The sequence below is a fragment of the Dawidia cretensis genome (assembly GCF_018598175.1).
Classification (GTDB): Bacteria; Bacteroidota; Bacteroidia; order Cytophagales; family Cyclobacteriaceae; genus Ohtaekwangia; species Ohtaekwangia cretensis.
On record NZ_JAHESE010000037.1, the window covers coordinates 1 to 57671 of the forward strand.

At 52.5% G+C, this 57671-nt stretch carries 51 protein-coding genes and 1 tRNA gene (1 of these 52 running past the window's edge); 28 read left to right on the forward strand and 24 right to left on the reverse strand.

The genetic code is table 11. The features are described 5' to 3' along the window. The coding region (locus tag KK062_RS25265) for a Smr/MutS family protein (RefSeq protein WP_254087159.1) at window positions 1-464 on the forward strand (464 nt) is incomplete at its 5' end. A 92-nt stretch (window positions 465-556) separates the two neighbouring features. Here KK062_RS25265 and KK062_RS25270 read toward each other — a convergent pair. From KK062_RS25270 to KK062_RS25300, 7 genes are all read right to left on the reverse strand, one after another. Further along, a complete protein-coding gene (locus KK062_RS25270) occupies window positions 557-1084 on the reverse strand; it encodes a hypothetical protein (RefSeq protein ID WP_254087160.1) in 528 nt (175 codons plus the stop codon). 117 nt (window positions 1085-1201) lie between these two features. Further along, on the reverse strand, window positions 1202-1846 hold the full coding sequence (locus KK062_RS25275; RefSeq protein WP_254087161.1) for an ABC transporter ATP-binding protein: 645 nt from the start codon (window positions 1844-1846) through the stop codon (window positions 1202-1204). Window positions 1847-1854: 8 nt separating this feature from the next. After that, window positions 1855-2643, reverse strand: coding sequence for an acyl-ACP--UDP-N-acetylglucosamine O-acyltransferase (lpxA, locus tag KK062_RS25280; RefSeq protein ID WP_254087162.1), 789 nt, complete (start codon window positions 2641-2643; stop codon window positions 1855-1857). Further along, window positions 2640-4037 (reverse strand): bifunctional UDP-3-O-[3-hydroxymyristoyl] N-acetylglucosamine deacetylase/3-hydroxyacyl-ACP dehydratase, encoded by a 1398-nt coding sequence (locus tag KK062_RS25285; protein WP_254087163.1) that lies wholly within the window; start codon window positions 4035-4037, stop codon window positions 2640-2642. The genes lpxA and KK062_RS25285 overlap by 4 nt, the downstream gene beginning before the upstream one ends. Before the next feature lie 97 nt (window positions 4038-4134). Then, entirely contained in the window at window positions 4135-5190 is a 1056-nt protein-coding gene (gene lpxD, locus KK062_RS25290) for a UDP-3-O-(3-hydroxymyristoyl)glucosamine N-acyltransferase (protein ID WP_254087164.1), read from the reverse strand. A 73-nt stretch (window positions 5191-5263) separates the two neighbouring features. Continuing rightward, window positions 5264-6490, reverse strand: a complete 1227-nt coding sequence (locus KK062_RS25295; RefSeq protein ID WP_254087165.1) for an HD domain-containing protein — start codon at window positions 6488-6490, stop codon at window positions 5264-5266. A gap of 39 nt (window positions 6491-6529) precedes the next feature. Beyond that, window positions 6530-6709, reverse strand: a complete 180-nt coding sequence (locus tag KK062_RS25300) for a hypothetical protein (protein WP_254087166.1) — start codon at window positions 6707-6709, stop codon at window positions 6530-6532. Between the two features lie 274 nt (window positions 6710-6983). On the opposite strand from KK062_RS25300, the gene KK062_RS25305 reads away from it, so the two are divergent. Next, the gene (locus KK062_RS25305) at window positions 6984-9926 is read left to right on the forward strand and encodes a T9SS type B sorting domain-containing protein (protein ID WP_254087167.1); all 2943 of its coding nucleotides are present in this window, start codon (window positions 6984-6986) and stop codon (window positions 9924-9926) included. A 174-nt stretch (window positions 9927-10100) separates the two neighbouring features. After that, the gene (gene fabD, locus KK062_RS25310) at window positions 10101-10976 is read left to right on the forward strand and encodes an ACP S-malonyltransferase (protein WP_254087168.1); all 876 of its coding nucleotides are present in this window, start codon (window positions 10101-10103) and stop codon (window positions 10974-10976) included. Between the two features lie 24 nt (window positions 10977-11000). Here fabD and folK read toward each other — a convergent pair whose 3' ends face one another. Continuing rightward, window positions 11001-11483 (reverse strand): 2-amino-4-hydroxy-6-hydroxymethyldihydropteridine diphosphokinase, encoded by a 483-nt coding sequence (gene folK / locus KK062_RS25315; protein WP_254087169.1) that lies wholly within the window; start codon window positions 11481-11483, stop codon window positions 11001-11003. Between the two features lie 84 nt (window positions 11484-11567). Here folK and sppA point away from each other — a divergent pair, with 84 nt between their 5' ends. Together sppA and bioB are read left to right on the forward strand one after the other, a co-directional pair. After that, window positions 11568-13334 (forward strand): signal peptide peptidase SppA, encoded by a 1767-nt coding sequence (sppA, locus tag KK062_RS25320; protein ID WP_254087170.1) that lies wholly within the window; start codon window positions 11568-11570, stop codon window positions 13332-13334. 40 nt (window positions 13335-13374) lie between these two features. Next, on the forward strand, window positions 13375-14343 hold the full coding sequence (bioB, locus tag KK062_RS25325) for a biotin synthase BioB (protein ID WP_254087171.1): 969 nt from the start codon (window positions 13375-13377) through the stop codon (window positions 14341-14343). A gap of 704 nt (window positions 14344-15047) precedes the next feature. Here the strand turns inward: bioB and KK062_RS25330 are convergent. The 4 genes from KK062_RS25330 to KK062_RS30835 are packed head-to-tail and all read right to left on the reverse strand — an operon-like array spanning window position 15048 to window position 15773. Then, window positions 15048-15227 (reverse strand): hypothetical protein, encoded by a 180-nt coding sequence (locus tag KK062_RS25330; protein ID WP_254087172.1) that lies wholly within the window; start codon window positions 15225-15227, stop codon window positions 15048-15050. Window positions 15228-15276: 49 nt separating this feature from the next. Beyond that, window positions 15277-15411: a hypothetical protein gene (locus KK062_RS30825; protein ID WP_262899314.1), complete on the reverse strand. Its 135-nt coding sequence runs from the start codon at window positions 15409-15411 to the stop codon at window positions 15277-15279. A gap of 45 nt (window positions 15412-15456) precedes the next feature. Then, window positions 15457-15588: a hypothetical protein gene (locus tag KK062_RS30830; protein ID WP_262899315.1), complete on the reverse strand. Its 132-nt coding sequence runs from the start codon at window positions 15586-15588 to the stop codon at window positions 15457-15459. Between the two features lie 50 nt (window positions 15589-15638). Next, the gene (locus KK062_RS30835) at window positions 15639-15773 is read right to left on the reverse strand and encodes a hypothetical protein (RefSeq protein ID WP_262899316.1); all 135 of its coding nucleotides are present in this window, start codon (window positions 15771-15773) and stop codon (window positions 15639-15641) included. Window positions 15774-16036: 263 nt separating this feature from the next. On the opposite strand from KK062_RS30835, the gene KK062_RS25335 reads away from it, so the two are divergent. Both KK062_RS25335 and metG read left to right on the forward strand, forming a co-directional pair. Next, the gene (locus KK062_RS25335) at window positions 16037-18187 is read left to right on the forward strand and encodes a tetratricopeptide repeat-containing sensor histidine kinase (RefSeq protein ID WP_254087173.1); all 2151 of its coding nucleotides are present in this window, start codon (window positions 16037-16039) and stop codon (window positions 18185-18187) included. A 78-nt stretch (window positions 18188-18265) separates the two neighbouring features. Further along, window positions 18266-20356: a methionine--tRNA ligase gene (gene metG / locus KK062_RS25340; RefSeq protein ID WP_254087174.1), complete on the forward strand. Its 2091-nt coding sequence runs from the start codon at window positions 18266-18268 to the stop codon at window positions 20354-20356. Window positions 20357-20367: 11 nt separating this feature from the next. Here the strand turns inward: metG and KK062_RS25345 are convergent, their stop codons facing one another. From KK062_RS25345 to purL, 7 genes are all read right to left on the reverse strand, one after another. After that, the gene (locus KK062_RS25345) at window positions 20368-20646 is read right to left on the reverse strand and encodes a thiamine-binding protein (RefSeq protein WP_254087175.1); all 279 of its coding nucleotides are present in this window, start codon (window positions 20644-20646) and stop codon (window positions 20368-20370) included. A gap of 9 nt (window positions 20647-20655) precedes the next feature. Then, window positions 20656-21216, reverse strand: a complete 561-nt coding sequence (gene pth, locus KK062_RS25350) for an aminoacyl-tRNA hydrolase (RefSeq protein WP_254087176.1) — start codon at window positions 21214-21216, stop codon at window positions 20656-20658. Window positions 21217-21307: 91 nt separating this feature from the next. After that, a complete protein-coding gene (locus tag KK062_RS25355) occupies window positions 21308-21964 on the reverse strand; it encodes a 50S ribosomal protein L25/general stress protein Ctc (RefSeq protein ID WP_254087177.1) in 657 nt (218 codons plus the stop codon). A gap of 32 nt (window positions 21965-21996) precedes the next feature. Beyond that, the gene (locus tag KK062_RS25360) at window positions 21997-22926 is read right to left on the reverse strand and encodes a ribose-phosphate pyrophosphokinase (protein WP_254087178.1); all 930 of its coding nucleotides are present in this window, start codon (window positions 22924-22926) and stop codon (window positions 21997-21999) included. A 110-nt stretch (window positions 22927-23036) separates the two neighbouring features. After that, window positions 23037-23109, reverse strand: a tRNA-Gln gene (locus tag KK062_RS25365). A 97-nt stretch (window positions 23110-23206) separates the two neighbouring features. Beyond that, window positions 23207-23782, reverse strand: coding sequence for a DUF4136 domain-containing protein (locus KK062_RS25370; protein WP_254087179.1), 576 nt, complete (start codon window positions 23780-23782; stop codon window positions 23207-23209). Window positions 23783-23864: 82 nt separating this feature from the next. Beyond that, window positions 23865-27557 carry a phosphoribosylformylglycinamidine synthase gene (gene purL / locus KK062_RS25375; protein ID WP_254087180.1) on the reverse strand — a complete coding sequence of 1231 codons (3693 nt, stop codon included), beginning with the start codon at window positions 27555-27557 and terminating at the stop codon, window positions 23865-23867. 323 nt (window positions 27558-27880) lie between these two features. Between purL and KK062_RS25380 the strand changes: the two genes are divergently transcribed. Further along, complete coding sequence (locus tag KK062_RS25380) at window positions 27881-28336, forward strand: SRPBCC domain-containing protein (protein WP_254087181.1); 456 nt, start codon at window positions 27881-27883, stop codon at window positions 28334-28336. Here KK062_RS25380 and KK062_RS25385 read toward each other — a convergent pair. Beyond that, window positions 28311-29126, reverse strand: coding sequence for an alpha/beta fold hydrolase (locus KK062_RS25385; RefSeq protein WP_254087182.1), 816 nt, complete (start codon window positions 29124-29126; stop codon window positions 28311-28313). The two genes, KK062_RS25380 and KK062_RS25385, sit on opposite strands and share 26 nt — an antisense overlap. Before the next feature lie 222 nt (window positions 29127-29348). On the opposite strand from KK062_RS25385, the gene KK062_RS25390 reads away from it, so the two are divergent. The 8 genes from KK062_RS25390 (at window position 29349) to KK062_RS25425 (ending at window position 40113) form a co-directional block, all read left to right on the forward strand. Further along, entirely contained in the window at window positions 29349-29894 is a 546-nt protein-coding gene (locus KK062_RS25390) for an RNA polymerase sigma factor (RefSeq protein WP_254087183.1), read from the forward strand. A gap of 12 nt (window positions 29895-29906) precedes the next feature. Then, window positions 29907-30281, forward strand: a complete 375-nt coding sequence (locus KK062_RS25395; RefSeq protein WP_254087184.1) for a hypothetical protein — start codon at window positions 29907-29909, stop codon at window positions 30279-30281. Between the two features lie 479 nt (window positions 30282-30760). Next, window positions 30761-31393, forward strand: coding sequence for a TetR/AcrR family transcriptional regulator (locus KK062_RS25400; RefSeq protein ID WP_254087185.1), 633 nt, complete (start codon window positions 30761-30763; stop codon window positions 31391-31393). A gap of 8 nt (window positions 31394-31401) precedes the next feature. Beyond that, on the forward strand, window positions 31402-32862 hold the full coding sequence (locus KK062_RS25405) for a TolC family protein (RefSeq protein WP_254087186.1): 1461 nt from the start codon (window positions 31402-31404) through the stop codon (window positions 32860-32862). 30 nt (window positions 32863-32892) lie between these two features. Next, on the forward strand, window positions 32893-34026 hold the full coding sequence (locus tag KK062_RS25410) for an efflux RND transporter periplasmic adaptor subunit (protein WP_254087187.1): 1134 nt from the start codon (window positions 32893-32895) through the stop codon (window positions 34024-34026). Between the two features lie 31 nt (window positions 34027-34057). Further along, entirely contained in the window at window positions 34058-37465 is a 3408-nt protein-coding gene (locus KK062_RS25415; RefSeq protein ID WP_254087188.1) for an efflux RND transporter permease subunit, read from the forward strand. 66 nt (window positions 37466-37531) lie between these two features. Then, on the forward strand, window positions 37532-38794 hold the full coding sequence (locus KK062_RS25420) for a metallophosphoesterase (RefSeq protein WP_254087189.1): 1263 nt from the start codon (window positions 37532-37534) through the stop codon (window positions 38792-38794). A gap of 29 nt (window positions 38795-38823) precedes the next feature. Beyond that, window positions 38824-40113 (forward strand): metallophosphoesterase, encoded by a 1290-nt coding sequence (locus tag KK062_RS25425; protein ID WP_254087190.1) that lies wholly within the window; start codon window positions 38824-38826, stop codon window positions 40111-40113. Here the strand turns inward: KK062_RS25425 and KK062_RS25430 are convergent. Both KK062_RS25430 and KK062_RS25435 read right to left on the reverse strand, forming a co-directional pair. Further along, window positions 40070-41617 (reverse strand): gluconokinase, encoded by a 1548-nt coding sequence (locus KK062_RS25430; RefSeq protein ID WP_254087191.1) that lies wholly within the window; start codon window positions 41615-41617, stop codon window positions 40070-40072. The two genes, KK062_RS25425 and KK062_RS25430, sit on opposite strands and share 44 nt — an antisense overlap. A 125-nt stretch (window positions 41618-41742) precedes the next feature. Next, window positions 41743-42195, reverse strand: coding sequence for a DoxX family protein (locus KK062_RS25435; RefSeq protein WP_254087192.1), 453 nt, complete (start codon window positions 42193-42195; stop codon window positions 41743-41745). 727 nt (window positions 42196-42922) lie between these two features. On the opposite strand from KK062_RS25435, the gene spt reads away from it, so the two are divergent. Genes spt through KK062_RS25490 form a run of 11 tightly spaced genes read left to right on the forward strand, consistent with a single transcriptional unit; the run spans window position 42923 to window position 53848 of the window. Further along, the gene (gene spt / locus KK062_RS25440; protein ID WP_254087193.1) at window positions 42923-44131 is read left to right on the forward strand and encodes a serine palmitoyltransferase; all 1209 of its coding nucleotides are present in this window, start codon (window positions 42923-42925) and stop codon (window positions 44129-44131) included. Next, entirely contained in the window at window positions 44128-45249 is a 1122-nt protein-coding gene (locus KK062_RS25445; RefSeq protein ID WP_254087194.1) for a GNAT family N-acetyltransferase, read from the forward strand. Before spt ends, KK062_RS25445 begins: the two co-directional genes overlap by 4 nt. After that, window positions 45246-46229 (forward strand): NAD-dependent epimerase/dehydratase family protein, encoded by a 984-nt coding sequence (locus KK062_RS25450; RefSeq protein ID WP_254087195.1) that lies wholly within the window; start codon window positions 45246-45248, stop codon window positions 46227-46229. Before KK062_RS25445 ends, KK062_RS25450 begins: the two co-directional genes overlap by 4 nt. A gap of 33 nt (window positions 46230-46262) precedes the next feature. Further along, window positions 46263-47588: an inositol-3-phosphate synthase gene (locus KK062_RS25455; RefSeq protein ID WP_254087196.1), complete on the forward strand. Its 1326-nt coding sequence runs from the start codon at window positions 46263-46265 to the stop codon at window positions 47586-47588. 4 nt (window positions 47589-47592) lie between these two features. Next, window positions 47593-48039, forward strand: a complete 447-nt coding sequence (locus tag KK062_RS25460; RefSeq protein WP_254087197.1) for a phosphatidylglycerophosphatase A family protein — start codon at window positions 47593-47595, stop codon at window positions 48037-48039. A 5-nt stretch (window positions 48040-48044) separates the two neighbouring features. Then, the gene (locus KK062_RS25465; protein ID WP_254087198.1) at window positions 48045-48416 is read left to right on the forward strand and encodes a GtrA family protein; all 372 of its coding nucleotides are present in this window, start codon (window positions 48045-48047) and stop codon (window positions 48414-48416) included. 8 nt (window positions 48417-48424) lie between these two features. Then, on the forward strand, window positions 48425-50968 hold the full coding sequence (locus tag KK062_RS25470) for a DUF5686 and carboxypeptidase-like regulatory domain-containing protein (RefSeq protein WP_254087199.1): 2544 nt from the start codon (window positions 48425-48427) through the stop codon (window positions 50966-50968). Between the two features lie 42 nt (window positions 50969-51010). Continuing rightward, window positions 51011-51718, forward strand: a complete 708-nt coding sequence (locus tag KK062_RS25475; RefSeq protein ID WP_254087200.1) for a CDP-alcohol phosphatidyltransferase family protein — start codon at window positions 51011-51013, stop codon at window positions 51716-51718. Window positions 51719-51737: 19 nt separating this feature from the next. Beyond that, window positions 51738-52283 carry a DUF4833 domain-containing protein gene (locus KK062_RS25480; RefSeq protein ID WP_254087201.1) on the forward strand — a complete coding sequence of 182 codons (546 nt, stop codon included), beginning with the start codon at window positions 51738-51740 and terminating at the stop codon, window positions 52281-52283. A gap of 4 nt (window positions 52284-52287) precedes the next feature. Then, complete coding sequence (locus KK062_RS25485; RefSeq protein ID WP_254087202.1) at window positions 52288-52905, forward strand: sterol desaturase family protein; 618 nt, start codon at window positions 52288-52290, stop codon at window positions 52903-52905. Continuing rightward, on the forward strand, window positions 52895-53848 hold the full coding sequence (locus tag KK062_RS25490) for a phosphatase PAP2 family protein (protein WP_254087203.1): 954 nt from the start codon (window positions 52895-52897) through the stop codon (window positions 53846-53848). Before KK062_RS25485 ends, KK062_RS25490 begins: the two co-directional genes overlap by 11 nt. A gap of 126 nt (window positions 53849-53974) precedes the next feature. Here KK062_RS25490 and KK062_RS25495 read toward each other — a convergent pair whose 3' ends face one another. Beyond that, window positions 53975-54577 carry a TetR/AcrR family transcriptional regulator gene (locus KK062_RS25495; RefSeq protein ID WP_254087204.1) on the reverse strand — a complete coding sequence of 201 codons (603 nt, stop codon included), beginning with the start codon at window positions 54575-54577 and terminating at the stop codon, window positions 53975-53977. A gap of 419 nt (window positions 54578-54996) precedes the next feature. On the opposite strand from KK062_RS25495, the gene KK062_RS25500 reads away from it, so the two are divergent. After that, window positions 54997-57465: a transglycosylase domain-containing protein gene (locus KK062_RS25500; protein WP_254087205.1), complete on the forward strand. Its 2469-nt coding sequence runs from the start codon at window positions 54997-54999 to the stop codon at window positions 57463-57465. 58 nt (window positions 57466-57523) lie between these two features. On the opposite strand, the gene KK062_RS25505 is transcribed toward KK062_RS25500, so the two are convergent. Then, window positions 57524-57671, reverse strand: the 3' portion of a protein-coding gene (locus KK062_RS25505) for a peroxiredoxin (RefSeq protein ID WP_254087206.1). The gene runs 317 nt beyond the window's last position; only the last 148 of its 465 coding nucleotides appear in the window; its start codon lies beyond the right edge, outside the window — the gene reads right to left on this strand; it ends in the stop codon at window positions 57524-57526.

Consider the following 57671-nt stretch of genomic DNA (forward strand, 5'->3'; position numbering starts at 1 on the left):
CCCCCGAGGAATTGAAGGAAGGCGATCGCGTGCGCATCATTGGCCAGGACGGCAGTGGCCGGGTGCTATCCATTCAAGGTAAAAACGCTACGGTGCAGTTTGGTGAGCTGAAGTCGCTAACGAAAATAGACAAGCTGGAGAAGATCACGGCAGGGGTAGAAAAAGAGATTGCCACACGCTTGCGTTCTGTCGGGCTGGATGTATTTCAGAAGCGTTCGACATTTAACGATACGCTTGACATACGCGGTAAGCGTGTGGAGGAGGTGATGCCCTTGCTGGATCAGTTTATCGATACGGCTATTTTGCTGGGGCAGGGCGAGCTGAAGATCCTGCACGGCAAAGGAGAAGGCGTGCTGCGAAAAGTGGTACGTGATCACCTGAAACGGTATAAAGAAGTGGCGTCGATGAATGACGAGCATGTTGAACGCGGGGGCGACGGTATTACTGTTGTTGTTCTAAAGTAACACAGCCTTTTTATACAACGCCTGATCTATCGTAACAAAAAAAACGGCTGTCCCGATATCGCGACAGCCGTTTTTACATATCGATTATTCGATTACGGGCGTGTGAAGGTAAAGGTCCAGTTGCCAGTTACGGAAGCTGTTTTGCCGCCGATGCTATAGCTGGTACCCTCCGGTATATTAAATTCAAGCGTCAGGGTCTTGTCGCCGTTTTCGAGCTTGTAGGTCAGTGGAACGTCAGCAAATGCACCCACGCCGCCATTCAATTTTGAATCCAGGCGCGTGACGTTGCTAGCGGCGTTTGAGCCAAATTTCCAGAGGCCTTCGGCCGGCCAGGGGCTGGTCACGACGCCATCGGGTACAGAGAATGTGTAGGTGAACTCGCCGTTTTCGGAGAAGGTTTGAGATTCCGCCAGGCTTAATACCCCACCCTCAAATTCACTATTCCAATCGGGGCCACCAGACGTACCGCTTACGCTGGATACAGTCCAGTCGGCTTGAAGTTTTGTAAACTGTGTTTGCTGTTGAGACGTGCCTCCGCCGTCATCGCTTCCGCAGTTAGATGCCACAAACCCCGCACTTACGAGCAACAGGAGGGATAAAAATCTTGCTGAATGTTTCATGTTTAAACTAAAATTATAGGATACGAATATGAAAGTAAATATTCAAAAATCAAATCCTGCCACCGTCGACAGTAATTATCGTTCTGTTAATTACGGTGTTACGACGTCAAGTAACCCCTACTTATAGCGCATTATATCGACTTTATGGGCTTCGGCCGGATATTCTGACGGTTCATTGCTTGCCAGCAACACGGTACAGCCGGTCGTGAGCAGCTGGCGTAGTCCGTCCAGGTACCAGGTAAAAGCGCGATGGTCCAGATTGGTGCCCGGTTCATCCAGGAATACAAGATCGGCCTGTGTGTAGAAGGCCAGGGCCAGCTTTACCCGCTGGCGCATGCCAGACGAGAAGTTGCCAATGACCTTGTTACGGGCATCGGCCAGGTACATGCGTTCGAGCATGTCGGCCAGGGTAAGGTCGTAACGGGCTTTTTTGAGGGAAAAATGGAATTGGAGCTGCTCTTCGAGTGTAAACTCTTCAATGAGATCCATATATGGAGTGGCTATTGACACATGGCTATAGACATCTTCGCCGGGCAGGGGGGCGCCGGCGCGGGTATAGGTCACAACGCCTTTGCTGGGCGGCATCTGGCCCCACAGCACCTGCAGCAGGGTAGACTTACCCGAACCGTTGGGCCCCGTGATGGCGTAGATAGCCCCCGGTATGAAGGCAATGTCCAGGTTGCGAAAGATCCACTCGCGATTAAAGCGTTTGCCGAGTCCTTCCGTGATGATCGTAATGCCGGTGGAGGAGGGAGTGCTCACCGGTGTGATCAGTCGATTCCGCCGTAGCCTTTCATGATACCGCGTTCGGAATTACGGATAAAGTCGAGGATATAATCGCGCTCCTCGCTGCCCGAAATTTCCTTTTCGATCAGATCAATGGCTTTGGAGTTGTTGAGCCCCTTCAAAAAGATAAAGCGGTATATTTCCTGGATCTCGTTAATCTTCTCGGACGTAAAGCCACGGCGACGAAGGCCCACGGTATTAATACCGGCGTACGCCAGCGGTTCGCGGGCAGCCTTTGTAAACGGCGGCACGTCTTTGCGCACGAGCGATCCGCCACCGATGTAGGCGTGTGAACCAATCTTAGAGAACTGCTGCACGGCGCAGGCTCCGCCGAAAATGGCGTAGTCGTCGATGAGCACGTGGCCTGCCAATTGCACCGAGTTGCCCAGGATGCAGTGGTTGCCTACGATGCAGTCGTGGCCCAAGTGGGCGTATGCCATGATGAGGCAGTCGGTGCCGACCACGGTTTTATACTTGTCGACCGTACCACGGTTGATGGTTACACACTCGCGAATGGTGCTACGGTCACCGATTTCTGTGGTGGTTTTTTCGCCTTTAAATTTCAGATCTTGTGGAATGCCGGAGATTACGGCACCTGGAAAGATCTTACAATCTTTACCGATGCGCGCGCCATCCATGATCACGGCGTTTGGGCCGATCCAGCAGTTGTCGCCGATGACGACATCTTGCAGTACGGTGGCAAAGGGCTCGATGGTAACATTATTACCAATCTGTGCCTCAGGGTGTACGTTGGCTAAGGGGAAGCGGCTCATGAATCTTTACGGACTATACTGGCGGTCATTGTTCCTTCGCAGACGAGTGTGTTGCCGACATAGGCGCGGCCGGTCATCTTGGCGATACCTCTTTTGATGGGGGCCAGCAGGTCACACTGGATAACCAATGTGTCGCCCGGCAATACCATTTTACGGAATCTGAAGTTTTCGATTCCCATAAAATAGGTCCAATAGTTTTCGGGGTCTGGTACCGTGTTCAGTACCAGGATGCCACCGGTTTGTACCATGGCTTCTACCTGCATCACGCCGGGCATTACCGGGTTGCCGGGAAAGTGTCCCTGAAAGTGGGGCTCGTTCATGGTCACATTCTTCACGCAGGCCACACTTTCGTTGTCGAGGTAGATAACCTTGTCGATCATCAGGAACGGATAGCGGTGCGGCAGAATGCTGGCGATCTTGTTGATGTCCATCACCGGCGGCAGTGACGGGTTGTATTTCGGGCGGCCGGACTTGTCGGCCTGCTCCATGGCTTTCTTGAGCTTCTTGGCGAACGCTACGTTGGCAGCGTGACCCGGGCGTGCTGCCAGGATCTGCGCTTTCAGCGGGCGGCCTGCCAGTGTCAGGTCGCCGACGATGTCCAGCAGCTTGTGGCGGGCGGGCTCGTTTTTATAACGCAATTCAATGTTATTCAGAATGCCTTCCTGCTTCACGGCCACTTTGGGCTTGCCCAGCATTTTGGCGATGTTGTCGAGCTCGTCGTCTTGTACGACGCGGTCCACGATCACAATGGCATTGTTGAGGTCACCGCCGCGGATCAGGTTGTTTTTATACAGCATTTCCAGCTCGTGCAGGAAGCAAAATGTGCGGCAGGAAGCAATTTCCTTCTCGAACTGACGAATGTCGGTGATCGACGCATGCTGGCTGCCCAGTACAGGGGAGTTATAGTCTACCATGACCGTTACACGGTAGTCGTCAAGCGGCAATGCCGCGATCTCTACATTGCGGGCGGTCTCGCGGTAGAAGAGGGGAGCTTGTACTTCAAAGAAGTCGCGCAGCGCATTTTGCTCTTCCATGCCGGCTTCCTTGAGGATCTCCACAAACTGAATGGAGCTTCCGTCCATGATGGCACACTCGGGACCGTCGAGCTGGATCAGAACATTGTCGATCTCCAGGCCGGTCAGTGCCGCCAATGTATGTTCGATAGTGCTGACCTTAGCACCGCTTTGTTCAATGGTAGTACCGCGTGAAACATCGGTTACGTTATCACAGTCGGCGTCGATGATGGGAGATCCCGGAATATCAATACGTTGGAACTTAATGCCATGGTTTGGCTTTGCCGGCAAGAAGGTCATATTGGTTTGAACCCCCGTGTGCAGGCCGACCCCGGAAAGGGTCACAGACTTCTGGATGGTTTGCTGTTTTATATTAAGCATGTTCTGGAAAAGTGGGCAAAGTTAAACCCATTATCCAGATTATGCAATTCTGCGTTTTTATCGTGGATAGGTGCAGAGTGTCAGTGGTTTACGAGTATTATGCGCCGGCCGGAAGGTCCTGACCCGCCACCTTTTTTTCCAGGTCGCGCAGGCGGTTGTTGAGGTCTGGCAGTCTTTTAAAGACAGCGTACGACCGGAAGTACTCTTTGAGGTCGATGGCAGGGTAGCCGATCAACCGCTGACCTTCTTCGGTGATCGATTTCGGGATGCCCGCCTGTGCACCGATGCCGGTGTTGTTGGCGATAACCAGGTGTCCGGCGATACCGACCTGTCCTGCGAAAATACAGTTCTCGCCAATTTTGGTCGACCCTGAAATGCCTGCCTGCGCGGCAATGACGGTGTTCTTGCCGATCTCGACGTTGTGGGCGATCTGAATGAGATTGTCAAGCTTTACACCCTGGCGAATGAGGGTGGCGTCGCCAAACATGGTCGCACAATCAATGACCGTATTGGCACCAATGGAAACATTGTCTTCAATGATGACGTTGCCCAGTTGGGGAATGGTCTTATAGGTGCCATTTTCCTGTGGCGCAAAGCCGAAGCCGTCGCTACCGATGACAGTGCCTGCATGGATCACACAGTTGTTGCCAATGCGCGTATCAGCATATATTTTCACCCCCGGGTGAATGATGGTATCGTTACCGATCACGGCGTTGTCGCCAATGTATGCGTGCGGATGGATCTTGACGTTGTCGCCAATCCTGACACCACTGCCGATGTAGGAGAACGCGCCGCGGTATATATTCTGGCCGATGGTTGTTCCTTCGCCAACATAGCTGGGCTGCTCGATGCCCGTTTTCTGAAAGCTCACCATTTTGTGGTACTCCTCCAACAACGCGGTAAAGCTGCTATACGGATCGTCTACCAGGATGAGCGAGCTGCTTACTTCCTTGCGCGGAACAAAGTCTTTCTTGACGATGACTGCGGTCGCCTGCGTGGTATAGATATACTGTTCGTACTTGGGATTTGATAAAAAAGCAAGCTGGCCTTTTTTAGCATCCTGTATCTTAGCCAACATGTTGATCTTCTCCTGACCATCTCCCCGCACTTCACCGCTTAGCATGGCGGCTATTTGATTGATCGTAAATTCCATAGGCGCTTGTTTGTTAACGGCTCGTGATAAAAAGTCTTCCGTAGCAGTCCGTCATTCTAACAGTTAAAAAATCTCACAAAGATACATTTTTAGGCCAGCAGAGATAGTTTTTTTTGACGATTTTGCTAATAGCCTTAATGTTAGGAAGATCAGAGGCGTCGGCAATGTCGAGCAGCTGACCGTTGCGCATGAGGATGTTGATGTGCTGTCCCTCGGCATAGGCTTCGTTGGTGACGGTGCCATAGGAGTAGAGGTAGGAGGTCTCTGCACGCAGGGTTTTGTACTCTCGCGCGATGGCCTCACGGATGCTGTCTACCGTTGTCCGGCCGATCGGTTCCCTGCTAAGACGGATCTGAAACAAGTTTCGCGTCAGGAGCATGTCCGTGAGCATCGACAGGATGGGGTCGGGATGGGTGCGCCAGAACTTCATGGCACCCCACAGATCGTGGTCGTCGAGCTGGCCGAAGGCTGTCAGCAACGCGGGGTTTTCGGTGAAGTCGGAGAGCGAATAGTCATTCGCCAGGAAAAGGAGCAGGCTGTCGCTGGCGGTGACGTTATGGCCCGCGCGTACGAGGGCTTGTGCCCGCCGAACGACATTGACCAGCATACGCTCAGCACTCACCGCCGTTTTGTGCAAATACACCTGCCAGTACATAAAGCGCCGGGAGTTGAGAAAGTTCTCGATGTTGAGAATGCCTTTCTCTTCCACGACCAGATGTTCCTGGTATACATTCAGCATCGCGACAATACGGTCTACGCCAATGGCACCCTCTTGTACGCCGGTAAAAAAGCAGTCGCGCTTGAGGTAGTCGAGGCGATCGACGTCCAACTGGCTGGAGACCAGTTGATGGAAGAATTTCCGTGAATAGCTATTTCGGAAGATTTGAAGGGCCAGGCTCAGGGCGCCGTTAAATTCTTTGTTGAGCTTCTCCATGAACAGGTAAGAGAGGCTTTCGTGTTTGATGCCCGGGAGTAAAACGTGTTCCAGTGCGTGGGAGAACGGACCATGGCCCATGTCGTGGAGGAGCACGGCCAGGCGTGCTGCCTCTTCTTCCTCCGGAGAAATGTCGGTTCCTTTTTGACGGAGCGTGCCGAGCACGCGTCCCATAAGGTGTTGGGCGCCGAGCGCATGTTGAAAACGCGAATGCAGGGCAGCGGGGTATACCAGGTCGGACAGTCCAAGCTGGCGGATGTGGCGAAGCCGCTGAAAGGCGGAGTGGGAGATGACGTCGAAAATGAGGTCTGAAGGAAGCTGAACGAACCCGTATATGGGGTCGTTTATGATTTTCTTTTTGTTCACAGCATACAGTTTAACGCCCCGCCGTACCCGTACTTATTGTCAGTATGAGGCCTCTTCCAATGCGAGGATCTGTTTTTTTAGCGTCGTCAGTTCTTGTCCCAGGTTTTTATAAACGGGGCTTTGGTGTAGCTGGTCAAGTTTCATCTGACGGATAAGTCGTTGAAGCTCCAATTCGCGTTTAAGCAGTGAGGCCCGCAGGGCCTTGGGGTCAGGGTTCATGGGTCTTTCGGGAGACAGGTTAGGTCGGTCCGGCGAAGATCACATAAAATGTGCTAGTGTAAAAGTCTGTGGCCGTCTTTTTTTACCGGCGTACCGCCGCACACCGTAACAATTTGTCCGCCGGCATATTTTTTTAGGTAAAAACCATTTCTGTGAAATAAAAAAACGCTAATTACCGTTAACATAGTTACCGTTTTATAACATTCACTGGCATTTTATATTTAAATTATTGTATTCAAGTAATTAAACGCTGCGAGGATATACATTTACGCCCATGAAGGCTCTTCTACGTTCCCGGATTAGATTTCTACGCTACCTGCTCGCGTTGGTCTTTCTCCTGCCGGAGGTTGTGCAGGCCACCCACCTGCGTGCCGGCAATATCTTAATGACGTTGCTTGATTGCGAAACGCGCCGTTACAGAATACGTGTGGAGGTTTATACCAACACCACGAATACCAATGTGCTGTTTGGTGGGGAGCAAGATTACCTGGACTTTGGTGACCGCACGGGTCGTATTTTGGTGCCGGAGATCGGTCCGGGCGACCTGGGGTATTCGACCGACGGCCTACCCGCCGGTACGGCCCGCGCTTACTACGAAATAGATCACGTTTTTGCCGGCCCCGGCACCTATACCGTCAGCTATGTTGAACCGAACCGGAATGCCGGCGTGGTAAACATGGATCAATCGGTGAACACCACGTTCTATCTTGAAACACAAGTTGTTATAGATCCGTTTTACGGCTGTAGCTCGCCCGCCATCCTGGAAGTTCCGCCCGTTGACCGGGCCTGTACGACCGTGGCCTGGTTGCATAACCCCGGCGCCAAGGACCTTGACGGTGACCGCCTCAGCTACCAAATGGTGATCCCCTTCCGCGACCGTGCTACGACAGTATTAAACTACCAAGACCCTAACGCTGCGAAATTTTATCCAGACTTCAGTAACGGACAGGAACCTCGCCCAGGTGGTAACCCGCCCTGGGGCGCCCCGCAATTTGGAATCGATGCGGTGGATGGCACGGTGACCTGGAACGCGCCTGGTACGGCGGGTGAATACAATATTGCCTTTATTGTTATTGACTGGCGTTTGATCAACGGGCAGTGGCGACAGATGGGATTCGTGCGGCGCGATATGCAGATCCTGGTCGAGGAGTGTGACAATAAACGCCCCGAGCTCATTATCCCCGAAGATATTTGTGTGACCGCGGGTACTACGATCGAGGAGACCATTAAAGGTACCGATCCCGATGGCGACAGAATCAAGATCACGGCATTTTCGGAGACCTTCGATTTTCCGGCTCAGCAGTCGCCAGCTACGCTTATGCCCGGGAATGTGTTTCAGCCTTCGCCCGGACAGGTTGTATATCGTTGGTCGACAGATTGCGAGCACGTTCGTCAACAACCGTATACTGTAAACTTTAAAGTGGAAGACGAGAAAGGTCTCGTGAACTATAAGACGTGGCGGATCACCGTGGTGGGGCCCGCTCCGAAATGGAACGATGCCAAACTGAATGCCGCGACGCGAACGGCCACGATCAAATGGGACCGCTATCAGTGTCAAAATGCTGAAAGGATTCAAATATGGCGAAAGGTTGACAGTACGAGCTACCGGCCCGACACCTGTCAAACTGGTATGCCTGCCGGGCTAGGGTACGAGATGCTCGACGTCGTCATACCAGCACGCATTCCACCTTCGCAGCTAACAGGAGAGTTTGTTGATAACAACGGTGGGAAGGGCCTGGCGCCTGGCGCGATGTATTGTTACCGGTTGGTGGCTGTATACCCGTTGCCACAGGGTGGCGAGAGCTATGTAACGAGGGATACATGCGTAGGGCCGATACCGGCGGATGTGCCAATTATAACGAACGTGTCGGTCGAGCGTACCAGTGTGGAGGATGGCCTGGTGCGGGTAAGCTGGAAGCGGCCGTTTGACCTTGACCCGGTCGCGTATCCACCGGGAGACTTGAAATATGAAGTATATCGCGCTATAGGATTTGAACGTATCCGCAAAGGTGAAGACGCGTCCGACTCGACGCTCGTCGCATCGTTAACCAATGGAGACACAACCTACCTCGACGGCGGCTTTAACACCGAGGCAAGCATTTTCAACTATAGCGTTGTGGCCTACAACGGTCACCAGGCTGGCTCACCAATTATTGGTGCCTCGGAGGTTGCGTCATCGGTACGGTTGGCATCGTCGTCTCAGAAAGATCAAATAACACTCAATTGGCAGGCGGACGTACCTTGGTCTAACCAGATCCAGGCACATCCGTACCACTATATTTACCGCGGTGGCGAAAACGATCCTGAAGATCAGTTGGTGCTTGTAGACTCTGTTCAGGTGACAGCAAGTGCATTTCAGTATATAGACATGGATTTGGAGACCGGCAGGACATATTGTTATCGTATCCTGACCAACGGCGGCTATGGCAATCCCACTAAAATACCAGAGCCGTTGGAGAACTTCTCACAGCGGATTTGTGTGCAACCGGGCGACAGTATACCGCCTTGCAAGCTGATAGTAACACTTGCATCGAAGGGTTGTGAAGATATTCTGGATCCAAGCAGCTTGTGCAAGTTCACGGGGAACAGTTTGTCAAACAAAATTACATTGTCAAGTAGCGCGGCAGAAGAATGTCAAACGGATATAGTACAGTATAAGGTCTACCGGCGTGGCAACAGTGGTGATTATGTTGAGCACGCTACGCTGGATGCGACGGTAACCGAATATATTGACGAAGATCTGTCATCGTTTGCATATTGTTACCGCGTGACGGCGATCGACTTCTCGGGCAATGAAAGCGAGCTGAGTGACGAGGTTTGCTTTGATAACTGTCCGGCCTACGGGTTGCCGAACGTATTTAGTCCCTACAATGCAGACACCATAAATTCCCAGTTTAGAGCATTCGCCTTAAAAGACTGCCAGGGTGCCGAAGGTACCGGGTGTCCGGACTATGTGATAAAAGATTGTGCTCGTTTTGTGAATAGTGTCCGGTTCGCTGTGTACAACCGCTGGGGGCGTCAGGTCTATACATACGAGGCCGATGTCAAGAAAGACGAATCGATCTATATCGATTGGGACGGAAAGGACAACAACGGAAACAGGCTGGATCCTGCCGTCTATTATTATGTGGCGGAGGTGACATTTGAGGTACTAAGACCGAGCGAAGCCGTGAAGACTTTCAAGGGTTGGGTACACATACTCGGCGAGCGGCAATAGGCCGCTCGTCAGGCGAGCTGTTGGCTACATAATCTTCTGTCGGGAGCCCAGTTGAGCGGGGCCACTTTCTTCTGTTTACTTTTTCACTATTTTTGGCGGCTGATTTAACCAGGGGCGTCTGCTGCAATCGTTGTTTTTACACGATTGTGCTGGTTTCCCGCTAAAAAACACAACATGAAGGCATACGTATTTCCCGGACAGGGCGCACAGTTTACCGGTATGGGTAAGGATTTATATGAGGCCAACCCGGCTTCCAAAACCCTGTTTGACCGCGCTGACGAAATTCTCGGCTTCAAGCTTTCGCAGGTGATGTTCGAAGGAACCGCCGACGAGCAAAAGCAAACGAATGTAACGCAGCCCGCCATCTTCCTGCATTCAGTAGCGATCGCGTTAACAAGCGATGTATTCCACCCCGACATGGTGGCGGGCCATTCGCTGGGCGAGTTTTCGGCCCTGGTTGCCAACAAAGCACTGTCGTTCGAAGACGGTTTGAGACTGGTATCCAAACGCGCGGCGGCTATGCAAAGCGCTTGCGAGCTGAAGCCTTCTACGATGGCGGCCATTCTCGGTCTGGAGGACAAAGTGGTGGAGGACATCTGCGCTTCAATCGAAGGAGAGATCGTCGTTGCCGCGAACTATAATTGCCCCGGACAGTTGGTCATTTCCGGTTCGGCGAAGGGTATCGACCTGGCGTGCGAAAAGCTTCGTGCCGCGGGTGCGAAGCACGCGATGCACTTGCAGGTAGGCGGAGCGTTTCACTCGCCGCTGATGGAACCTGCGCGCGAAGAGCTGGCCGCGGCCATTGAAGCGACTACTTTTAGCAAACCCATCTGCCCGGTATACCAGAATGCCACAGCGGCGCCGGCCATCGAGATTGCAGAGATCAAAAAGAATCTCATTGCCCAGTTAACAGCTCCCGTACGCTGGAATCAATCGGTGCAGAACATGATAAAAGACGGCGCGGCCAGCTTTATCGAGTGCGGCCCCAAGAAGGTGCTGCAAGGGTTAGTGAAAAAGATCAATCCCAGCGTAGAAGCGCGGAGCCTTTAAGCCCCGGTACTTCCGTCATACTATCTATAATTTTTTGACAGCGAGCTGGTCCGGACATTCTGCGAGCAGCTCGCTGATTTTTTTATGGAGTACCGGGTGTATTACTCCGCCGGCGATCTCGGCCAGCGGCATGAGTGCAAAACGTCGCAGGGGCATGCGTGGATGGGGCACCTGTAGGGTAGGGGTATCGATGACGTGATCGCTATACAATAGCAGATCAATGTCGATTACGCGCGGCCCCCAATGCTCCCGGCGTACTCGCCCCAGCGATTGTTCAATGTCCAACATCACTTCGAGCAGCGCGTGGGCCTCCAGCGATGACGATAGGGCGATGGCCTGGTTTAGAAAGTCGGGTTGGTCTGTGCGACCCCACGCTACGGTTTCGTACAGGGCGGATGCGTTGACCAGGTGACCTGCCCGAGCTGCCAGCGCGGTACGGGCTGTTGCCAGGTGGCCGGCGCGGTCGCCCAGATTGGTACCCAGCAGGAGAAAGATGTCGTGCGTCATGGCGGAATGTGGCCGAAGCCCCCACAAACATACTTTTTTATTCGAAGGGGTATTGCTTAATTTCGGGCCTTAATAAGGAATGGTATGAACTTTTGGAAAAGCCTTCTGGCTGCCTTTCTGGCGCTGGTGATCTTCTCGGTCTTGTCGTTTATCCTCTTCATCGCCGTGCTGGCGGTGGGCTTATCGGGTAATGATGCGGTGGTCATTCACCCCAACACGGTGCTTCATCTGAAGCTCGATGCGGAGATTACGGAAAGAGAGTATAGCAACCCATTGGCCGGCCTGCCGATCGTGGGGCAAACCGATGTGCCACGCATCGGTCTGATCGAATTAAAAGAAACCATCCGCCACGCGCAGGAGGATGATAATATACAAGGTATTTATCTTGACATCAGCCACCCGCGTGCGGGTTTTTCATCGCTGGAAGAGATACGGCAGTCGCTCATTGAATTCCGCGAAAGCGGTAAGTGGGTAGTTGCCTATACGGAGACGATGACGGAGGGGGCCTACTACCTGGCTTCTGCTGCTGATAAAATATATCTTAATCCGGAAGGCGAGGTCGAGTTCAATGGCTTGAGTGTGGAGATCATGTTCTTCAAGAAGTTGTTTGACAAACTGGAGATACGCCCGGAGATCTTCCGCGTGGGATCCTTCAAAAGCGCTGTCGAGCCTTTCCTTTTGGAGAAGATGAGCCCCGAGAACAAGTTGCAACTGACGGAGCTCATGAACTCGGTATACGGTCATATGTTAAACCGCATCGCCGACGCACGGCATTTGCCGGTAGAACGTCTGAAAGAAATCTCTGATAAGATGTTGGTTCGCAACGCTGCCCTGGCTCGAGAGCTTGGCCTGGTGGATAGCTTACTATACCGCGACCAGTTCCGCGACCATCTTAAAACACGTCTGAAGTTGAGCGGCGCCGATACGGTAACATTCGTGAAATATGGTCAATATCGCCGTAGCGTGTCTGATTATAAAAGCGCGTCGAACGAGATTGCCGTGATCGTGGCCGATGGTTCCATCATGCCGGGTAAAGCCGAGGCCGAGCAACGCATCATCGGTGCCGATACGTTTGTCGAGGCTATTCGTCGTGCCCGTGAGGACGATAATATTAAGGCAATCGTATTGCGGATCAACTCTCCCGGTGGTGAGTTTCGCGCATCCGATATGATGTGGCGCGAGGTTACACTGGCGCGTAAGCAGAAACCTGTCATTGCTTCGATGTCGGACTATGCAGCATCGGGGGGATATTATCTGGCAATGGCTTGTGATACCATTGTAGCACAACCCCATACGATTACTGGCTCGATCGGTATCTTCGGAATGATGTTCGACTTGAGTGAATTCCTATCAAACAAGGTCGGGATCACCTTCGACGAAGTGCGTACTGGTGAGTTTGGTGATATGTATACTTTGTCACGCCCACTCACGGACGCTGAACGCAACTACTGGCAGAAGAGCTTAGATGATCACTACGCTTCGTTTACACGCAAGGCGGCCGAGGGGCGAGGTTTACCCGTAGAAGAAATTGAGAAAGTAGCTTCGGGCCGGGTATGGTCGGGCGCACAGGCCCTTGATCACAAACTGGTAGATGTACTGGGAGGCTTTGATGATGCTGTCAATATCGCGGCTGCCAAGGCCGGGGTGGCAGCCGACTATAAACTGCGTTTTTATCCAGAGCAGGAGCTGAGCATCTTCGAACAACTGATGTCGCAATGGGAAGAAGATGCCCGCACCGAAGCCTTGCAAGCCGAGCTGGGTGACCTGTATGGCTGGTATCAACAGGTACACAATCTTAAAAGCTATCAAGGCGTCCAGGCGCGCATGCCGTTTGAACTTCGCCTTCACTAACCTATTTTTGTCTATTCATTTATCCTCTAACTGAGAAAATATGACGATACGCAATAACTGGACGCGGGAAGAGATCGCCGCCATTTACAATAAGCCCGTACTCGACCTGATGTACGAAGCGGCGACAGTGCACCGGCAGTATCACCAGGCTGGCGAGGTACAAGTGTGTACGCTGTTATCGGTAAAGACCGGTGGCTGCCCTGAAGATTGTGCCTACTGCCCGCAGGCAGCCCGGTATAATACCAGTGTGCAGGCGCACAAGTTGATGGAAGTAGGCGAGGTCTTGCAGAAGGCGGTAGAAGCCAAGGAGTCTGGCAGCACACGTTTTTGTATGGGTGCTGCCTGGCGCGAGGTGCGTGATAACCGCGACTTCGACAAAGTGATCGAAATGGTGAAGGGTGTCAATACCCTCGGCCTGGAAGTGTGCTGTACACTGGGTATGCTTACACCCGAGCAAGCACAGAAGCTGAAGAATGCCGGGTTGTATGCCTACAACCACAACCTCGATACAAGCGAAAATTTTTACGACGATATCATCACGACGCGCACATACCAGGATCGTCTCGACACGCTCAAGCACGTCCGCAACGCGAACATCTCGGTTTGTTCGGGTGGTATTATTGGCATGGGCGAAGGCGAAGAGGACCGCATCGGTATGTTGTATACATTGGCTACGTTGCCTGAGCACCCCGAGTCGGTGCCCGTCAATGCACTGGTGCCTGTAGAGGGCACGCCACTGGAAGATCAACCGAAGGTTTCTGTGTGGGAGATGGTGCGCATGATTGCGACGGCACGCATCATCATGCCGCATGCCATGGTGCGTCTGTCGGCAGGCCGTGTACGCATGAACCTGGAAGAGCAGGCGCTATGCTTTATGGCGGGCGCCAATAGTATCTTTGCTGGCGACAAATTGCTCACGACCCCGAACCCCGGTTACGTCAAGGACCAGGAGATGTTCCAGACGCTTCAACTGCGTCCGCGTCAGGCGTACAAAGAGCAGCTGGTATAAACAAACCGGTTGGTCTACCCGCCGTTGAAAACGCGGGAGGCACGTTCTTCGGAACGGGCCTCCCGCGTTTTCTTTTACAACGCTATACGCACCAGCTCTTCTCTTGCAATGGCTTTTTTCTATGGGGTTTACGCCTGCCGCCAATTCTGTCATTTTGCCGCGAACTGTGGCAAAAAATCCCCATTACATTCGTCGAATGCACCGTTTTACACTTAAAATCTGGGGATGTGTTGTTTCCATGCAAAATTTCCGGTTACCAAAGCAACCGTGCAGAATAGCGTAAAAACAGGGATTATTGTACGTTAAAAAGACACTAAAACCATTGTAATATTACGATTTAGTCATGTAATAAATGGCGTGATTTTTACAAAAGAAGGTGTTAAAGTATTAGTTTAACTACCTCCTATTACACGGACGATTGGCCCAGCGGGTTGCCGAAAAAACAAAAAATAAGAATTCGAGTGCCCGGACAGGCCCTGATGAAGGGGGATGAACATGGAATGTGCAGGCCGGATATCGGCGGAAAATGCGGGGGGCAGTGGAAACGGCGGTTGAGTAGCGGAGCAACGGATCAGCGGGCATTCACCTCTTCGTGGGCCTTCAGGAGGCTCTTCAAAGAAGTGAATGCGGGCTGAGATAATAGCGTAGCATGGGGGTTGTTGGAATACGGAGTGGCATAACGGATGTGTCTGAATGAACGTCCATTAGAATGCCTGGTCTGCCATGGTAAAGCCGCCAGCGGGGGCCGAAGCTTCGGCAGCGCTTGTGTTGATCTCTGTCTTAACTGCAGCCTGGGGAGCTTCTTTACCGCGTACAGTCACAAACGTGAAGGATAAGGTAATCAGGGCTGAAGCAGCGAGGAGGATTATAACTTTAGTTTTCATAGTCTTGATAATCAAAATATTGAGAAATGGTTATAAGGATAGGGTTGGGTTAGAAAGCGTCGTCTGCCGATCCGCGGCCGCCACCGTTAAAGGTCTGTTGAGGTGTCACTTCTTCTTCGGTGCAGGCAGTGATGGCTACGCTTGAAACCAGGGCAAAAAGGATGATGTAGATGATTTTTTTCATGGGAGTATGTCGTTTGGTATAGGTGAATAAGCTTTGTTTAAGGGATTAGAACGGGCCATCTGCCGATCCGCGGCCGCCGCCGTTGGAAGACGAAGGGGCTACTTCTTCTTCGGTACAAGCTGTGATGGATGCTGCAGAAACCAGGGTGAAAAGGAGGATGTAGATGATTTTTTTCATGTGGTAATTCGTTTAATAGTAGGTCAATAGGTTTTTTTTAGGGGACTGGACTAGAAGGGACCATCTGTTGATCCACGACCGCCACCGTTGTCATCGCAGGCCGGCGTAATCTCCTCTTCGGTACAGGCTGAAATTGCCATGCTCGAAACGAAGGCAAACAACAGTATATAAATGGCTTTTCTCATAAGTAGGTAGTATTAGATATGTTCGATAGTTTCCGTTTGCGTTAGCCCGGGAGACCCCGATTTATGCGGCGGTCGCTTGCGAGACCGTGGCATCTGTGTGGTCGGGCCACCAGCCATGAAAGAAAGCCGTGTGAGGTGGGCCACTTTTTCATGAGTTTGTCGGGTTTATGTTTTTGTAATAGGTTTATTAGAATTAAATTGATACCTCAAAATTGGCTGGTTTAGTTGAATCTTTTCCCGTATTAAAATTTGTAACCTCACCCGTGTACCTAAATTTTTTAAACTTTCGTAAGCTAGCCGCCATTGTTCTTCTTCTGATTGTAGCGGGAAATGTGAATGGACAAGAACAACGATCAGCGAGGATCGACTCGTTGAAGAGCTTGTTGCCCGGTAAGAGTGACAGCGAGAAATTTGATATACTATATGATCTGGCGCGTGCGCTGATCCTGGACTCGCGTCAGCGTGAAGCCTTGTCGTACGCAACGGAGGCCGCGCGCATTGGATGGGACCAGGGCGATAGCCTTCGAATCGTGAAAGGCACCATGCTTGAAGCGTCAGCGCTGCGACGCCTGGAACGTCTTGACGAGGCGTTGAAAAAATCAGAGCAAGGGTTGGGGATCGCCCGCAGGAACGGCTATGCTGCCGAGAATAAAATCCTGCTGAACTCTATTGCGCTGATATATACCCTGCGAGCGGATTATGGAAAAGCACTGGAGTATAATTTCGAGACGCTGATCGCCCGTGAGCGGGACGGTGTTAAAAGCGAGATCAGTATTGCGCTCAACAACATCGGTCTGGTGTACTTCAAGATGAAACACTATGGGAAAGCGATCGAGTTCTACACCAAGGCGCTGGATATTAAACGCGAAGCAAACGATACGTACGATCTCGATCGGCTTCTCATCAACCTGGGCTTGTGTTATAACCAGATCGGTGGGGCTGGCGTCGAGGATTTTCACCAGTCGCAGAAATATATCAGCGAAGCGTTGAAGATTTGCGCCGATAACTGCAGCCTCAGCATTCTTATCGAAGCACATTTCGGTTTGGGGGTGTCCAACTTTCTACTTGGAGAGCTCAAGGAGGCACGCCGGCATTTTGAACGCTCCCTGGAGATCTCCCGGCAGGATAACGACAAACGCTTTCAAATTGAGAATATGGTGTATCTGGCGCAGGTGGCGCGGGAGGAGAACGACGTCAAAGGCTCCGAGCTGCACTTGCGACGGGCGGAAGCGCTTTCCTCCGAATTGGGATACGATCAGCTGCTGCTGGATACGTACAGGCAATTTGCCGTGCTGTATACCCGCAGAAACGATTTCGAAAATGCATCTCTTTACCAGAACAAGTACATTCAGCTGAAGGACAGTGTTATCAGCGAAGAGCTCGTTAGGAATGTCGCCAACATTCAGACGGACTATGAAGAGCGGGAGAACATCAGCATCATTGCGGCCAAGGAGCAGGTCATCAAACAACAAAGCGATCTCAACTTTGCCATTGCCATCATTGCGATGTTAGCCGGTATGCTGGTGCTGGTGCTTCAACGAAGCAACCGGACCATCAAGCGTGTCAACGCCCAACTTTCAGAAGCAAAGGAAACCATCCAGGCACAGAATGAATTGTTAGAGAGTAAAAATAAATACCTCGACAAGGAGGTGGAGGCCAAGACCATCGACCTGGAGCGCGCCAACCAGTCACTGAAACAGGTGAACGACGAGCTTGATAATTTTATCTACAAGACCTCGCACGACATTCGTGGTCCGCTGGCCAGCCTTAAAGGCATGTGCAATGTGGCGCTGCTGGACGTGAAAGATCCTGTGGCGCTTGATTACCTGCGCAAGCTCGACACCACGGCCGAGCGACTGAACACCATTCTCACACGGTTGTTGATCATTAACCAGATCAACAACTCGAAGTTGTCGATTAGCCAGGTCGACTTCGAGTCTATCGTCAACGACGTGCTCATGCTCGAAAAGAAAAAGGGCCTGCCACAAAAGTTGGTGATTCGCAAGCAGATCGACGAGCGGGCCATGATCCGTTCCGACCGCGAGCTGATTCGTATTGTACTGGAAAATCTGATCGACAACGCCATTAAGTTTTACAACGAGGCGGCCACTGTCGAGTCGTTTGTGGAAATATACATTCTGCCGATGGACAAGGGGTATGTAAAGATGCGCGTGGTGGATAATGGCATCGGCATCAGCGAAGAAAATCCGGGTAAGCTGTTCCGGATGTTTTTCCGGGCGTCGGAGCGTTCCGAGACCGGGGGCATTGGCTTGTACATTGTGAAAACCGCCACCGCTAAACTTGGAGGCAGGGTAGGACTGCAAACGACTCCGGAGGGATACACGGAGTTCTACGTGATCTTCCCGGCCTATCCGCCCAATCTCGATGAAGGCGCCGAAAAGCCGTCCATCTGATGACCTTCGGGAATTTTTTTACGTCCTTTACTATTATCATCTTTGCACGTTGTTCCGCCAACGGTTTTAGAAAGCATCATGAGTCAATTTAAACGTCACACCATCACGGCCGCATTGCCTTACGCAAACGGTCCCCTTCACATCGGCCACATTGCCGGCGCTTATCTGCCGGCCGACACCTATGTGCGCTTCCTGCGCCTACGCTGCGAAGATGTAGTCTTTATCTGTGGTTCTGACGAGCACGGCGTGGCCATTACCCTCGGCGCCAAAAAAGAGGGTGTGTCGCCGCGTGTCTTCGTCGACAAGTATCACCACATGATGAAGAAGGCGTTTGAGGACTTTGGTATCGGCTTTGACATATACTCCCGCACTTCCAACCCGGTGCACTACGAAACGGCACAGGAGTTCTTCAAGAAAATCTATGACCAGAACCTCTTCATCGAAGAGACTTCCGACCAATACTACGACGAGCAGGAAGGCATCTTCCTGGCAGACCGTTATATCATCGGCACGTGTCCTAACTGCGGCAACCCGAATGCCTATGGCGATCAGTGCGAGAAATGCGGTACGAGCCTCAGTCCACGTCAACTGATCAATCCACGCTCCACGGTGTCGGGCAATACGCCGGTGCTGAGGCCGACGCGGCACTGGTACTTCCCGCTCGATAAGTTCGAAAACTGGCTGCGCGAGTGGCTGATTGAAGGTCATCAGGACTGGAAGACCAACGTGTACGGCCAGTGCAAGTCGTGGCTTGACCAGGGACTGCAGCCACGGTCCATCACGCGCGACCTCGACTGGGGCATCCCAGTGCCACTGCCTGATGCTAAAGGCAAAGTGCTGTATGTGTGGTTCGACGCGCCCATCGGGTATATATCGGCCACCAAGGAGTTGAAACCCAACGATTGGGAGAAATACTGGAAGGATCCTGAAACACGCCTTATTCACTTCATTGGGAAAGACAATATCGTATTTCACTGTATCATCTTTCCCTCGATGCTCAAGGCTGCGGGCGACTTTATTCTGCCCGACAACGTACCGGCTAATGAGTTCTTGAACCTGGAGGGAGAGAAGCTGTCTACATCGCGTAACCACGCCGTGTGGCTACATGAGTATCTGCAAGACTTCCCCGGTCGTCGCGATGAGCTGCGGTATGTGCTTACGTCGATTTCACCTGAGACAAAGGATGCAGACTTTACGTGGAAGGACTATAGGCAAAAAGTTGACAGCGAGATGGTGTCGATCCTGGGTAACTTCGTAAACCGCGTGATGGTGCTCACCTGGAAATACTTTGACGGAAAGGTGCCTGCCGAAAAGGAGTTGCCAGGCACGGACGATCGTCGTAAAAAGATTCTTACCCTGTATGAACAGGTACATATCGATTTGAACCAGTCGGTAAAAGAAATGGTGGCGAGCCTGAAAGTGTTCCGCTTCCGCGAGGCGCAGTTTCAAATGATGAACATGGCACGCATTGGCAATAAGTTTCTCGCCGACACAGAGCCATGGAAATTGGCAAAAGAAGATATGGTGGCCGTTGCGGCTATTCTTAACTATTCACTGACAGTGGTGGGAAACATCGGCCTGGCTTGCGAGCCGTTCCTGCCCGATGGTGCCGCATCTATTCGTCGTCAGCTCAACAGTGACGTATTTGAGACTTCTCGCAAGCAATTTTGGCAGAAAGAAGAACTTGTTCATACCGTACGAGAAGGGGCACAGCTCGGTGCAGCGGAGCACATGTATAAGCCGGTGGAAGATGCAGACATCGAGAAACAGACAGCCCGGTTGCACAAGAATGCTCCGGTCATTGCATCCGAAGCCACTATCGCCGCTACGAAGCCCCTAAAGCCAGAGATCGTTTTTGACGACTTTGCAAAACTAGATATACGCGTAGGCGAAGTGGTGGCGGCAGAAAAGATGGAGAAGTCCGACAAGCTGCTCAAGCTTACCGTAGACGATGGCCTGGGCCGTCGCACGATCCTCAGCGGCATTGCCAAACACTATAGCGCCGACGAGATGGTCGGCCGGCAGGTGACTTTTATTGCCAACCTGGCCCCCCGTAAAATGATGGGCATCGAGTCGCAAGGCATGATCCTGATGGCAGAAGACAATGACGGCAAGCTGCGCTTGATACGCCCTACCGAAGATGTGGCACCTGGCTCCACCGTGAGCTAGCGCCCTTATCCCTATTCCTTTTCTTCCCAGGTGATATCGCCCTGGCGGCGGGCATGCACTTTCATGGTCACGACAACGTCATCGGCACCCGCCGCAAGGCAGGCCTCCTGTGCGCGTTTGGCGACGTCCATCAGCACGTCATACGGGCCTTGCATGACAGTCTCCATCGCGCCCACACGATGGTCTACGCCGGACTGTGCAATGATCTCCAGCGCCTTGTCGATAATGCGGTAGGGGTGGCCACCCCCGATGGGGACGATCTGTATAGCTACGTGTACCTGATGTTTCATGGGGAGGTGTTAGTTGTTGAATTGACTCATGGTTTTGGCTGCGCCGATCAGGCAGAATGAAAGGATCATATCATTCGCCTTCTTCATCACCTCGGGCAACTGCGCCATTTCTTCGGAGGCAAAGTTGCTGAGCACAAAGTCTACCTGCTGCCCTTTGCCAAAGTCGTTGCCGATACCAAACCGCAGGCGGGAATAGTCCTGACCATTTAACACCAGCTCGATGTTTCTGAGGCCGTTGTGCCCGGCCGAGCTGCCTTGCGTACGCATGCGCAGGCTACCAAACGGCAGCGCGAGATCATCGACAATGACCAGCAGGTTTTCCTTCGGGATTTTCAGCTCTTGTAACCAATACGCAATTGCCTTGCCGCTCAGGTTCATGAATGTGTTAGGCTTGATGAGGTGTATCGTTTTGCCTTTGTGCCTGAACTCGGCTTTCTCAGCCAGACGGCCCACGGTGAAATCAGTCTGGTGCGCGTCGGCGAGCTGGTCGAGCACGAGAAAGCCAATATTGTGGCGTGTCAGCTCATATTCTGGTCCGGGGTTGCCGAGGCCGGCGACGAGGTATTTCATATCGTGTGATCAATATCGTTTACAATTGCCCGATAAACAAAAATCCCGCCGACAGCGTCGGAGGGATTTTGTATGAATGGTCGGAAGAGAATTACTTCTTGCCTTCTTCTTTCTTAGGAGCCTCTTTCTTAGGAGCTTCAGCTTTCTTCGCATCGGCGGCGCCAGCAGCAGGAGCGGCAGCAGCTTCGTCAGCGGCCAATTTAGCAGCGCGCGGTACTTCTACAGCAGCAATAGTAGCCTGGTGCGGATCGAGGAACTCGAGACCTTCAATGTTCATGTCACCAATTTTTACAGCGTGGTGGAAGTCCAGACCGGATACTTCTACGTCGATGTGATCGGGCATGTCTTTCGGGAAGCCGTATACTTTCAGGGAAGCACGCTTGCGAACCAGTGTACCACCTTTTGCTACGCCGGGAGCCTGGCCAACCAGACGAACCGGAATGCTCATTTTGATCTTACGATCTTCTGAAACACGCAGGAAGTCAGCGTGCAGGATCACTTCGCTCACCGGGTGGAATTGCACCTCCTGGAGGATAGCCTGACACTCTTCGCCTTCAATGTTCACGTGTACAAATTTCGCTTCCTGTGTATATACAAGGTCACGGAACAGGATCATCGGTGAATGAAAGTGAACTTGATTGTCACCTCCGTACAATACACACGGCACGTTACCCTCGTCGCGTAGACGCTGAGAGTCCGTCTTGCCGAGATTTGCTCTTCGATACCCTATAATCTCAACAGTTTTCATAATAGTTATATAGTTTAATTAAAAATTCGTTTTTATAGTTTGATAAAGAGTGAGCTGATCGACTCGTTATCGTGGATCTTGCGGATCGCCTTGGCAAACAGGGTCGACACCGACAATACTTTGATCTTCTTACTGTCTTGCTTCAGCGGAATGGTATCGGTCACCACCAGCTCTTCCAGCAGCGAGTTATCGATGTTCTCGTACGCTTTGCCCGAGAGTACGCCGTGCGTACAGACAGCCCGTACAGAGCTGGCGCCTTTTTCTTTCAGCAGCGTGGCAGCCTTGCAGATAGTACCGGCAGTGTCTACCAGGTCGTCTACGAGGATCACGTCTTTGCCTTCCACTTCACCGATGAGGCGCATGGAGTCTACCTTGTTGGCTTCTTTCCGGTGCTTATCGCAGACGGCCAGATCGGCATCAAAGAACTTGGCGAAGCTGCGGGCACGTTTAATACCTCCTACGTCGGGTGATGCGAACATGATGTTCGGCAGGCTCAGTGACTTGAGGTACGGCACGAAGATATAGGAACCATCCAGGTGGTCTACCGGGATGTCAAAGAATCCCTGGATTTGATCGGCGTGCAAGTCGCATGTCATAATACGGGTGGCGCCGGCAGCGGAGATCAGGTTTGCAATTAGCTTGGCCGCAATGGCAACCCGGGGTTTATCCTTCCGGTCCTGGCGTGCGTAGCCAAAGTAGGGGATTACCACGTTTACGCTAGAGGCGCTCGCGCGTTTGGCAGCATCTACCATCAGGAGAAGCTCCATGAGGTTATCCGACGGGGGAAAGGTAGATTGGATTAGGAAGACTTCATGTCCGCGTACCGACTCAGTAATGAACGGGGACATTTCACCATCGCTAAACTGCTGGTAGTTGACTTCACCCAGGCGTTCGCCATAGGCGCTGGCGATCTTCTCGGCCAGGTAGGTTGTGGCTCTTCCACTGAAAATTTTGACTGCCATGGGCTATGCCATTTTTCGTTAACCGTTCCACCTTCAGGTTGCCATCGGGATCTTTGGCAACACTTATACTTAAATAAAGAATCCCGCTTGTGCGGGATCCTTTATTGTCGTTGTCCGACCAGGGCTCGAACCTGGACTTTCCTGAATCAAAATCAGGCGTGTTGCCAGTTACACCATCGGACAATCCTTGCTAAAAACCGCTCTCACGGCCTCAGCCCCTTGAATTTGGGATTGCAAAGGTAGAATTATTTTTGAAAAATGTAACTCCCGGGTAAAAAAATTAGAGATCATTTTCCTGATTCGAGGCAGTCGTACCTTCAATGAAACCTTCCGCCCAGAAACGATATTTATCCAGGATGGAAATGACGGCATTTCGCAGGTGACGGCTGTTGTTAAAATCGATGCTACCGTACATGGTCGTAGCGTAGCCTTGCCAGATGGAGCGGTTCTGCCGACGGTCGTAAAACTGGATCAGCAGGGTACCGGTATTGAGAGTAAACTTTTGTGGATTATAGTCGATATTATCGTTCTGCGATTTTACCCACTCTTCAATGTCGGGCTGATTATACCCGTTGAAGCGCAGGCTGTCGTTGAACATTTTGAAACCGATAATGAGGTGGGGCTTACTGGCAGATTGCCGATAGCCCAGGAATTTCATCCGGGCGACAATCGACTTCTCAATGATCTCGTTCATCATCGTCGAGTCAGCCGGACCCGCGGGTTTCATAATGTCAAACGTGCGATAGCGTTTGAAATTACCTTTGTAACTGTAATCGTACTCTACGGGAAGTTCTTTGTATCCCAGACAGGATGAAAGAAACAGCACCAACAGCAGCGGAGCGAAATTTTTCTTCATAAAGCCATCCATTATTCGTGACGTTGAATATAAGGCTAAACAAGCGTCAGAACAACAGATGGCTTTAACCTTTTAGGGGTCACTAACGGTTATTTTTTTCAACCCACGCGCGGGCGTTGGTAAATGCCTCAATCCAGGGAGATATTTGGTCCGATTTGCGTTCCGCCGGGTAGTGCGCCCAGTTCCATGGGAACAACGAACGCTCCAGGTGGGGCATGATGGCCAGGTGACGTCCGTCGGCCGAGCTAAGGGCGGCCACTGCGTTGTCAGAGCCGTTGGGGTTTCCCGGATACTCGGCATACGAGTAAGCAGCGGCAACCTGGTAGGATGAGCGGTCGCCAGGCAGTATAAAGCGTCCTTCACCGTGTGCTACCCAAATGCCCAACCGGTGGCCAGCAAACGATTTCAGCATCACGGAATTATTCTCGGGAATGGTCACGTTCACAAACGTCGACTCAAATCGACCCGAGGCATTGTGGTGCATTTTGGGATGTTCCGCGCTAAGCGAAGGGTACAGCAAGCCCAGTTCCATCACCAGCTGACAGCCGTTGCAGACGCCGAGGCTTAGCGTGTCGGGCCGTGCAAAGAAGTTATCGAGTACTTGTTTGGCCTTTGGATTATAGAGGAAGGCGCCGGCCCAGCCTTTGGCAGAGCCCAATACGTCGGAGTTGGAGAAGCCGCCGATGAAGGCGATCATGTTTACATCCGTCAGGTCTTCGCGGCCCGAGATGAGGTCTGTCATGTGAATGTCCTTCACATCAAATCCCGCGAGGTAAAGCGCATAGGCCATTTCGCGGTCACCGTTGCCACCTTTCTCGCGCATGATCGCGGCCTTCAAGCCTGTAGGCTTACGGCGTTTCGGATCAATGCCGTACGTTTTATACAAGCCATCGAATTGCTCGGGGAAAGTATAGCGCAGGGGTTGATCCTTATAGCGGGTGAAGCGCTGCTCAGCAAAACTGGCGGGGCGTTGTTTACTGTCGAGCAGGTACGAAGTCTTAAACCAGGTGTCGCGCAGGACGTCTACCGGCAACTCCAGCGTAGTAGCGCCGTGTGTCAGTTTCACGGTACGCTCATGTGTGATCTGACCCAATACGGTGTACTGAATGTTTAGCTTGTCGAGCGCGGCCGTTGCCTGACCGTTATTAGCCACTTGCACCAATATGCCGGGGTTTTCTGCAAACAATGTTTTCACCAGGTCATCGTCGGTGTTCAGGGTAAGCGCAAGACCTGTCTGCGGTACGGGGAAGCACATCTCCAGGACGGCGGTAATCAAACCACCTTCGGAAATATCGTGTCCGGTGAGGATGAGGCCTTGTGCGATCAGTTGTTGCACAGCGTCAAAGGCGCGGGCGAAGTAGGCGTCGTCACCGACAGTAGGGGCTTCGTTGCCCAGCAGGTTCAGCACCTGTGCCAGGCTGCTGCCGCCGAGGGTACGCGCACTGGACGAGAAGTCGATGTGGAGCAGTGACGTACCCGCCAATGGTTGCAGGGCAGGCGTGACGGTGCGGGTGACGTCGGATACCTCAGCCGTGGCGGAGATAATCACGGTGCCCGGTGAATATACTACATCTCCATCCGGATATTTTTGTGTCATCGACAGCGAGTCTTTGCCTGTCGGAATGTTGATGCCGAGATTGATTGCAAACGCGCTAACAGCTTCTACTGCCTGGTAGAGTCGTGCATTTTCGCCGGCTTGTTTCGCGGGCCACATCCAGTTGGCACTGAGCGATACACCCTTCAGACCATGGGTAAGCGGTGCCCACACAATATTTGTCAATGACTCTGCAATAGCCAGTTTGCTGCCCGCGGCAGCGTTCACCAGGGCGGCGCCGGGGGCGTGACCGATGGCGGTGGCAATGCCTTTGTTGTTTTGATAGTCGAGGGCCATAACACCCAGGTTGTTCAACGGCAGCTGGATCGGGCCGCACGTTTGTTGCGTGGCCACCTTGCCGGTAACGGAGCGGTCTACTTTGTTTGTCAACCAATCCTTGCAGGCAACAGCTTCCAGTTGCAGGACCTGGTCCAGGTATTCGCGTACGCGGGTCACATCGTATTGCACCGGCGCATACTGCGTCGTTTGTGTTTCGTCGCGCAGGATCGTCTTCGGCGACGAGCCCAGCAGATGCTTCACGGCAAAGTCGATTGGCTTCTGTGCCTGACCGTTCTTCTCGAAGTGCAGGCGGTTATCGCCAGTGGCTTCTCCGATAACATACATGGGCGAGCGCTCCCGCTCAGCGATGCGTTGCAGCAGGTCAATGTCGGCAGCCTTCATGGCCAGGCCCATACGTTCCTGCGATTCGTTGCTGATGATCTCCTTGTCGGAAAGAGTCGGGTCGCCGATCGGCAACTTGTCGATGTGGATGGTACCTCCGGTTTCTTCCAGCAGCTCGGAGAGACAGTTGAAGTGGCCCCCCGCGCCGTGATCGTGAATAGACACCACGGGGTTTACATTCGACTCCACCATGGCGCGGATGGCGTTCATTACGCGCTTTTGCATTTCCGGGTTTGAGCGCTGAATGGCGTTGAGCTCGATGGCGTTGCCATACTCGCCGGTAGCCACCGACGATACGGCGCTGCCGCCCATGCCGATGCGGTAGTTGTCGCCACCCAACAGCACAATCTTATCGCCAGGAGCGAGGTGCTCTTTCTGGCTATCTTGCTCTTTACCAAAGCCGACACCGCCGGCGAGCATAATCACTTTGTCGAAGCCGAATTTTTTGTTGCCTTCGAAGTGCTCGAACGTCAACACGCTGCCGACGATCAGCGGCTGGCCGAACTTGTTACCGAAGTCGGAAGCACCATCAGATGCTTTGATAAGAATCTCCTCAGGCGTTTGGTATAGCCAGGGACGAGCCTCGAATTTTTTTTCCCATGACCGGCCATTTTCCAGGCGGGGATAGGAGGTGATGTAGACGGCGGTACCAGCCAGGGGCAGGGCACCCTTACCGCCCGCGAGACGGTCGCGGATCTCTCCGCCCGCTCCTGTAGCAGCACCGTTGAACGGCTCGACAGTGGTGGGGAAGTTGTGTGTCTCTGCTTTCAGAGAGATAACAGACTTGATATCTTCTACAGCAAAAAAGTCGGCCACGTCGTGGCGTACGGGTGCAAACTGTTCAATGGTAGGGCCCTGGATAAACGCCACATTGTCTTTGTACGCCGACACGATGTAATTCGGGTGGGCTTTCGATGTCTTTTTGATGAGTTGGAAAAGCGTCGAAGTCTTTTCCTGACCATCAATGATGAAGGTACCGTTGAAGATTTTGTGACGGCAGTGCTCGGAGTTCACTTGCGAGAATCCAAAGACTTCACTATCGGTCAACGGGCGGCCAAGCTCGCGGCTTACGCCTTCGAGATATTCAATTTCTTCCGGGCTCAACGCCAGGCCTTCACGTTGGCTATACTCCTGGATGTCGCGTATTTCCTGGACAGCTTCCGGTGTATGGTGAATGGTGAACAGATCCTGGTCGAGGCGCGGGTAAAGCACCTGCAGCATGCGGTCGTAGGCCGGGGTGGCTTCGGACACGACGTTGAACTCCTCAATACGCTGAATGCCGGCGATACCCATGGTTTGGGTGATCTCCACGGCGTTGGTGCTCCAGGGGGTGATCATTTCCTTGCGGGGGCCCAGGAAACGTCCTTCAAGAACTTGTTCCATCAGGGGTTCGGCGCCGCCAAAAAGCCATGTAAGTTTCTGAACATCAGTTTTTTGCAAAGGCTGTGCCGTGCCCACCGCGTAACGCGTGTCGGCCTTCGTACGGAAGAATAAGATCATTGCGGATGTTTGAGATTTTGAGCCGCAAAATTACAGAACCCCGCCGTCCGGAACAAGCTAAATCCCATCCTGTTCGGTATCCATCCCCGTACCATTTCCGGGGATACTTCACGTCAACAGCAAGCTTACATCCTAGATAAAGCGTCTTTGAGCCAACGCCCTTAAGGTCGCTTCATCTATGCTTTAAGTATGCTTTATGTATGGTGTATCTATGGCTTTGATACGGGTATGACCCCCGCTAACTTTCTGTTGCTGCTGACATACCCCTGTCAGTGCTCGTGTTTTCCTTTGTTCCATTCTTAAACCCTTTAACTCGAAAGTATATGAAAACACCATTGGTCGTTAAAAATACTATCTCCATCCAGGCACCTCCTGCAGAAGTCTGGGATGCCTTGGTCAACCCTGCCAAAACGAAACAGTATATGTTTGGTTGTGAGACTGTTTCGGATTGGAAAGTGGGGAGTCAACTGTTGTGGACGGGCGTGTTTGATGGCCAGGAGCTGATCGCCGTCAAAGGCGAGATCCTGGAAATACAGCCCGGTAAGCGCCTGGTTTACACAACGATCGATCCAAATTCCACCATCGACGACGTTTCCGAAAACTACCTGCGCGTGACCTATGATCTGAAGCCTGAGAACGGGCACACCGTGTTGCACGTCGAGCAAGGTGATTATGCCACCGTGGCCGAAGGCGAACGCCGCTACCAGGAGGCATTCAACGGCGGCGAGGGTTGGAACCCGATCCTCGTGGAAATCAAGAAGTTGGTCGAGGCCCAATAGGCGGCTGTTGCACCAGGGACAGACTGCGGGCGATGAGCCCGGAATGGCCCGCGTCGAGCGTGGCGAGATGATGGCGTTGTACCAGCCGTAAAAAGCGGGGCATGCCGTCGGCGCGTATCACCGGGTCGTGCCTACCCACGATCATCACCACGCCGACGCGGTGGGCGTTTAATCCCGCCGCCAGCGCACGAAGCGAAAACGTAAGCCTGCGAAATACGATCCACGCGGCATATACCCGGCGGCGGCGTTCTTCCGTACTCATGTGGTAGCTGGCAAATTTGACCAGGTTGGCCGGCACCAGCCGCATCGACCGCAGCGCCTGCGCGGTGGAGAGGAAACGGCCGTGGTGGGCGATCATACTATAAAAGAGTCGGCGGGCAGGGGCGGTGCCAGTGGCCAGAGAATACCAGGTGTTGCCCGTAATGCCGTCGGGTGCAATGAGAAACACCGTCGTCGTGCGTTCCGGAAGAGCTTCGGCTGTGGCCAGCGCAAAGCGAGCTCCGATGCTATAGCCTGCGACGGAAAAATGCTGCAGCGGATGTTGGGCAAAGAACAATTCCAAAATGGCGCGCCAGTCCGCTTTTTGAATGGGTGTGTCGGGCGAAGACCAGGTGCTTTGGCCGTGATAATACAAGTCTACTATATAAAGTGTGTGGGTATTGGCGAGTGCGGTGGTCCAGGTGTCAAAGGCGTGGTGATCCTGACCAAAGCCATGGAATAGCAGCATGTTTTCCGGGCCGTGTCCTTGCCGGGTGTAGAAAAGAACAGAACCTTTGTAGGGAATGAACATGGGAACCTGGCGGGGTGTTGAAAGGCAAAGATAGAGAAGTCGGTGGCTGTAAACATTGTTTTTCGCCCCAAAAACGCTGTTAGACACATAAATAGCAGCATCCGACCCCAGATCTGCGCTGTCTGCCCCTGGCTTTATTTCTATTTTTATAAAATAATTACTATTGATGCCGCGTCTCTCCCAGTAAGAAATCCAAATTAGGGAAGCGCGATGGACCTGGCGATGGAACAAGTAAAAGAACAGACCTTTCTCAAAGAAAAGGACCGGCTATTGAGTTTTATCCGGAATCGGGTTTCTTCTCTGGAGGAAGCAGAGGATATTCTCCAGGACGTGTTCTACCAGTTTGTGGCTGGCTATGAGACTATTGAGTCCATCGACCGTGTCACCTCCTGGCTGTTTTCGGTTGCCCGGAACAAGATCATAGACCGCTACCGGCGCGACGCGGCCCGACCGAAACGTGCCGACCTCCGGGGCCAGGCTGGCGTCGAGGAAGATGCCCCCCTTACTTTACAGGAAATCCTGCCCGATCTGGGCAACACCCCTGAAGACTCGTACCTGCGTGAAGCCATCTGGGAGGCCATCATGGATGCCCTCGACGAGTTACCTCGCGAGCAGCGCGAGATATTTATTCAAAACGAGATTGAGGAGCAAAGCTTTCGTGAGATAGCCGAGCGAACCGGTGTCTCTATCAACACGTTGCTTTCACGCAAACGCTATGCGATCTTAGCGCTGCGAAAAAAATTGCAGCGATTGTATGACGATATATAAGGGATTGACGCTATGAACAAGGGAGCTTATTTTTTGAAATGTGCGGTGGGTATGTTACTACTGGTGTTGGTAGTAGGGTGGGTGGTACAGACACTTTGGAACTGGCTGGTGCCGGTGCTTTTCCATGGGCCGTTTATTACTTATGCCCAGGCCCTGGGCCTGCTTGTGCTCAGCAAGATTTTGTTTTCCGGCATCGGCGCCGGTAAACGCTGTGCCGATCATTGCAAGACCGCAAACGATGCACCGTATTGGAAGCAGCGTTTCCAGGAGAAGTTTTCGAGCATGAAGCCGGAAGACCGCGAAGCCTTTAAACAAAAAATGAAGGAGAAGCTGTGCCGTTGGGAACAGAATCCGGCGGAACGTGAACGTACCCGTTCAAACGATTAAATAAACATTCCTGGAATTTTTAGGAAAAGATTTAGAGACAAGGGAACTGTCGTGCAGGCTTTTCGTTTATGTATAAAAACCAAGGAAACCCCGGATGATTTAAAAGTTTCCTGTCTTTACATCTGTTGCGGGGACATTGACCAAGATCTTTAGAGAAGTTGATTTGCAGGGGAGGGGTGCCGGCTCGGACGTAAGTCCGGGCCGGTTTTGTTTAGAGGCTTTCCGTTGTTAGAATGCCATGCTACGCCTCAAAAGATGTTCAAACAGACGAATAAACAAAGAAAAATGCCCCGATCAGGGCAATAATCGGGCATCTATACCGACTCAAAGGGTATGAACGGCGCCTCGGACGAGATAATACGCGCTTCACCCGGAATTCATGAAAAAATATCCTGAAAATTTGAACCTAGTGGCCTTTCGGGCGTTCAAGGAAACAGTGGAAACTTTTTTTAGTAATAACGTTTCCATAGTTTTGCCACATGGAAGAATCTGAACAACGGGAAAAACTGCTAAAAGGGGCCACAGAGCTTTTTATGCGCTATGGCCTGCGGAGTGTCTCCATGGACGACATTGCCCGGCAGTTGGGGGTATCGAAAAAGACGATCTACCAATATTTCACCGACAAGGATGACATGGTGGCCACCGTTGTGAAGTCGCACATGGAGCGAGAGCAAGAGCAGTTCGAGGAGATTACCCGTGTGTCGAAAGATGCCGTGGACGAGATGGTCCGATTGTCATACCGCTTAAAAGAGAGCATGCGCGATACAAATCCGACTGTGCTGTACGACATGCAGAAGTACCATCCGCGCGCGTGGGGCGAGTGGCTGTCCTTTAAGAATAAAGTAATTCGCGAAAGCATCGTCCGCAACCTGCGGTCAGGCATGGGCGAAGGATACTTCCGCGCCGATCTGCACCTGGACATCATCGCCAACATGCGGCTGGAGGCCGTGCAGATGGGCTTCGACCAGAACATCTTCCCCCGCGACAAGTATAGCCTACCGGATGTACAGGTGCAGCTCTTCGAGCACTTTGTGCAAGGAGTATTGACCGATAAAGGCCGGGTGCTATACCAGCAATACAAAGAAAAAACCGTAGAACTATCAAACCCTTAATAACCGCTATGAAACGCTTGTATCAAACATTATTACTCACACTAGTCATACCGTTGTGCGTGCGTGCGCAAACCGACACGACGTCGGCGACAATGTCACTGGACGACTGCATACGGTACGCCATGGAGAACACCGTGGAGGTTCGGAACGCCCGGATCGACGCGCAAATCTCCGAAGCAAAAGTAAAGGAGACAGTTGGTTTGGGTTTGCCTCAGGTAGACGGAACCGTGCAGCTGACACACAACCCGAAGCTGCCGCGTTTCTATTCACAATACGTCGAGGACCAACCGAGCATTATCGATCTCAGTACCGTTCCGGGTATCAGAAATGGGGATGTCGTGGCGTTTCAGAATGTGTTTCAACTTCCGAGTGCCGGCGATGCCGGTATTAAGATCAATCAATTGTTATTCAGTAGCTCGTACCTGGTAGGCCTCAAAGCGGCCAGTACCTACAAAGAGCTGTCCTATAAGACAGAGGAGCAGACACAGATCGACGTGATCGAGAAGGTCACAAAGGCATATTATGCAGTACTCGTCAACAACGAACGGATCGCCTTGTTCGACAACAACATTGGACGCGTAGATTCGCTGCTGCGTTCCACCAGCGCCATGAACAAAAATGGTTTTTCCGAAGAGATAGATGTAGACCGTATTCGGGTGCAACTGAATAATCTCAAGACTGAGCGCTTGAAGTTCGTCAATTCACAGGCACTGGGGCTGTTGCTGCTCAAGTTCCAAATGAATTACCCAATGGATCAACCGCTGCAGGTATCCGGTACTTTACAGACGCTGGCCGTAGACGATGCCCTGTTCAACGAATACCAGCAAGGATGGGATCCGAAGAACCGCATTGAATACAAACTGCTTGACACACAGCGCCGCCTGCAGGAGTTGGATATCAAAAACAAATACTCAACATCCCTGCCTACGTTGTCGGCCTTCGCCAACCTGGGGTATTCGACGCAGTCGCCTAATATCAGTGGCTTGTTTAAGACCGAATCCAACATCCCGTCGACCGACGAATTTGGTCCGGACAAATGGTATCCGTATTCCATGATCGGTCTGACGTTGAACATTCCGCTCTTCAGCGGATTGCAACGTAACTACCAGCTGCAACAAGCAAAGTTGTCCCTCGTCAAAATCCAGAACAACTATAATTCGTTGAAGCAAAGCATCGATCTGAGCATTCAGCAAAATACAACGACGTATAAGAACGCCGTGGAGACGCTCAAGTCGCAGCAGGAAAATATGACGCTGGCCAGCAAGGTGGCCCGGGTAACCAAGATTAAGTATGAGCAAGGCGTGGGATCAAACATCGAAGTGACCGACGCCGAAAGCGCATTGCGCGAGGCACAGGTAAATTATTACAATGCCTTGTACGATGCGATCGTGTCGAAAGTAGATCTGGACAAAGCATACGCTAAAATCAACCCGGCTAATTATAGCACTACCACTACCAACCAAAAGTAAGAACCAATCCTTATGAAAACTATCCGTACTATGAAACCGAATGTGTATACTTCCATTGGAGCCCTGACGCTAGTGGCCTTGCTGGTGGCGTGTGGTGGTGGCAACGAAGTCGATAAAATGAAAGACGAGTTGGCGGAAAAGAAAAAAGAGCAGGCTGCGTTGATGACCGATATCAAGAAACTCGAAGCTGAGCTGGCCAAGCTTAGCCCGGACTCTGCCAAGGCGAAAGCCAAGGATATCGAGACCAAGGAAGTAGCGCTGCGTCCGTTCGAACACTATGTAAAAACACAAGGACAGATCGAGGCTGAGGATAATATCCTGGTGAGCGCCAAGTCGCCGGGGGTTGTAACGCAGGTATTCGTGAAAGAAGGACAGCAGGTATCCAAAGGACAGGTGCTGGCACAGATTGACAACTCGGTTATCCAGGCCAATATCGCCGCACAACGTTCGCAGCTTGAGCTTGCTACAACGGTATACGAGCGCCAAAAGAATCTGTGGGATCAGAAGATCGGCACCGAAGTGCAATTCCTGCAAGCCAAGACTAATAAAGAAAGCCTCGAGCGTCAGATAGGATCGCTCAACGAGCAGCTCGACATGAGCCGTATCAAGGCGCCCATCAGCGGCACCGTAGACGAAGTGGCGGTAAAAATTGGCGAGAACATTGCCCCGGGCATGCCGGCCATTCGCGTGGTGAACGCGTCAGACCTGAAAGTAAAGGCTAACGTATCAGAAGCATTTGTCACGACCGTGAAGAAAAACAATAAGGTGCGTGTACTGCTACCCGACCTCGACAACCGCGAGATCGAAGCGACTGTAACGTTCGTGGGCAAAAACATCGACCCGCTGTCGCGTACTTTCCCGGTAGAGGTAAAGCTGAAATCGCAAGCCGACCTGCGCCCCAACATGACGGCGATAATCAAAGTGATCTATCACACGGAAGCGTCTACGATGGTAATCCCGGCCAATATCATCCAGTCGATCAACGACGAAAAGGTGGTATATGTTGCCGAGGCTAACGGCAAGGACACCGTTGCGCGTCGTAAAGTGGTAAAAGTAGCCGGCGTGTTTGACAACCTGGCACAGGTAGACGGTCTGAAGGCCGGCGACAAGATTATTACCGTGGGCTACCAGGGCCTGAACGACGGCGAGCCCGTTAAACTGTAATCGTGAAGACCTATCTCAACCCGAAGCTGATATGCAAGATTTAGAAAAAGAATTTAAACCCACCAGTTGGTCGATCGATAACAAGGTGAGCATTTATATTGCCACTATATTTATCTGTCTGGCGGGTATAATGACCTACCTGGCGCTGCCCAAAGAGCAGTTTCCAGAAGTCGTGTTTCCACAAATCTATGTGGCAACGGTGTACCCCGGTGCGCCGTCGGACGTGGAAAACCTGATCACCAAACAGCTGGAGAAGGAAATGAAATCCATCTCTGGCGTGAAGAAGATGACCAGCAATTCGCTGCAGAACTTCTCGAATGTGATCATCGAGTTTCAGACAGATGTATCGCTTGACAAGGCCAAGCAGGATGTGAAGGATGCGGTAGACCGCGCCAAGCAGGATCTGCCCAATGACCTGGAAGACGATCCGCAGGTAATTGATATTGATATCTCCGAAGTGCCGATCATGAACGTCAACATCGCCGGCGACTATGATTTGGAGACACTGCGTGAGTATGCGGAAGACATGCAAGATAAGATCGAGTCGGTAAGCGAAATCCGTCGTGTCGATATCATCGGCGCGTTGGAACGCGAGATTCAGATCAACGTCGATATGTATAAGCTCTCCCTGGCGGGTGTCGCATTTTCCGACATTGAGCAGGCGATCTCGGGCGAGAACCGGATTATCTCCGGCGGCGAGCTTTCGATGGATGGTGTAAAGCGTTCCCTGACGGTGAACGGTGAATACGACGTGGCTGACCAGATTGGCAATACTGTTATTAGCTCTATCAAAGGCGGTAAAATATACCTCAAAGACCTGGCAGAAGTGGTCGACTCCAACGAAGAGCAGGAGAGCTTCGCGCGCCTGGACGGCAAAAACGTTATCACCCTCAACGTTATTAAACGTGGTGGCGAAAACCTCATCAACGCATCCGACAAGATTAACTTGATCGTAAAAGATTTTGAAGACAACATCCTGCCTAAAGGTGTAGATATCACCATCACGGCCGATCAGTCGGAGAACACGCGCATGACGCTACACGATCTGATCAACACGATCATCATCGGTTTCGTTTTGGTAACAATCATTCTCATGTTTTTCATGGGCGTGACGAACGCCATATTCGTGGGCCTCTCGGTGCCGATTTCCAGCTTCATTGCCTTCATCATTATGCCTACCATCGGCTTTACGCTGAACATGATGACGTTGTTCTCGTTCCTGCTGGCCCTGGGTATTGTGGTGGATGATGCCATCGTGGTAATTGAGAACACACACCGTATTTTTGATAACGGAAAAGTGCCGATCAAGAAGGCCGCCAAGATGGCTGCCGGCGAAGTATTTATTCCCGTGTTTACCGGTACCATGGTGGTACTGGCACCATTCGTGCCGCTCATGTTCTGGCCCGGTGTGATCGGTAGCTTTATGTTCTACCTGCCCGTTACGCTCATTATCGCGTTGGTGGCATCACTGCTGGTAGCGTATATCATGAACCCCGTGTTTGCTGTAGACTTCATGGGCGAGCACGAGCACGACCACAGCGACTCGAAGTTCACACGTGGTTTCAAGATTACGTCTATCGTCATGGGGTCTATCGCGCTGGTGTCGTACATCACGGGTGTTATAGGCCTGGCTAACTTTACAGTATTCATGTATCTGGTATATTGCTTATACCACTTCCTGTTAGTGCGCGTTATCAGCTCATTTCAGACCAATGCATGGCCGGGAGTACAACTGTGGTACAAGGCCCGCATCACCTGGCTCCTGGTGGGTAAGCGCCCTTGGTGGGTCGTGGGATTTGTGATCTTCCTGTTTTTCTTCTCCTTCTGGTTTACAGGGGTTCGGAACCCGCCGGTGGTGTTCTTCCCGCAAGGTGATCCGAATTTTATCTTCGCCTATATACGCATGCCGATCGGTACACACCAGGATGTTACCGACTCTGTCACACGTGTGATTGAGCAACGTATCACCAAGGTTGTACAGGAAGACTCGGCATTGGTCAAATCGATCATTTCCAACGTCGCCATCGGCGCGAGCGAAGATCCCTTTGAAAGCGGCCAGCAGGCCAGCCCACACCTGGGCAAGGTGACTATTGCGTTTGTCGATTTCGCCAAGCGCGACGGCCGCAGCTCGCGGGACTACCTGGAGAAAATTCGCGAAGCGGTAAAAGGTATAAAAGGCGCCGAGGTTTCAGTGGACCAGGAGCAAAGCGGTCCTCCTACGGGTAAGCCGATCAACATCGAGCTTTCGGGCGACGACTTTAACGAACTGGTGGAGACTTCCATCAAAGTCAAAAAATACCTGGATGCCCAGCAAATCCCTGGTGTGGAAGAACTGAAGTCCGACTTCCAGGCCGACAAGCCGGAAGTTGTGATCAAAATCGACCGGGAGAAAGCAAACCGTGAAGGCATCTCGACCGGTCAGATTGGTATGGCCCTGCGTACGGCCATCTACGGGGTGGAGGTATCGAAGTTTCGCGATGAAAACGACGACTATCCCATCCAGCTGCGCATACGCCGCAGCCAGCGCAACGACCTCAATACCCTTATGAATCTGCCGATCACCTACCGTGATATGGCAAGTAATGGTGTCGTGCGCGAGATACCGCTATCGGCCATCGCGACGGCCGAGTATTCCAATAGCTTTGCCGGCATTCGCCGCATCGATCAGAAGCGGGTGATCTCGCTGTCGTCGAACGTGCTAACCGACTATAACGCCAACGAAGTAGTAGCGTCCATTCAGGCTGCCATTGCAGACTACCCGAAACCTGACGGCGTCGAAGTGCGCATGACGGGCGAGCAGGAAGACCAGGCTGAAACAGGTACTTTCCTGGTAGTTGCGTTGTGTGTGGCATTAGGTTTGATCTTCATGATCCTCGTGCTCCAGTTCAACTCGGCAGGTAAACCGCTGATCATTATGTCGGAGATCTTCCTCAGTATCATCGGTGTGTTGCTGGGTTTCTCCATCTTCCGCATGGAAATATCGATCGTCATGACGGGGGTTGGTGTACTGGCCCTGGCGGGTATCGTTGTGCGTAACGGTATCCTGCTGGTAGAATTTACCGATCTGCTGATCGCACAAGGTATGGAGACAAAAGCCGCAGTAATTGAAGCTGCCCAAACGCGTATGACGCCCGTGTTGCTGACGGCCATGGCCGCGACACTCGGTCTTATCCCGCTGGCGGTCGGCTTTAACATCGACTTCGTGACGATGTTTACCGAGCTCAATCCCCACATTTTCTTTGGTGGTGATAACGTAGCGTTCTGGGGTCCGCTTTCGTGGACGATGATCTTCGGTCTTATTTTCGGTACGTTCCTGACGCTGATCTTTGTACCCGTGCTCTACCTGCTCACCGCACCGAAAAAAGTGCATGCCGCTGATGCGCACCACAAACCCGCGCATGAAGAAGGCCACGGCACCGAACCGCTGCCAACCATATAAGCGCAACCGAATAAACTAATTTTACGCAAAAGTCGTCTTACATAACGTGGGACGACTTTTGCATTTATGAAGCAACTGAGGCAACGGATTATGACGCTGGTATTATTCTTCACGCTTTTTCTCCTGATCGACTATTACGTGTTTCAGGCGGTATTGACGGTGAGCCGTGACTGGACACCGTTCTTGAAAAACGGCATTCGCTACGGATTCTGGGTGCCGACAGTATTGGCCGGTATCGCATTGGTGTGGTGGCTGTTTGCCGACCCTTATAAATATAGCGCTACCGTACGCACGCTCATTTTCACCGCGCTGGCAGGCGCATATCTTTCCAAGCTATTTGCCGTACTGGTGTTGTTCATAGACGACATTCAACGCGGCGTACGCTGGGCGCTGGCGTATTTTCAAAAAAGTGATCCGCCAAACGTCGCGCCGGGCGAAGGCATTACACGTTCGGAGTTCCTGGCCAAAACAGCCCTGGTAGCGGGTACGCTACCCTTTGTCGGCATGGCCTACGGCATTATTTCGGGCGCACACGACTACCGCGTCAAGCGCACAACGGTGTACCTGCCCAACCTGCCCAAAGCCTTTGATGGCATCAAGATTGGGCAAGTATCAGACATTCATTCGGGGAGCTTTTTCAACAAAACCGCCGTGCAAGGTGGTGTCGACATGATGCTTGATGAAAAGCCGGATGTACTCTTTTTTACAGGCGATCTGGTCAATAACGAATCCTCTGAAGTAAAAGACTACATCCATATTTTCGACAAGCTCAAAGCACCGCTGGGCGTGTACTCCGTTACCGGCAACCATGACTATGGTGACTACAAAGCGTGGGCGTCGGCGAAAGACAAACAGCAAAACTTTCAGCACCTGATCGAAGCACACCGGCTCATGGGTTTCAACTTGCTCATGAACGAGCACCGATTCATCGAGGTAGACGGCGAGCGCATCGCGGTGCTGGGCATCGAGAACTGGGGCGCCGGTCGCTTTACGCGCTACGGCAAGTTGGACAAAGCCCATCACGGCACTGAAGATACCGCCGTGAAGTTGCTGCTCTCGCACGATCCCAGCCACTGGGATTCACAAGTGCGGCCGTTGTATCCGGACATCAACGTGGCCTTTGCCGGGCACACGCACGGCTTCCAGATGGGCGTAGAGATTGGCAGCATTCGTTGGAGCCCGTCGCAGTATATCTATAAGCAGTGGGCTGGGCTGTACCAGGAAGGATCGCAGTACCTGTATGTAAACCGCGGCTTTGGCTACCTGGGTTATCCTGGCCGGATCGGCATGCCGCCCGAACTCACGATCGTGGAATTGAAACGCGCATAAACCAAAGAAAGTAGTACCTTCCCGCGTACATGGTTTTGTTAGCGATGGATGGACTGGCACTTTTCAGGTTAGATACCGCGCTGATCGCGGCCCTCATAATCGTCGTTGTCGATGTATACATCCTTCGTGCCTTACGGGGTGTATTGCAGCACACATCACGTGCGGTACGACTAGGTGGCTACACGGTGCATTGGACCATCATGACGGCCGCCATTGTCGCCGCGGCCTGGTATTACGTGGCCGATCCTCTGAACTTTTACTCCATTACACGCGAGTGGCTTGTCGGCATCTTTGCAACAGTATATCTTTCAAAGATTACGGCGCTGAGTGTATTGCTGCTTGACGACCTGCGTCGGGTGGCGCTACGCATCCGTAAAAAGCTACAGCCCGCTACGACAACGCCATCCGGCATACCGATACCGCGTTCCGAATTCCTCAACAAGACCGCCATTATCGCAGCGTCCGTACCACTCACGGCGTTGACCATGGGCATTCTCTCCGGCGCGCACGACTACCGCGTAGTACGGCGAAATATATACTTGCCCAATCTTCCCAAGGCCTTTGACGGCCTGCGCATCGGCCAGCTCTCGGACGTACATGCCGGCACGCTCTTTCATCGCACGGCCATACAAGGTGGTGTCGACCTGCTCATGGCCGAGAAGCCCGACCTGATCTTTTTCACCGGCGACCTCGTGAACTACTATTCGCGCGAAGTCAAACCCTATATATCACTTTTCGGCCGGCTACGGGCGCCGTTGGGTGTATTCTCTATTACCGGTAACCATGACTATGGCGATTACGTTTGGTGGCCCAGCGATGAAGCCAAACAAGAGAATTTTCAGCTGTTGCAAGCAGCCCATCGCGAAATGGGCTACCGCCTGCTGCTAAATGAAAATCAAATGATAAAGGTGGGCAATGAGCCCATGGCCATTCTGGGCACGGAGAATTGGAGCCTGCGACGCAGACAAAAATATGGCGATGTTGCCAAGGCTTTGCAAGGTGCCGGGGACACAGATCTACGTTTATTACTAGCCCACGATCCCACGTATTGGGATGCCGTTGTGAGAAAACAATATCCCATGATTGACATAACGTTCTCGGGGCACACGCACGGATACCAGTGCGGCGTGGAAGCGGGCGGCTTTCGGTGGAGCCCCGCGCAGTATCACTATCGCCAGTGGGCGGACCTATACCAGGAGGGGCAGCAACACATTTATGTCAATCGCGGCTTTGGTAGCATCGGCTACCCGGGTCGCCTCGGCATGGCGCCCGAGCTTACCGTGCTGACGCTCCGGGCTGGCTATCCACCACAGGCTTAGTGGGTACCGGTGCCAGGAGCTCGGCGTGCACGGCCATGTCGAGCGTGAGGTTTCGGGTCAGGCTGCGGAAAAGCGGAAAGGCGCGGTCGCGGTATACGGCGTGATACCCGGGGCGTGGTAAATACGTGTGCAGTGTTTTAGGATGTAAGGCATTCAGTGCGGGTATCATGCCGAGCGCGTGTAACGCCAGGTAGCCCGCGCCAATGGCGGACGCATCTTCGACATTCACCAGACCAATGGGTTTACCGAAGATATCGGCCATGAGCTGCACCCATTCCTGTGACCGCACAAAGCCGCCGCTTACATTGACTTGTCCAATCGATAATCCCGATTCTTCCAGTTTGGTGGCAATGTGGTACAGTGCCATCGAGATACCTTCCAGCACGGCACGGGTAAAGTGCGCCTGCGTATGCCGGCCTGTCAAACCAAAGAATACGCCGCAAGCATCGCTGTTCCACAACGGCGCGCGCTCGCCGGCTAAGTAGGGGAGGAACACCAGGCCATCCGCTCCCGCAGGAATGCGCTCGATCTCGCCGAGCAACGCTGCATAACGTTCGGGCGACGACAGATCGATCTTCAACAGCTCTTGCGCATACCACTTCAGTGCTGCGCCACCGTTGTTAACCGGCCCGCCGGAAATAAAGATATCGTTGGTGAGGATGTAGTTAAACGTCATCGCTTCGAAGTTGTACACAGGCTGACTGCTGGCTACGCGGATCGCGCCGCTGGTGCCGATCGTGAGCGCAGCAACACCCGGCGTGATCGCCGAGCTGCCCAGGTTGGCCGAACAGCCGTCACTGGCGCCGATACAGCAGGGTGTTGTGGCAGGTAGGCCCGTGAGCTTGGCAGGAGCCGGTAGTAGCCCGGTGCGTAGATGTTGTGTTGGCACGGGTACCGACAGTCGGTCCGTGGTGATACCGGCCAGTGCCAGTGCCGGCGCATACCACGTGTGTGCCAGGATGTCGAACAGGCCACACGCCGAGGCCAGGGAATAGTCAATCTCCCATACGCCAAAGAGGTTAAACCAAATATATTCTTTTATAGAAATGAAGCGGGCAGCCTGTGTAAAGACGTCGGGTTCGTTTGCTTGCAGCCAGGCGATCTTGGCCAGGGGCGACATGGCGTGTATCGGCGTGCCCGTGTGGCGGTATAAATCTTGTGAAGCGGCGCTGTGGTGTATGCTTGTGGCGATCGCGGCACTGCGGTTGTCGGCCCAGGTCATGAGTGGCCGCAGGGGTTTGCCTTCGGCCGTTACGGGCAGCACGCTGTGCATGGCACTGCTGAAGCTCAGGCCAGCCGGGGCGTGTTTCAGGTGGGCGAGGGTTTGCCGAATGCTTTGCACACAGGCCTGCCAGATAACCTCCGGGTCTTGCTCGCTGGCGTCGGGTTGTGGGTGATGCGTGGGGTAGGCCACCTGTTCGGCGTGCAGCACGTTGCCGGTGGGGTCAATGGCCACGGCCTTGGTGCTGCCGGTGCCGATGTCAATGCCAAGGATATAGGTCATGCGCTAAAAGGAATCGATCACCAAAGTACACAATCCTGCGGGGATACCGATATAAAAAAAGGGCATTCGTTACAACGAATGCCCCAGGTTCAGGTGGAGGTAGAAAGAAAAAAATACCGGTAGATTTAAGGATTTGCTGCCATCATTTCTTTCCTACGTTTGGCATCGATCGAATAACGCCCTGCACCAAATACCATAAACACAACTAAGCCAACCAATACGACGAGGGAAGCCCAGAGTTCCATGTGCTGTGCCACGGACAGGAAGCCTTTCGGATAGTTAACCAGGAATACGGCTCCCAGCAATATGGGCATTTGAATAACGCTGACGATACGTGTAAACAAACCGACAGCGATCAGCGGGCCTCCCAGAATGTGGGCAAAGGCAACGTAATGCGCTACAGCCATGCCAGCAAAATAGACGTTAATGCCGGCCGCAGTGAGCTGGAGCTCTTGCATGTGCGTAATAAAATAAAGACCCTTATAGGTCAAAAATAGTCCCAGTAGGATGCGAAACACATCCAGGAAGCCAGGGCGGTGATTGTTACCCCAACTTTCTACATCAGTGATAACACTCATAACAATAAATGTTTGATTTATACAAAGTTTAAGAAAAAATCGGGGGAAAAGCAAGGGTAAAGAGCCTTTAAGTTGTCCTAGCCTCACGTGCAGCAAAATGCCTCCGGGCATGTCACACGGCGACTCCCTTACATGTCCTGGTATTGGATAGGGTAGGCGAGGGCCGGCATGCCTGTACCACCTGGCGTGGTATAGATGTATGACTGCACGCGGGGCGATGTATATATCATCGTACTATACGTCGGCCATGAGCGGTATACATGGCCCACGAACGTCACATGGAAGGAGACAAACGGCAACGGCTGGTTTAAACAGGGAAAAAAGAATAGATGAAAACAATGTTATTCGTGAGAGATCAAACGATTGTTTATGTTTTAAACAACATTAAATAAACATTATGGAGAACCAAACGTCCGCGCTTTTCGTATTGATAAACGTCTTCGGTGGCCTTCTCAAGATTAATTTTTTTTTAACTGCTTTAAATTAAAATTATGAAAAGATACGCTACTTTTAGACCGAAAAACGAAATCGTTCTAAAGAGATTGGACTGAAAAACGATTTTGTTCGAGAGAACCAGATAAATCCGGGTGTGCTTGTGGGGTCGACCAGCGTATAGAACATAAATTTATTCGAAGAAGTTTACACTAAACGTGATATTATTTCGACTATCATCCAATAGGCATCAACCAACTCCTCCCATGCAGGAACAATCTTTGATTGCGAGACTATGAGTAAACCACTACAAGCACGAATTGCTGCCTATACCGCGGCGAAAGAAGCGCGGGCACAGGGCATCTATCCCTATTTCAGGCCCATTGAATCGGCCCAGGATACAGAGGTGGTGATCCAAGGCAAGCGTGTACTGATGTTCGGGTCGAACTCTTACCTCGGCCTGACCAACCATCCCAAGATTAAAGAAGCTGCTCATAAAGCTGTCGAAAAATATGGTACCGGCTGTGCCGGCTCGCGTTTTCTCAACGGCACGCTCGACATACACGTAGAGCTTGAAGACCGCATCGCAGCCTTCACCGGCAAGCAGGCGGCCCTCATCTTTAGTACAGGCTTCCAGGTAAACCTGGGGGTGATGTCCAGCTTCACCGGCCGCAACGATTACCTCATTCTCGACGAATATGACCACGCATCGATTTACGACGGCACGCGCCTGTCGTTCTCGCGGGTCATTAAATATGCTCACAACGACATGGCGGACCTCGCCCGTCGACTCAGCGTGCTGCCCGAAGAATCCATTAAAGTCATTGCTGTAGACGGCATCTTCAGCATGGAAGGCGACATTGCCAAGCTGCCCGAGATCATTGCCATCGCTGATCAGTTCGGCGCCACTGTCGTGGTGGACGATGCGCACAGCCTGGGGGTGATTGGTGTAAAAGGTGCTGGTACCGCCTCGCACTTTGGCGTCGACGACAAGGTTGACATCATTACGGGCACGTTCAGCAAATCGCTTGCCTCACTCGGCGGCTTTGTTGCGAGCGATGCCGATACGATCGACTATCTGAAACACCACGCACGTTCGCTGATCTTCAGCGCCAGCATGACGCCCGCCTCGGCGGCCAGTACCCTGGCGGCACTGGATATCATCGAGACAGAGCCCGAACATATGGAAAATCTGTGGCGGAACACGCGGTATGCCATGAACCTTTTACAAGAAGAAGGGTTCGACATCGGCGCTACCGAGAGCCCCATCCTGCCTATCTACGTGCGTGACAACGCAAAAACATTTGCCGTCACCAGCTTGCTGCAACAACAAGGTGTCTTTGTGAACCCGGTCGTATCGCCGGCCGTTCCATCGGATGCTTCCCTGCTGCGCTTTTCGCTGATGGCAACGCACACGTTTGGTCAGATCGAAGAAGCAGTGGAAAAAATAGCACGCGTATTCCGTCAGGTGGGCGTGCTCGAACTAAAAGAACGTATTAAATGAAGCGTATTGTTTCCGTCAGCGGCAAAGACCAGCTGAAGGCGTTCATTGATTTCCCGCACGATCTGTATAAAAATGATCCGTGTTATGTGCCCGAGCTGTTTATCGCCCAACGCGATTTGCTCACGCCGGGAAAACATCCCTTTCACGAGCATTCTTCCGTACAGCTTTTCCTGGCGTACGACGGCAACAAGATTGTAGGGCGCGTGGCCGCCATCCTCAATAAAAATCACAATACGTTTAATAATACCCGAGACGGCTTCTTTGGCTTTTTCGACGTGATAAACGACGCGGAAGTAGTCCGGTTGCTTTTTGAACAGGCCGATGCATGGCTGCGCCAGCAAGGAGCCACCACCTCCATTGGGCCGGTCAACTTCTCCACCAACGAAACGTGTGGCTTGCTGGTGGAGGGCTTTGACTCGCCGCCCGCTGCGATGATGACCTATAACAAACCGTATTACAACGTGCTTGTGGAAGCGGCAGGATTCGGCAAGAAGGTCGACATCCTCGCATACCGCTTTGGCGCCGACGGCTACGACGATCGCTCCGTGCGGGTAAAAGAGACGATGCTCAATCGTCTGAAACTAAAAGGTATTACCATCCGTCCGGTCAACATCAAAAACTTCAAAGAAGAAGTACGACAGATCCGGGGCGTGTATAACAATGCGTGGGATAAAAACCTCGGGTTTGTACCCATGACCGAGCCCGAGTTCGACTACCTGGCCAAGGACATGAAAATGATCCTCGACACAGACTTCTGCCTGGTAGCCGAAAAAGATGGACGCGCCATCGGTTTTGCACTGGCCATACCCGACATCAACGAAGTGTTGATTAAAATAAAACGTGGCCGGCTGTTGCCCTTGGGGCTGTTCAAGCTGCTGTTTGGATTGAAGAAGGTGAAGGGTATCCGGGTCATCACACTCGGAGTGGAGGAAGGCTTTCGTAAGCTGGGCATCGAGGCATGCTTCTATGCCAGCATTATCGAGGCGTATCGCAAAAAGAAATTGACACGTGCGGAAGCGTCGTGGGTGCTGGAAGACAATGCCCCGATGAATAACGCGCTGCTGAATATCAAGGGTGTTCCGTACAAAAAGTACAGAATATTCGAGAAAGCGTTATGAAAGAACAAATACTGATTACGGGCGCAAGCGGCTTTGTAGGGTTTCACCTCATCGAGGCTGCGCTGGCGAAGGGCCTGGAAGTAACCGCCGCCGTGCGGTCCTCCAGCAAGATCGACCACCTGCGCGCGTTGCCGGTAAAGTTCATAACCCCCGATTTTACCAGCGTTACGTCACTACGCACGGCGCTGGAGGCAGGACAGTACCAATACGTCATTCACGCTGCAGGCACGGTAAAGGCCAAAGACGAACCCGCCTATAACGCTGCGAATGCCGACGTAACGCGCAACATCGCCGAGGCGATAGCCCAGGCCAAGCTGCCGGTGAAGAAGTTTGTTTTCCTCAGCAGCCTGGCAGCGCAAGGGCCCGGTGCCACCGGCGAGGCTATCCGCGAAGAGGATGCCGCGCACCCGATTTCGCCCTATGGAAAAAGTAAATTGCTGGCTGAGCAATACCTGCGGGCGATCCCCGGACTGCCCACGGTCATGTTGCGACCCACGGCCGTCTACGGCCCGCGCGACCGCGACATCTTTATATTGTTGAAGACCTTTGCCCAGGGCCTGGAGCCGTACATCGGCCGCATGGACCAGCAACTGAGTTTTATATACGTCAAAGACCTGGCGGCAGCCACCCTTGCCGCACTGGCCGACGGCGTCACCGGCACCTACCTGGTGGCCGACGGCAACGGGTACGGCCGCTATGCGCTGGCCGATATAACCAAGCGCATCCTAAACCGAAAAACCGTACGTGTACACCTGCCGTTGGGCGTGGTCAAAGCACTGGCGTTTGTTCAGGAAACCCTGGGCAACATCCGGGGGCAGGCGCCGGCACTCAACCGTGCCAAGCTCGCCGAGCTGACCGCGGCCAACTGGACCTGCAACGTAGCGCGCCTGCAGCACGAGTTGGGCTTCACACCGAAATATACTTTAGAGACCGGCCTGGCCGAAACCATACAGTGGTATAAGGACAACCGGTGGCTATAAAAATGAACCTGTACATATATAATTATAACCTTTATGAAAGAACAAATTGAAAGAGCCAATGGCAAGCTGGGGGTCCTCATCCCCGGGTTAGGTGCAGTGGCGACGACCATGATTGCGGGTGTGGAAGCAGTGAAGAAGGGGTTGGCACAGCCGGTAGGTTCGCTTACACAGACGGGTAATATACGCTTGGGCAAGCGCACCGAAAATCGTTTTCCGAAGGTTAAAGATTTCGTGCCCCTGGCGACACTGGAAGATATCGTATTTGGCGGTTGGGATGTATACGAAGACAATGTATACCAGGCAGCCCTCCATGCCAAAGTATTGGAAACTTCGCTGCTCGAGCCCATCCGAGCCGAGTTGGAGAAGATCAAGCCCATGAAGGCTGTGTTCGACAAGAGCTATATCAAAAACCTCGACGGCACTAACGTAAAGCAGGCTGCCACAAAGTACGACCTGGCCCTGGCCGTCATGGAAGACATCGACAACTTCAAAGCCGCCAACAACTGCGATCGCCTGGTCATGGTGTGGTGCGGCTCGACCGAGAAGTATATCGAAGAGACAGACGTTCATAAAAATATTTACGCATTCGAAGACGGTCTGCGTAACAACGACCCGATGATTTCGCCCAGCATGATCTACGCCTATGCAGCGATCAAGAAAGGCGTACCGTACGCTAACGGCGCACCGAATCTGACGTGTGACATCCCGGCAATCGTAGAGCTGGCACGTGAGAACGGCGTACCGGTGGGCGGCAAAGACTTCAAGACCGGCCAGACACTCATGAAGACCATCCTGGCACCCGGTCTGCACGCACGCTCATTGGGCATTCGCGGCTGGTTCTCAACCAACATCCTCGGTAACCGCGACGGTTGGGTGCTCGACGATCCGGAAAACTTCAAAACGAAAGAGGTATCGAAGCTCGGCGTACTGGAAGACATTCTCCAACCGGAAAAGAATCCCGAGCTCTACGGCGATCTGTACCATAAGATTCGGATCAACTATTATCCGCCACACGGCGATAATAAAGAGAGCTGGGATAATATCGACATCTTCGGTTGGCTGGGGTACCCGATGCAGATCAAGATCAACTTCCTGTGTCGCGACTCCATCCTCGCTGCGCCGATCGTACTCGACCTGGCTTTGTTCATGGACCTCGCAAAGCGTGCAAATATGAGCGGTATCCAGGAGTGGCTGTCGTTCTACTTCAAGTCACCGCAGACAGCGCCGGGCCTGCGTCCGGAGCATGATATCTTCAAACAGCTCATCAAGCTGCAGAACACACTGCGTCACATGATGGGCGAAGACCTGATCACACACCTGGGCCTGGATTACTACCAGGATCTGGTAGAGGTACTGTAACACCATGCATCGGATCATTGCTACAGGACTCAGCATAGGCTATATCGGCAGGGGCGGCGGCACAGTAGCCGCTGCTGCCTGCTGTCTTGGCTGGTACCTGGCATTTTCCGGTGGTGTAGATCCGCTTGTAGCCTTGCTGGTCACGGTCATTATTACCGACCTGGGCGTGTGGGCTGCCGACCGGGTCGAGCCCCTGTGGGGAGAAGATAGCCCGCGGGTTGTGATAGACGAGATTGCAGGCATGTGCATCAGTTTGCTGTTCCTGCCGGTCACACTGGCCACCGTGCTGGTGGGGTTTGTATTGTTCCGGTTCTTCGACATTGCCAAACCGCTCTACATACGCCGGGCGGAAGGCATTCCGGGGGGCTGGGGGGTAATGGCCGACGACCTGCTCGCCGGTCTGTATACCAACGTTATGCTGCAGGTTGCCGTACAGCTTTTTTCCTTCTGACGACCATGTTCACCTTTGTCAAGTCACAAGCTGCTTCGCTCATTGCCACCTGCGCCGATTTCGGCGCCACGATTCTACTCGTGCAGGTGTTTGGTGTGTGGTACGGTCTGGGCAGCGTGTCGGGCAATGTCGTGGGGGCAGCCGTGCATTTTACGGTGAGTCGTCATTGGGTTTTTGCCGCCACGCACGTGCCGCATGGCCACCAGCTGTGGCGCTATGGTGTCGTATGGTTGGGCTATATCGGACTAAGCTTTGCGTTGCTGATCGGCGTAACGCACTATGTGGAGATGAATTATGTTGTGGCCAAGATGGGGGTAGCGATCGTGTTAAGTGTCAGCTATAACTACGTGTTGCAGAAAAGATTTGTATTTAAATAGATGTTTGCGTGAGAGCGGTTGTTTACGGAATATGGGTATTCATCGGGTTATGGGTTGGCGCCTGGCAGGCGTCCGGGCAGACCATTGTGCGCGGTGTCGTCACCGACGCCGATACAAAAGAGCCCTTGCCGTTTGTTAATATAGTTTTTAAAGGAACGACCATTGGCAGCACGACCGACATCGACGGGCGTTACACCGTCACCACAAACACCACTAACGAAGAGCTTCACTTTTCCTTTCTGGGCTATAAAACCGTCATCCGCAAGGTAAAGGTCGGCGAGACCCAGGACCTAAACGTACGGCTTACCGCCGACGCCCAAGTGCTGGAGGAAGTGACTGTCACAACCCAGGGCCGGGAGCGTTATCGCAATAAAAACAATCCCGCCGTAGACCTCGTGCGCGAAATGATCGAGCACAAAGAGCAGAATCGTATGACGCACTACGACAACGTCGAGTACGAACAGTACGAAAAACTGCAAATGTCGCTCAGCAACCTGTCTGATAAATTCAAAGAACGCAAACTGTTCCGCAAGTATAAGTGGATGTTCGAGAACGTCGACACCACCACTATAAAAGGCAAAGCGTTGTTGCCGATCTACCTGCAGGAGAACCTGACGGATAAATACTACCAACGCTCTCCCGAACATAACAAGTCGGTCGTCAAAGCCCACCAGAAAGTGAGCTTCGATGATTACGTCGACAACGCAGGCATGAGCACCTACCTCAATTACCTGTACAACGACATCGACATCTACGAAAATAACATCACGCTGCTGACAAACCAGTTCCTCAGTCCCATTGCCAACAGCGCGCCGACGTTCTATAAATTTTACATCACAGACACGCTGAAAGACGTGACACCCAAGCTCGTCGAACTGTCGTTCGCACCGCGCGATGCCGGCGGTTTCCTGTTCCAGGGCCGGCTTTACGTCACGCTCGACAGCAATTATGCTGTGCAACGGGTAGACATGACCGTAAACAAGAACATTAACCTCAACTGGGTACGCGAGCTGTTTATCAATCAGGAATTCGAGCAAATGGAAGATGGCAAGTTCCAGGTGGTAAAGAGCCGCATGCGCGCCGACTTTGGTATCACGCAGGGGCGTGGCGGTCTGTACGGCGAACGCGTGGTGTCCTATAAAAACTTCGTTATTAACCAGCCGCGTCCGCCTGACTTCTTCGAGGGTGAGAAACAACAGCAAGAGAAAGAAGCCGAAGGACATACCGATGAATATTGGCTTGCCAACCGGCACGACTCGCTCAGCCACGCCGAGTCGAAAGTGTACCAGAATATCGACAGCCTGCAAAAAGTACCCTCGTTCCGTCGTACGATGGACATTGCCACGCTATTGCTGGCGGGGTATAAGAGCTTCGGCTGGTGGGAGCTCGGTCCCGTCAATACATTCTATAGCTTCAACCCCGTAGAAGGCTTCCGCCTGCGGGTAGGAGGGCGGACTACACCTAAGTTCAACGAGCGCCTGTATTTCGAGACGTACGGTGCTTATGGTTTTAAAGACGAAAAGTGGAAGTACTTCCTCAGTGCCACGTACTCGTTCACGGGTAAATCCATCTGGCAGTTCCCTGTGCGAACGCTGCGGGTCAGCTACCAGCACGACATGAAGATCCCCGGGCAGGAGCTGCAGTTTATTCAGGAAGACAACTTCCTCCTTTCATTCAAACGAGGTGTAAACGACAAGTGGCTGTACAACGACATCTGGGTCCTCGACTACCTGCACGAGTTTGATAATCATATTTCATACCGTGTGGGCTTTAAGAATTGGAGACAAACTCCTGCCGGCGGCCTGCGGTATGAGCGCAATACCGACGACGAGTTGCAGCCCGTGCCCAATGTTATCACGTCCGAGATCAACCTGGAATTCCGCTGGGCGCCCGGCGAACAATTTTACCAGGGCAAGCTCTATCGCATTCCCATTCCCAACCGCTACCCCATCCTCACAGCCCGTTTTATAGGCGGTATAAAGAACTTATTCAACAGCCAGTACAATTATCAGAATGTGGCCTTGAACGTCTACAAACGCGTATACCTGTCGCAGTTTGGCTACACAGACATGGTGCTGGAAGGCGGCTATATCTTCGGCAAAGTGCCGTTCCCGCTGCTGGCCATCCACCGCGCCAACCAAACATACTCGTATCAATTACAGTCCTACAACCTGATGAACTTCCTGGAGTTTGTCAGCGACAAATACGTGAGCTTGAGCTTCGATCACTACTTCAACGGGTTTATCTTCAATAAGATCCCGCTGCTGAAAAAGCTAAAGTGGCGCGAGGTGGCGACCTTCAAAGTTCTGTATGGCAGCATACGCCGCGAGAACGATCCGCGCCATAACGCGGAGGCCTTCGCCTTCCCGGTAAACGACCAGGGTGTGGAGACGACGTATTCCCTGCAGCCCGAGCCGTACATGGAAGCCAGCGTCGGTATCGCGAACATTTTTAAGCTGATCCGGGTTGACGTAGTGAAGCGTCTTTCGTACCTGGATCACCCCGAAGTATCGCAGTGGGGCCTTCGTGCACGCTTTAAATTTGATTTCTGACCTATGAACAGTGTTATAGAAAAACCTTTAAACAATCGGGCTATGGAAAAAACGCCCTTGCGCATCGTATTGCAGCAGATCATTTACAAAGTCATCAATCCCTTTGTAAAACTCCTGATCAAGATTGGGTTCACACCCAATGCCGTGACCACTACGGGTCTCATATTAAACATCGGGGTGGCCGTGATCTTTGTAATAGGGGTGGAAGAAGGTAACCGTGGCGATCTGACCTACGTCGGCTGGGCGGGCGCGCTCGTGTTATTCGCGGGGCTGTTTGACATGCTCGACGGGCAGGTGGCGCGTCTTGGCAACATGAGCTCCAAATTCGGTGCATTATACGACTCGGTGCTCGACCGCTACAGCGAGCTGGTCATGTTCCTGGGTATTTGTTATTACCTCATCGGGCATCATTATTTCCTCAGTTCCTTATTCGCGTTTATTGCGTTGATCGGTTCTATGATGGTAAGTTATGTACGCGCACGGGCAGAAGGCCTGGGCATCGATTGTAAAGGTGGCCTGATGCAACGACCGGAACGTGTGGTGACCATCGGCGTGTCGGCCCTGGCTTGTGGTATTACCGCGCACTACCTCGGTGGCGATTACAAGCTCTTTATACCGGGTATCCCGTTCCAGGTATTTGAGACAATCTCCGTCTTTACCATACCGCTCACGGTCATGGCCGTATTAACCAACATCACCGCCATCAACCGCCTGCGCGAGTCAAAAAAAGAATTGGAAAAACAACCCTGATCAACGAACTATGACGTTCATGCTGCACTTCCTCGTTTGGTTGATGACCGGTTTCTCCACCGGCCATGCTGGAGCGGAACAACCCTGTGTATGCAAAGGGCAGGAGACATTTCCCGTGCCGCCGGCCAATAAGGCTACCCTGTTTTATATTCAGCGTACGCCCAATACCAACACCATCCTGTATGATGTAAAGTTGGAGAAGGGTATGCCCGACGAGGAGGACCCGGTGCATGCTTATTGGATCCGCTATCAGGAAGAAGGACAACAAGAGGACCTGTCGTTCATTCAGCGCAACTACGCCTATGGGCTGAAGAGCAAAAAGCTTTCGGCGGACAAATACGAGCTACGGTTTGTTTCCTATAAAAAGCTGCCGTTCTACCTGGTAAAGGCAGCCGACAACCAGTTCCACGTGCTGGCGACCATCAACGGCCGCAACATTCATGTGTCGCGTGTATTCTTACAGATCGAAGGCGGCAGCTTCTGGCTTCCGAATATAGTATGTGCCGAAGTGAAGGGAACGGACCCCGTGACGGGGCAGGAGGTGATCCAGAATTTTAAACCGTAGTGTTATGAAGAAGAACTTTATTTCAAACAGTACAGAATCGATCCGAATCTTCAGAAGTGGATTCCTGGAGAGCCTTTCAAAGGTACACTACAGCGTGCCGCTGATCCTCTTCATTCCCATCATAACCTATTTTATGTATAGGGCATTGGCCGTCACGTACACAAACTTGCTCACGTTTATCGCCAGCTGTGTCCTGGGCCTGCTGGCATGGACGCTGACGGAGTATATCATGCACCGGTTCGTATTTCACTTCGAGCCCAAATCGGCCGTCGGAAAAAGACTGCACTTCCTGTTCCACGGTGTGCACCACGATTATCCGAACGACGCCAAGCGCCTGGTATTGCCGCCTTCCATGAGCATTCCACTGGCCACCGGTTTTTACTTTCTCTTTCATGCACTGCTTCCCGTGGCCTACATGGATGGATTCTTTGCCACCTTTCTGGCCGGCTACCTGGTGTACGACATATCGCATTATGCATTACACCACAGTAATTTCAACAACCGCTTCTGGAAAAAGCTGAAACACCACCACATGCAGCATCACTACGCCGATCCCACAAAAGGCTATGGCGTAAGCTCAGCCTTGTGGGACAAGATATTCCGTTCCGACTTTGAAAAATAGTTTAGACTTGCCCATACTTCCGGTAACCCGCTGGATCTCGTGGCGCGACGTGCTCGTGGCCGCCGTCGTGTCCGTATCATACCTGGCGCTATCGGCATTGCTGATCGGCTTTAAAACCGATCAGCTGTTCCTCGTGTTGATATTCGACACATTGTACCTGGCATCGCGCATCACGCGCAAATTTATCCTCGGTTTTTCGGTCTTTATCGTCTTCTGGATTCTGTACGACTACATGAAGGCGTTTCCCAACTACGTCTATAACGCCGTACACATACAAGACCTGTACGAAGTGGAACGTGGCATCTTCGGCATAGCGCAAGATGGCAAGCTCGTCACACCCAACGAATACTTTCAGGTCCATAGCGCCGCCTGGGTAGACGTGCTCACGGGTTTCTTTTACCTGTGCTGGATTCCTGTACCACTGGGTTTCGCAGCCTATATGTTTTTTAAAGACCGCAGCCGCTTTCTGCAATTCCTGCTCACGTTCCTGCTGGTAAACTTGTTGGGCTTCGTCGTGTATTATCTCTATCCTGCAGCGCCCCCGTGGTATGTAGCGCTCCACGGCTTTGATTTCATCGCGGGCACACCCGGCAATACCGCCGGCTTGATCCGGTTCGATCAGTTCTTTGGTGTAACGATCTTCCAGTCTCTTTATCAAAAGGGCTCTAACGTCTTCGCTGCCATGCCTTCGTTACACTCGGCCTATCCGCTGGTCGTGTGGTATACTGCCTGGAAAGCCCGTCTGCGCTGGGGCACTGTAGCCTTTGGCATCATCACCGTTGGCATCTGGTTTGCCGCGGTCTATACCAGTCATCATTATATACTCGACGTCCTCGCCGGCATCATAACAGCCGCCGCAGGCATCACCCTGTTTGGTTTCCTCATGAAAAATCAAACTGGCTTCCGCCGCTTCGTAGAGCAGTATACGCAACTGATTTCATAACGTAAACAATACGTGCACCTGGCGTGAGGTACTGTCGTAAAAAGCAAAACGTCGGACTAAAATTGCTGGTGGTTTCTATAGCCTAATCCGACGCACGTACGAGTCCCGTTTGTAGTAGGAGGGATACTAATTCTTAATCCCGTGGCACAGAAGGTGCAGAATAAAATCGAGCCGATCGCCCATTTTTTTGATGCGGCAGTCTTCCAGCGTTGCCAGCTCAATTCCTCTTGAAGCACTCAACATAATATAGCTCATGCTATCCAGATCGTCATCGCTAACTTTTTTAAACTCGCCTTCGGCCACGCCAAAAGCCAGGATGTTTTTCAGCAGCTCGAGCTCCTGCGCTTCATAATCCTTTTTGAGCTTTTTAATCAACTGGGGATTCTCGGAAATCTCACCAAAAACCACGCTATTCAGGGTGGCCTTTTGCGCCAGTATCTTGAGCTTGGTGAGACTGAACGTTTTGAGCTTCTCTTCGGCGGTGCCGGCTTTGTTGACGGCGATTTGCACCTGGCTCATCACCTCTTCCATATCTTCCTTGATCACGGCGTCAAAGATCTCGTCCTTGCTGGCGTAATAATAGTATAACGTACTTTTGCCTTTCCCCGTCGCTTTCGCGATGTCTTCCATCGTGGTCTTAAAAAGACCAAAACGCTGGAATAGACCGCGCGCCGCAGTGACTACCTCTGCGCGAATCTGCTCATCTTTCGTTTGCGTTATGGGGGGCATTGCTCTTTTGGACTATTTCCGTTTTTCATTCTAAAAATAGCTTTTTCCCAGGGGCTTACCTAACGCAGCCCGCGTTTTTTCTTTCATGTGATCTTTTTGCCGGAAGGAAGGAAAAAAAACGTGTTATAGGTGTCTCGTGTACGTGTGCAAAGATGATAGTATACATCTTCCCTACATGGTTATGGCGGTGTGTGATGCAGAACATTCGTGCGTGTAATGTTCACAACCCGGCGTTTATACGCGGAATGGTTCGCCCAATGGTTTAGGGGTGTACGCAGCGCTGGGGCAGGTACGCCGCAAGGCGGTCATGATTGGCCCGATTTTATTACATCATCCCTTTTTGGGGCTTTTGTTCCATAATTTCCAGGGTGTTAACTTACCGCGTGTGAGGGGTCTATTATTGTTCTATGCAAGAATTTTTGAAGAGAATTAAACGGCAGGTTCGTTTCGGTTATGTTTGGGCGTATCGCAAAGCCCGCCCCCTGGTGCAGTATCTGGCCCTGTGCTATGCCCAGGTGCGGGAATATTACCGTACGCACCCCAAAGCCCGCAAATGGACCATTGCCGGCCTGATCGTCGGTGGCCCGCCGCTCTTGCTCCTCTTGGTCGTATGGATCGAAGTGCCCGGCAAACGCGCCCTGCGCAACATCCAGAACCAGGTCGCCTCTGAGGTCTACAGCGCCGACAGCGTATTGCTAGGCCGCTATTACCTGCAAGACCGCACCGAAATACGCTTTGACGATATTGCCCCCGTCGTGGTAGACGCGCTGATCGCCACGGAAGACGTGCGCTTTTACGAGCACGGTGGCGTCGACTACGAAAGCCTGGGCCGTGTGCTCGTCAAGTCAATCCTCTTACAAGAGGAGTCCGCCGGTGGTGGCAGTACCCTGTCGCAACAGCTCTCCAAGAATTTATATCCGCGCAAGCGGTATTGGGTATTGTCCATGTTGATCAACAAAATGCGTGAGTCGATTACCGCCCAGCGCCTGGAAGATCTGTATACCAAAAAGGAATTGATCCGGCTGTACCTCAATACCATTCCGTTCGGTGACCAATGCTTTGGTATTGAAGCCGCCGCCAAACGATTCTTTTCCGTACGCGCAAAAGAGCTGACCGCCGACCAGGCCGCCGTGCTCGTCGGCATGCTCAAGGCAACGCACAACTACAACCCGCGCTTGTTCCCCGAGCGGTCGCGCACCCGGCGCAATGTCGTGCTAGCGCAAATGCAGAAATATAAACGCTTTCCCAAAGAGACGCTGGATTCATTGCAAGCCTTGCCGCTGGAATTGAAATACAACATGGTGTCGCACCACCAGGGCCTGGCGCCATACTTCCGCGAATACCTCAAAGGCGAGCTGCTGGAGTGGTGCCGCAACAACACACGCCCCGATGGATCACCTTACAATCTATATACCGACGGCCTGAAGATCTATACTACGCTCGACTCGCACTTGCAAGAGTACGCTGAGAATGCCGTAGCGCGGCAGATGAAGGAGGTGCAAAAACAATTCACCGACCACTGGCGCAAAGAAAACCCGTGGCAGGGGCATGAAGAAGTAATTCAGGATGCCATCCGCCGCAGCTCGCGTTACAAAGCGCTGGCAGAAAAAGGCATGTCGGAAGAAGAGGTCCTCGATGAGCTACAAAAGCCGATGCCCATGCGTATGTTCTCGTGGGACGGCGAGAAGGTAGTGAAGATGAGTCCCATCGACTCGATCAAACACCACATCCAGTTCCTCAACGCGGGCTTCCTGGCCATCGAGCCAAAGACAGGCCGCGTACGCGCCTGGGTAGGGGGCATCGAACACGACTTTTTTCAGTACGACCACGTCAAAGTATCGACCAAACGGCAAGTGGGGTCAATCTTTAAACCGATTGTATATGCCACGGCCATCGAGCGCGGCGCACAGCCGTGCGACCTGGTCTCTGCAGCACAGGAAACATACATCGACAAAGAGGGAGATAAGTGGACGCCCCGCAACATGCAGAACGACTACCAGGTGAAATATACCATGCGTGGTGCGCTGGCCTACTCCATCAACACCGTTGCGGTAAAGATGATCCAGCAAGCCGGTGTACTCAACACCATGGAGACCGCCCGCAACATGGGCATCACCAGCGAGTTGCCCGACGTGCCTTCCATTGCCCTTGGCTCTTCCTCTATCTCGCTCATGGAAATGGTCACGGCCTATTCCTGCTTCGCCAACAACGGCATGGCAGTGCATCCATATTATATCACCGGCGTGCGCGACCGGAGTGGCAACACTTACACCGACTTCAAACCGGCGGAGAAAAGCAAGCGAGTGCTCAAACCCGAGACAGCCGAGCTCATTGTGGGCCTGCTGCGCACTGTCGTGCACGAAGGTACAGCCTCACGGCTACGGTGGAAGTACGCAGCGCATAACAACGACGTAGCCGGCAAAACGGGTACCACCCAGGCCAATGCCGACGGCTGGTTCATGGGCATGACACCCGAGCTGGTTATGGGCTCGTGGGTAGGAGCGGACGACCCGCGCATCCACTTCCGAAGCACCGAGCTGGGCCAAGGCTCAAACACAGCCTTGCCCATGGTGGGTTATTTCCTGCAACAGGTAAACGAAGACTCCGAGTTTAAGACCATATCCAAAGCCACCTTCCCGACACCGTCGCGTGCAGCCCAGCAAAAGTTGTCGTGCGACCTGTATGAGCTGGACGACACGCTGTGGGGAAAGTTGGAGCAGATGACGTTTAAGCAGGACTCCATACGCGCAGCCGACACGCTCAACCCGGCGCCCAAAGAAAGCTACATGGAAAAGCTCTATAAGCGCAAGTTGAAAATGCGTCAAGCCAGCCAGGCCCGCGACAGTGCCGCGCTACGTACCCTCGAGATCGAAGACAGCGGCGGATAGGAAAACAGCGTGAGTGTGAGAGCGAAGAAAACCAGAATGAGTGTGCTCGCTCTCAGGCTCACATTCGCACTGTTTTTGTAACCTCCTCCACCATCGCCTTAATATGCCTGCGCGAGGAGAAAATATTCTCATACACCGCCATGACGTTCTGGTCTTTATCCAGCAGATACGTCGTACGCTTCGTAAACTGCGGCACAAACGGCAGC

Excerpts from the sequence above, each read along its gene's own strand:
- spt (WP_254087193.1), top strand. The coding sequence starts at position 42,923 with ATGAGTAAACCACTACAAGCACGAATTGCTGCCTATACCGCGGCGAAA.
- KK062_RS25485 (WP_254087202.1), top strand. The coding sequence starts at position 52,288 with ATGAAGAAGAACTTTATTTCAAACAGTACAGAATCGATCCGAATCTTC.
- KK062_RS25455 (WP_254087196.1), top strand. The coding sequence starts at position 46,263 with ATGAAAGAACAAATTGAAAGAGCCAATGGCAAGCTGGGGGTCCTCATC.
- purL (WP_254087180.1), bottom strand. The coding sequence starts at position 27,557 with ATGATCTTATTCTTCCGTACGAAGGCCGACACGCGTTACGCGGTGGGC.
- KK062_RS25285 (WP_254087163.1), bottom strand. The coding sequence starts at position 4,037 with ATGCTTAATATAAAACAGCAAACCATCCAGAAGTCTGTGACCCTTTCC.
- KK062_RS25420 (WP_254087189.1), top strand. The coding sequence starts at position 37,532 with ATGAAGCAACTGAGGCAACGGATTATGACGCTGGTATTATTCTTCACG.
- KK062_RS30830 (WP_262899315.1), bottom strand. The coding sequence starts at position 15,588 with ATGAAAAAAATCATCTACATCCTCCTTTTCACCCTGGTTTCTGCAGCA.
- KK062_RS25435 (WP_254087192.1), bottom strand. The coding sequence starts at position 42,195 with ATGAGTGTTATCACTGATGTAGAAAGTTGGGGTAACAATCACCGCCCT.
- KK062_RS25480 (WP_254087201.1), top strand. The coding sequence starts at position 51,738 with ATGCTGCACTTCCTCGTTTGGTTGATGACCGGTTTCTCCACCGGCCAT.
- KK062_RS25270 (WP_254087160.1), bottom strand. The coding sequence starts at position 1,084 with ATGAAACATTCAGCAAGATTTTTATCCCTCCTGTTGCTCGTAAGTGCG.
- KK062_RS25360 (WP_254087178.1), bottom strand. The coding sequence starts at position 22,926 with ATGGCAGTCAAAATTTTCAGTGGAAGAGCCACAACCTACCTGGCCGAG.
- KK062_RS25370 (WP_254087179.1), bottom strand. The coding sequence starts at position 23,782 with ATGAAGAAAAATTTCGCTCCGCTGCTGTTGGTGCTGTTTCTTTCATCC.
- KK062_RS25300 (WP_254087166.1), bottom strand. The coding sequence starts at position 6,709 with ATGAACCCTGACCCCAAGGCCCTGCGGGCCTCACTGCTTAAACGCGAA.
- KK062_RS25410 (WP_254087187.1), top strand. The coding sequence starts at position 32,893 with ATGAAACCGAATGTGTATACTTCCATTGGAGCCCTGACGCTAGTGGCC.
- sppA (WP_254087170.1), top strand. The coding sequence starts at position 11,568 with ATGAACTTTTGGAAAAGCCTTCTGGCTGCCTTTCTGGCGCTGGTGATC.
- KK062_RS30825 (WP_262899314.1), bottom strand. The coding sequence starts at position 15,411 with ATGAAAAAAATCATCTACATCATCCTTTTTGCCCTGGTTTCAAGCGTA.
- metG (WP_254087174.1), top strand. The coding sequence starts at position 18,266 with ATGAGTCAATTTAAACGTCACACCATCACGGCCGCATTGCCTTACGCA.
- KK062_RS25450 (WP_254087195.1), top strand. The coding sequence starts at position 45,246 with ATGAAAGAACAAATACTGATTACGGGCGCAAGCGGCTTTGTAGGGTTT.
- KK062_RS25330 (WP_254087172.1), bottom strand. The coding sequence starts at position 15,227 with ATGAAAACTAAAGTTATAATCCTCCTCGCTGCTTCAGCCCTGATTACC.
- KK062_RS25415 (WP_254087188.1), top strand. The coding sequence starts at position 34,058 with ATGCAAGATTTAGAAAAAGAATTTAAACCCACCAGTTGGTCGATCGAT.
- KK062_RS30835 (WP_262899316.1), bottom strand. The coding sequence starts at position 15,773 with ATGAGAAAAGCCATTTATATACTGTTGTTTGCCTTCGTTTCGAGCATG.
- KK062_RS25405 (WP_254087186.1), top strand. The coding sequence starts at position 31,402 with ATGAAACGCTTGTATCAAACATTATTACTCACACTAGTCATACCGTTG.
- folK (WP_254087169.1), bottom strand. The coding sequence starts at position 11,483 with ATGACGCACGACATCTTTCTCCTGCTGGGTACCAATCTGGGCGACCGC.
- pth (WP_254087176.1), bottom strand. The coding sequence starts at position 21,216 with ATGAAATACCTCGTCGCCGGCCTCGGCAACCCCGGACCAGAATATGAG.
- bioB (WP_254087171.1), top strand. The coding sequence starts at position 13,375 with ATGACGATACGCAATAACTGGACGCGGGAAGAGATCGCCGCCATTTAC.
- KK062_RS25400 (WP_254087185.1), top strand. The coding sequence starts at position 30,761 with ATGGAAGAATCTGAACAACGGGAAAAACTGCTAAAAGGGGCCACAGAG.
- fabD (WP_254087168.1), top strand. The coding sequence starts at position 10,101 with ATGAAGGCATACGTATTTCCCGGACAGGGCGCACAGTTTACCGGTATG.
- lpxD (WP_254087164.1), bottom strand. The coding sequence starts at position 5,190 with ATGGAATTTACGATCAATCAAATAGCCGCCATGCTAAGCGGTGAAGTG.
- KK062_RS25465 (WP_254087198.1), top strand. The coding sequence starts at position 48,045 with ATGTTCACCTTTGTCAAGTCACAAGCTGCTTCGCTCATTGCCACCTGC.
- KK062_RS25385 (WP_254087182.1), bottom strand. The coding sequence starts at position 29,126 with ATGTTCATTCCCTACAAAGGTTCTGTTCTTTTCTACACCCGGCAAGGA.
- KK062_RS25495 (WP_254087204.1), bottom strand. The coding sequence starts at position 54,577 with ATGCCCCCCATAACGCAAACGAAAGATGAGCAGATTCGCGCAGAGGTA.
- KK062_RS25460 (WP_254087197.1), top strand. The coding sequence starts at position 47,593 with ATGCATCGGATCATTGCTACAGGACTCAGCATAGGCTATATCGGCAGG.
- KK062_RS25445 (WP_254087194.1), top strand. The coding sequence starts at position 44,128 with ATGAAGCGTATTGTTTCCGTCAGCGGCAAAGACCAGCTGAAGGCGTTC.
- KK062_RS25430 (WP_254087191.1), bottom strand. The coding sequence starts at position 41,617 with ATGACCTATATCCTTGGCATTGACATCGGCACCGGCAGCACCAAGGCC.
- KK062_RS25355 (WP_254087177.1), bottom strand. The coding sequence starts at position 21,964 with ATGAAAACTGTTGAGATTATAGGGTATCGAAGAGCAAATCTCGGCAAG.
- KK062_RS25475 (WP_254087200.1), top strand. The coding sequence starts at position 51,011 with ATGGAAAAAACGCCCTTGCGCATCGTATTGCAGCAGATCATTTACAAA.
- KK062_RS25345 (WP_254087175.1), bottom strand. The coding sequence starts at position 20,646 with ATGAAACATCAGGTACACGTAGCTATACAGATCGTCCCCATCGGGGGT.
- KK062_RS25395 (WP_254087184.1), top strand. The coding sequence starts at position 29,907 with ATGAACAAGGGAGCTTATTTTTTGAAATGTGCGGTGGGTATGTTACTA.
- KK062_RS25425 (WP_254087190.1), top strand. The coding sequence starts at position 38,824 with ATGGTTTTGTTAGCGATGGATGGACTGGCACTTTTCAGGTTAGATACC.
- KK062_RS25380 (WP_254087181.1), top strand. The coding sequence starts at position 27,881 with ATGAAAACACCATTGGTCGTTAAAAATACTATCTCCATCCAGGCACCT.
- lpxA (WP_254087162.1), bottom strand. The coding sequence starts at position 2,643 with ATGAGCCGCTTCCCCTTAGCCAACGTACACCCTGAGGCACAGATTGGT.
- KK062_RS25305 (WP_254087167.1), top strand. The coding sequence starts at position 6,984 with ATGAAGGCTCTTCTACGTTCCCGGATTAGATTTCTACGCTACCTGCTC.
- KK062_RS25390 (WP_254087183.1), top strand. The coding sequence starts at position 29,349 with ATGGAACAAGTAAAAGAACAGACCTTTCTCAAAGAAAAGGACCGGCTA.